46 protein-coding genes and 5 pseudogenes (1 of these 51 running past the window's edge) are annotated in these 57,671 nt (G+C 46.3%); 35 read left to right on the top strand and 16 right to left on the bottom strand.

The window, feature by feature from the left end:
* The 3 genes from DXA93_RS15940 to DXA93_RS15925 all read left to right on the top strand — a co-directional run.
* Positions 1-529, top strand: partial view of a 5'-methylthioadenosine/adenosylhomocysteine nucleosidase gene (locus DXA93_RS15940; protein ID WP_117762040.1) — the 3' portion only. It extends 170 nt beyond the left edge of the window; only the last 529 of its 699 coding nucleotides appear in the window; the start codon falls outside the window, past its left edge; it ends in the stop codon at positions 527-529.
* A 340-nt stretch (positions 530-869) separates the two neighbouring features.
* Complete coding sequence (locus tag DXA93_RS15930; RefSeq protein WP_119208739.1) at positions 870-1,655, top strand: hypothetical protein; 786 nt, start codon at positions 870-872, stop codon at positions 1,653-1,655.
* A gap of 175 nt (positions 1,656-1,830) precedes the next feature.
* A complete protein-coding gene (locus DXA93_RS15925) occupies positions 1,831-2,787 on the top strand; it encodes a D-2-hydroxyacid dehydrogenase (RefSeq protein ID WP_022461361.1) in 957 nt (318 codons plus the stop codon).
* A gap of 147 nt (positions 2,788-2,934) precedes the next feature.
* Here the strand turns inward: DXA93_RS15925 and DXA93_RS15920 are convergent, their stop codons facing one another.
* The gene (locus tag DXA93_RS15920) at positions 2,935-3,198 is read right to left on the bottom strand and encodes a hypothetical protein (protein ID WP_055219147.1); all 264 of its coding nucleotides are present in this window, start codon (positions 3,196-3,198) and stop codon (positions 2,935-2,937) included.
* 54 nt (positions 3,199-3,252) lie between these two features.
* Positions 3,253-4,128 (bottom strand): AraC family transcriptional regulator, encoded by an 876-nt coding sequence (locus DXA93_RS15915; protein ID WP_055265553.1) that lies wholly within the window; start codon positions 4,126-4,128, stop codon positions 3,253-3,255.
* A 204-nt stretch (positions 4,129-4,332) separates the two neighbouring features.
* On the opposite strand from DXA93_RS15915, the gene DXA93_RS15910 reads away from it, so the two are divergent.
* The 4 genes and pseudogenes from DXA93_RS15910 to DXA93_RS15895 all read left to right on the top strand — a co-directional run bounded on the left by DXA93_RS15910 (position 4,333) and on the right by DXA93_RS15895 (position 6,380).
* Positions 4,333-4,971, top strand: coding sequence for a bifunctional 4-hydroxy-2-oxoglutarate aldolase/2-dehydro-3-deoxy-phosphogluconate aldolase (locus tag DXA93_RS15910; RefSeq protein WP_117509954.1), 639 nt, complete (start codon positions 4,333-4,335; stop codon positions 4,969-4,971).
* A gap of 30 nt (positions 4,972-5,001) precedes the next feature.
* A pseudogene (locus tag DXA93_RS15905) lies at positions 5,002-5,409 on the top strand (glycoside hydrolase family 3 N-terminal domain-containing protein); the annotation flags it as partial.
* An 81-nt stretch (positions 5,410-5,490) separates the two neighbouring features.
* The gene (locus DXA93_RS15900; RefSeq protein ID WP_055265559.1) at positions 5,491-5,748 is read left to right on the top strand and encodes a hypothetical protein; all 258 of its coding nucleotides are present in this window, start codon (positions 5,491-5,493) and stop codon (positions 5,746-5,748) included.
* A 26-nt stretch (positions 5,749-5,774) separates the two neighbouring features.
* Positions 5,775-6,380 (top strand): NUDIX hydrolase, encoded by a 606-nt coding sequence (locus DXA93_RS15895; RefSeq protein ID WP_055219153.1) that lies wholly within the window; start codon positions 5,775-5,777, stop codon positions 6,378-6,380.
* Positions 6,381-6,489: 109 nt separating this feature from the next.
* On the opposite strand, the gene DXA93_RS15890 is transcribed toward DXA93_RS15895, so the two are convergent.
* From DXA93_RS15890 to DXA93_RS15855, 9 genes and pseudogenes are all read right to left on the bottom strand, one after another.
* On the bottom strand, positions 6,490-7,956 hold the full coding sequence (locus DXA93_RS15890) for an ABC transporter ATP-binding protein (protein WP_119208736.1): 1,467 nt from the start codon (positions 7,954-7,956) through the stop codon (positions 6,490-6,492).
* A complete protein-coding gene (locus tag DXA93_RS17670; RefSeq protein WP_119206918.1) occupies positions 7,875-8,309 on the bottom strand; it encodes a hypothetical protein in 435 nt (144 codons plus the stop codon). The genes DXA93_RS15890 and DXA93_RS17670 overlap by 82 nt, the downstream gene beginning before the upstream one ends.
* Entirely contained in the window at positions 8,309-10,111 is a 1,803-nt protein-coding gene (locus DXA93_RS15885) for an ABC transporter ATP-binding protein (protein WP_118750012.1), read from the bottom strand. Before DXA93_RS15885 ends, DXA93_RS17670 begins: the two co-directional genes overlap by 1 nt.
* A gap of 184 nt (positions 10,112-10,295) precedes the next feature.
* Positions 10,296-10,955, bottom strand: coding sequence for a sensor histidine kinase (locus tag DXA93_RS15880; RefSeq protein WP_055219159.1), 660 nt, complete (start codon positions 10,953-10,955; stop codon positions 10,296-10,298).
* Between the two features lie 51 nt (positions 10,956-11,006).
* A complete protein-coding gene (locus DXA93_RS15875) occupies positions 11,007-11,747 on the bottom strand; it encodes a LytR/AlgR family response regulator transcription factor (RefSeq protein ID WP_118601527.1) in 741 nt (246 codons plus the stop codon).
* Position 11,748: 1 nt separating this feature from the next.
* The gene (locus DXA93_RS15870) at positions 11,749-12,654 is read right to left on the bottom strand and encodes an alpha/beta hydrolase (protein ID WP_118601528.1); all 906 of its coding nucleotides are present in this window, start codon (positions 12,652-12,654) and stop codon (positions 11,749-11,751) included.
* A 60-nt stretch (positions 12,655-12,714) separates the two neighbouring features.
* Positions 12,715-14,102, bottom strand: a pseudogene (locus DXA93_RS20755) (alanine/glycine:cation symporter family protein).
* Positions 14,103-14,303: 201 nt separating this feature from the next.
* Complete coding sequence (gene mgtE / locus DXA93_RS15860) at positions 14,304-15,698, bottom strand: magnesium transporter (RefSeq protein ID WP_022461398.1); 1,395 nt, start codon at positions 15,696-15,698, stop codon at positions 14,304-14,306.
* 420 nt (positions 15,699-16,118) lie between these two features.
* The gene (locus DXA93_RS15855) at positions 16,119-16,520 is read right to left on the bottom strand and encodes a GGDEF domain-containing protein (protein ID WP_179973075.1); all 402 of its coding nucleotides are present in this window, start codon (positions 16,518-16,520) and stop codon (positions 16,119-16,121) included.
* A 248-nt stretch (positions 16,521-16,768) separates the two neighbouring features.
* Between DXA93_RS15855 and DXA93_RS15850 the strand changes: the two genes are divergently transcribed.
* Together DXA93_RS15850 and DXA93_RS15845 are read left to right on the top strand one after the other, a co-directional pair.
* Positions 16,769-17,464: a response regulator transcription factor gene (locus DXA93_RS15850; protein ID WP_022461396.1), complete on the top strand. Its 696-nt coding sequence runs from the start codon at positions 16,769-16,771 to the stop codon at positions 17,462-17,464.
* Positions 17,465-17,480: 16 nt separating this feature from the next.
* Positions 17,481-20,159: a sensor histidine kinase gene (locus DXA93_RS15845; RefSeq protein WP_117509947.1), complete on the top strand. Its 2,679-nt coding sequence runs from the start codon at positions 17,481-17,483 to the stop codon at positions 20,157-20,159.
* A 101-nt stretch (positions 20,160-20,260) separates the two neighbouring features.
* On the opposite strand, the gene DXA93_RS15840 is transcribed toward DXA93_RS15845, so the two are convergent.
* The gene (locus DXA93_RS15840; protein ID WP_070100805.1) at positions 20,261-21,076 is read right to left on the bottom strand and encodes a YesL family protein; all 816 of its coding nucleotides are present in this window, start codon (positions 21,074-21,076) and stop codon (positions 20,261-20,263) included.
* Between the two features lie 349 nt (positions 21,077-21,425).
* Between DXA93_RS15840 and DXA93_RS15835 the strand changes: the two genes are divergently transcribed.
* From DXA93_RS15835 to DXA93_RS15815, 5 genes are all read left to right on the top strand, one after another.
* Positions 21,426-22,538 carry an ABC transporter ATP-binding protein gene (locus tag DXA93_RS15835; protein ID WP_055219170.1) on the top strand — a complete coding sequence of 371 codons (1,113 nt, stop codon included), beginning with the start codon at positions 21,426-21,428 and terminating at the stop codon, positions 22,536-22,538.
* A gap of 196 nt (positions 22,539-22,734) precedes the next feature.
* Positions 22,735-23,826, top strand: coding sequence for a PucR family transcriptional regulator (locus DXA93_RS15830; RefSeq protein ID WP_055219318.1), 1,092 nt, complete (start codon positions 22,735-22,737; stop codon positions 23,824-23,826).
* Between the two features lie 119 nt (positions 23,827-23,945).
* The gene (locus tag DXA93_RS15825; protein ID WP_195997431.1) at positions 23,946-26,234 is read left to right on the top strand and encodes a hydratase; all 2,289 of its coding nucleotides are present in this window, start codon (positions 23,946-23,948) and stop codon (positions 26,232-26,234) included.
* A gap of 895 nt (positions 26,235-27,129) precedes the next feature.
* Positions 27,130-27,795: an RluA family pseudouridine synthase gene (locus DXA93_RS15820; RefSeq protein WP_055265689.1), complete on the top strand. Its 666-nt coding sequence runs from the start codon at positions 27,130-27,132 to the stop codon at positions 27,793-27,795.
* A 119-nt stretch (positions 27,796-27,914) separates the two neighbouring features.
* Positions 27,915-29,174, top strand: a complete 1,260-nt coding sequence (locus tag DXA93_RS15815; protein WP_119208734.1) for an ABC transporter substrate-binding protein — start codon at positions 27,915-27,917, stop codon at positions 29,172-29,174.
* Positions 29,175-29,251: 77 nt separating this feature from the next.
* Here DXA93_RS15815 and DXA93_RS15810 read toward each other — a convergent pair whose 3' ends face one another.
* Positions 29,252-30,343 (bottom strand): TM7S3/TM198-like domain-containing protein, encoded by a 1,092-nt coding sequence (locus DXA93_RS15810; protein ID WP_158565052.1) that lies wholly within the window; start codon positions 30,341-30,343, stop codon positions 29,252-29,254.
* A gap of 163 nt (positions 30,344-30,506) precedes the next feature.
* On the opposite strand from DXA93_RS15810, the gene DXA93_RS15805 reads away from it, so the two are divergent.
* The 11 genes and pseudogenes from DXA93_RS15805 (at position 30,507) to DXA93_RS15755 (ending at position 46,062) form a co-directional block, all read left to right on the top strand.
* On the top strand, positions 30,507-30,932 hold the full coding sequence (locus DXA93_RS15805; RefSeq protein WP_082424871.1) for a hypothetical protein: 426 nt from the start codon (positions 30,507-30,509) through the stop codon (positions 30,930-30,932).
* 147 nt (positions 30,933-31,079) lie between these two features.
* Complete coding sequence (locus DXA93_RS15800) at positions 31,080-32,237, top strand: class I SAM-dependent methyltransferase (protein WP_022461540.1); 1,158 nt, start codon at positions 31,080-31,082, stop codon at positions 32,235-32,237.
* On the top strand, positions 32,237-34,705 hold the full coding sequence (locus DXA93_RS15795; RefSeq protein ID WP_118719918.1) for a hypothetical protein: 2,469 nt from the start codon (positions 32,237-32,239) through the stop codon (positions 34,703-34,705). The genes DXA93_RS15800 and DXA93_RS15795 overlap by 1 nt, the downstream gene beginning before the upstream one ends.
* A 76-nt stretch (positions 34,706-34,781) precedes the next feature.
* A pseudogene (gene asnS / locus DXA93_RS15790) lies at positions 34,782-36,171 on the top strand (asparagine--tRNA ligase).
* Between the two features lie 129 nt (positions 36,172-36,300).
* Positions 36,301-37,488, top strand: coding sequence for a metallophosphoesterase family protein (locus tag DXA93_RS15785; protein WP_243109247.1), 1,188 nt, complete (start codon positions 36,301-36,303; stop codon positions 37,486-37,488).
* On the top strand, positions 37,391-38,923 hold the full coding sequence (locus DXA93_RS15780) for an ATP-binding protein (RefSeq protein ID WP_055226662.1): 1,533 nt from the start codon (positions 37,391-37,393) through the stop codon (positions 38,921-38,923). Before DXA93_RS15785 ends, DXA93_RS15780 begins: the two co-directional genes overlap by 98 nt.
* A 60-nt stretch (positions 38,924-38,983) precedes the next feature.
* Positions 38,984-39,814, top strand: a complete 831-nt coding sequence (locus tag DXA93_RS15775; protein ID WP_117813516.1) for a deoxyribonuclease IV — start codon at positions 38,984-38,986, stop codon at positions 39,812-39,814.
* Between the two features lie 19 nt (positions 39,815-39,833).
* Positions 39,834-41,246: a 23S rRNA (uracil(1939)-C(5))-methyltransferase RlmD gene (gene rlmD / locus DXA93_RS15770; protein WP_119208732.1), complete on the top strand. Its 1,413-nt coding sequence runs from the start codon at positions 39,834-39,836 to the stop codon at positions 41,244-41,246.
* 316 nt (positions 41,247-41,562) lie between these two features.
* Complete coding sequence (locus DXA93_RS18735) at positions 41,563-41,952, top strand: hypothetical protein (protein WP_243109246.1); 390 nt, start codon at positions 41,563-41,565, stop codon at positions 41,950-41,952.
* Positions 41,915-44,989: an AAA domain-containing protein gene (locus DXA93_RS15760; RefSeq protein ID WP_243109245.1), complete on the top strand. Its 3,075-nt coding sequence runs from the start codon at positions 41,915-41,917 to the stop codon at positions 44,987-44,989. Before DXA93_RS18735 ends, DXA93_RS15760 begins: the two co-directional genes overlap by 38 nt.
* Before the next feature lie 53 nt (positions 44,990-45,042).
* Positions 45,043-46,062 carry a virulence RhuM family protein gene (locus tag DXA93_RS15755; protein ID WP_055265578.1) on the top strand — a complete coding sequence of 340 codons (1,020 nt, stop codon included), beginning with the start codon at positions 45,043-45,045 and terminating at the stop codon, positions 46,060-46,062.
* A gap of 297 nt (positions 46,063-46,359) precedes the next feature.
* Here the strand turns inward: DXA93_RS15755 and DXA93_RS21050 are convergent, their stop codons facing one another.
* A complete protein-coding gene (locus DXA93_RS21050; protein WP_055265580.1) occupies positions 46,360-46,713 on the bottom strand; it encodes a DUF4143 domain-containing protein in 354 nt (117 codons plus the stop codon).
* Positions 46,710-46,916 carry a hypothetical protein gene (locus DXA93_RS21045; RefSeq protein WP_416388056.1) on the bottom strand — a complete coding sequence of 69 codons (207 nt, stop codon included), beginning with the start codon at positions 46,914-46,916 and terminating at the stop codon, positions 46,710-46,712. Before DXA93_RS21045 ends, DXA93_RS21050 begins: the two co-directional genes overlap by 4 nt.
* Positions 46,917-47,235: 319 nt before the next feature.
* On the opposite strand from DXA93_RS21045, the gene DXA93_RS15745 reads away from it, so the two are divergent.
* The 10 genes and pseudogenes from DXA93_RS15745 to DXA93_RS15705 all read left to right on the top strand — a co-directional run bounded on the left by DXA93_RS15745 (position 47,236) and on the right by DXA93_RS15705 (position 56,673).
* Complete coding sequence (locus DXA93_RS15745) at positions 47,236-47,997, top strand: helix-turn-helix domain-containing protein (protein WP_055265582.1); 762 nt, start codon at positions 47,236-47,238, stop codon at positions 47,995-47,997.
* Between the two features lie 239 nt (positions 47,998-48,236).
* Positions 48,237-48,920: a response regulator transcription factor gene (locus tag DXA93_RS15740; RefSeq protein WP_055265584.1), complete on the top strand. Its 684-nt coding sequence runs from the start codon at positions 48,237-48,239 to the stop codon at positions 48,918-48,920.
* On the top strand, positions 48,917-49,825 hold the full coding sequence (locus DXA93_RS15735) for a sensor histidine kinase (RefSeq protein ID WP_055265586.1): 909 nt from the start codon (positions 48,917-48,919) through the stop codon (positions 49,823-49,825). Before DXA93_RS15740 ends, DXA93_RS15735 begins: the two co-directional genes overlap by 4 nt.
* Positions 49,826-49,933: 108 nt before the next feature.
* Entirely contained in the window at positions 49,934-50,614 is a 681-nt protein-coding gene (locus DXA93_RS15730) for an ABC transporter ATP-binding protein (protein ID WP_055265588.1), read from the top strand.
* Positions 50,615-51,390: 776 nt separating this feature from the next.
* On the top strand, positions 51,391-53,178 hold the full coding sequence (locus DXA93_RS15725; RefSeq protein WP_243037563.1) for an ABC transporter permease: 1,788 nt from the start codon (positions 51,391-51,393) through the stop codon (positions 53,176-53,178).
* Between the two features lie 141 nt (positions 53,179-53,319).
* Positions 53,320-53,858, top strand: a pseudogene (locus DXA93_RS15720) (RNA polymerase sigma factor).
* Positions 53,845-54,255, top strand: a complete 411-nt coding sequence (locus tag DXA93_RS18720) for a hypothetical protein (protein ID WP_243103454.1) — start codon at positions 53,845-53,847, stop codon at positions 54,253-54,255. Before DXA93_RS15720 ends, DXA93_RS18720 begins: the two are co-directional and overlap by 14 nt.
* On the top strand, positions 54,255-54,623 hold the full coding sequence (locus DXA93_RS18715) for a hypothetical protein (protein ID WP_243109244.1): 369 nt from the start codon (positions 54,255-54,257) through the stop codon (positions 54,621-54,623). Before DXA93_RS18720 ends, DXA93_RS18715 begins: the two co-directional genes overlap by 1 nt.
* Positions 54,607-55,491, top strand: a complete 885-nt coding sequence (locus tag DXA93_RS15710) for an ABC transporter ATP-binding protein (protein WP_005338319.1) — start codon at positions 54,607-54,609, stop codon at positions 55,489-55,491. Before DXA93_RS18715 ends, DXA93_RS15710 begins: the two co-directional genes overlap by 17 nt.
* A gap of 108 nt (positions 55,492-55,599) precedes the next feature.
* Positions 55,600-56,673, top strand: a complete 1,074-nt coding sequence (locus DXA93_RS15705) for an ABC transporter permease (protein ID WP_243109243.1) — start codon at positions 55,600-55,602, stop codon at positions 56,671-56,673.
* 111 nt (positions 56,674-56,784) lie between these two features.
* Here the strand turns inward: DXA93_RS15705 and DXA93_RS20745 are convergent.
* Positions 56,785-57,561: pseudogene (locus tag DXA93_RS20745) on the bottom strand (tetratricopeptide repeat protein); the annotation flags it as partial.
* Between the last annotated feature and the right edge of the window lie 110 nt (positions 57,562-57,671).

The raw sequence follows: 57,671 nt of genomic DNA, 5'->3' as shown, positions 1-57,671 counted from the left end.
TATCTGCACCCAGATTCTTGTAGATGATTACGGCGTGGACTGTGTCATCAACACCGGAATTGCAGGCTCCCTGCGGAATGAAATTAACATCGGCGATATCGTGATCTCGACCGATGCTGTTCAGCACGACATGGATGTGCGCATCTTCGGATACCCGCTCGGCGAGATTCCGCAGATGGGTGTTTTGAGCTTCCCGGCAGACGAGCACCTCGCAGAGGTGGCAGAGGAAGTCTGCAAGGAAGTCAATCCGGAAATCCAGGTATTCCGCGGACGCGTGGTCAGCGGTGACCAGTTTATTTCCAGCAAAGAAGTGAAAAACCGTCTGATCGAGGAATTCAACGGTTCCTGCGCCGAGATGGAGGGCGCTGCGATTGCGCAGGGCGCTTATCTGAACAAGATTCCATACGTCGTACTCCGCGCCATCTCCGACAAAGCAGACGACAGCGCAACAATGGACTACCCGACCTTTGAGAGCGAGGCAGCCCGCCACTGTGTCAACCTGCTGCAGGAAATGGTAAAACGCCTGTAATCTAAAAAAAGCAAGAAGAAAAAATCGACAAACGGGCAGGCGAAAACCAGCGAAACCAGGCGAACCGGCACGAAAGCAGTCCCCTGAAGGAACGAAAAATAAAAATTCACGCGAAAAAGCACAGAATCACAAAGAATTTGACGAACGTTTTTTGTTTCCAAATTTTTCCGGCAGTGCTATACTGTGGCACATCGGAGGAGGAGACGTCCTTCTGTCCGATATGCCAGCGGAAGAATCCTGTGCGCGCAAATTCTGCCGCGGCATCCGCCGATGCACCGCAACGGAAGCACCGGCATATGATCATGACAGGCAAATTCAAAAATCATCAGGGGGAATAAGAATGCTGGGGTTTTGTGTGAAACAAAATGTGTTCTTATACGCAATGATAGCAGCAGGAATCGCCGGTGTGTGGTGCCTGTTCTGGAATAACCGTTTCTACACCCGGGCCATCCGCGATCTCGGAAGGCTGAAGGAACCAAAGTCGAAATGGACCAGGTCGGTGCTGGAAACGTGTCAGAGAAAAGCGCATCCCTTTTCGAATGCCGGGGCGTTTATGCGCAGCCAGATTGCACAGGGCAGGTCAGCGGGAATGGCAGTCCCGACGCTTCTGCGCGGAAGCCAGAATATGATCCTCACGGTTCTGGCGCTGTCGATTCTTTCGCTGTGGGCGATCTACCGATACCGTTATGGAGAGACGGAGCTGATGCGCTACCTCGGAACGGGCATCGCGCTCGCCGGAGGCCTTGTCTTTTTCCGGCTCTGTCTGGATTTCGGCGGAAAAGAGGAAATTCTGCTGAACGGCTGGACAGACTATCTGGAAAATGAGTTTGCAGCGACGAAACAGAGTGCGGTGCTGGAAACCGTACAGCAGACCGAACGGCAGCCGGTGCAGGCGGAAACCATGGCACAGGCAGGAACCGGAGCGGCGAAAGCAAAAGCGCAGACTGCGGGAAGCGAGTCCGCCAAAGAGAGGAATGAACTGTTCGCAGATCCGGAAAAAGAAGCGAGGATTTCGAAAGTCAGGGAGGGCATCCGCCAGACCGCCGCGGCCGAGAGCAGGTTTGCCGGAATGCTGACGCCAGAGGAAGAGAAGCTGATGAGGGAGATTATCAGCGAATACGTGTAAATACCAGGGGATCAGGCCGGGGAGCATGTCATATCGACATGACCATATTTCCGAATCGGCAGTCCGCAGGTATCTAAGATAAAAATATTTCAGGCAGTGCCGTCTTTCAAAACAGACAGGCGGCACTGCTTTCCCGGATAAAGCAGAATCATCATCTGCAAAAGGAGGAACCAACATGAGACTTGTAATTCTTGAGGCAGAGTCACTGGGAAAGGACATGGATCTGTCCGGCTTTTCCCGTTTTGGAGAAGTGACAGTATATGAAAAAACAACGGAGGAGGAATGCCCGGAGCGTGTGCGGGAGGCGGATATTGTCATCTGCAACAAGGTGCGCATGTGCAGCCGCACCCTGTCCGGCGCGGAGAACCTGAAACTGATCTGCGTCACCGCAACCGGCATCAACAACATCGATCTCGATTATGTGAAGCGCCACAACATCGCCGTGACGAACGTCGCCGGCTATTCCACCGTCAGCGTGGCCCAGCACACCTTTGCGATGTACTTCTATCTGGCAGAAAAACTCCGTTATTACGATGATTACGTAAAAAACGGCAGCTACGCCGCCAGCAGCCTTTTCACCTGCATGGACAGACCGTTCACCGAGCTGGAGGGCAAGACGTGGGGCATCATCGGCCTTGGCGCGATCGGCAGAAAAGTGGCTTCGATTGCACAGGCATTCGGCTGCCGTGTGATCTATTACTCCACCTCCGGTGCACACGACGATCCGGACTACGAGCGGGTCGATCTCTATCGTCTGCTGAAGGATTCTGATGTGGTTTCCATCCACGCCCCGTTAAATGAGGCGACCGAGAACCTGATGAATATCGAAACGTTTGCCAACATGAAGCGGAACGCAATTCTGATCAACGTCGGCCGCGGCTCGATCGTGAATGAGCGTGACCTCTGCTGTGCCCTGCGCGAAGGCCTGATCGCCGGAGCAGCGCTCGATGTACTTTCCAGCGAGCCGATCCGCAGTGACAGTCCGTTGCTGAAAATGGCGGACGACGACCGCCTGTACATCACGCCGCACATCGCCTGGGCATCGAAGGAAGCCCGCACGCGCCTGATCGGACTGGTGCAGAAAAATATTGCTTCGTACCTGGAAGGCGGCATGGAAAACCGCGTGGTATAAAAGGGATACAAAGCCAGGGACAAAATACATAAAAAGAGCCGGACATCCGACGGAACCGCAGAGGGGGCTGTAAGAACAGCCGCTCCCAAGTTCCGCCGGATGCCCGGCTTTTACATTTGCTTTATTCGCTGCAAAAACGAGAGAACATTATTCCTCTGTAATCTGAATTTCCAGATAATCAAACTCCAGCGATTCAATAAAATTATCCTGTGTGAACCGCGTTTTCGATCTCCGTTTAAACTCCGAAATATTCGTATCGAGCCAGATCGGCTTCGCCAGATTCCAGGCATCGCAGATTTCATCGAGCGCACGGAAGACCTTGTGCGTTCTGGTATCCTCATCGTCGATGCAGACGGTAAGATCCTGAAGAATATGATTGTTTTCCACTAATTTTCCCCACATCTGAAACATATTAAAAATCCTCCTGAAAAGTACAAAGTAAACAGTGCATTTGGAACGACCGTGTTAATCGCTGGTAACGGTATGCAGTTCTTTAAAATCCTTCGGCGAGATCCCGTACTCTTTTTTAAACGCGCGGTAAAAACTCGAATAGTCGTGAAATCCGAACAGCAGATACACCTTCGTGACCGGTACATCGCCGAGCAGCGCTTCACGGCACCTTGCCAGCCGCTTTTTGGAAATGTACTGGTGGATCGACATGCCGATTTCATCCTTGAAAACGTGTGCAATGTGATATTTGCTCACAAAAAGTTCCGCCGCCAGCCGTTCGAGCGACAGATCCTCGGACAGGTGCTCATCAATATAGAAACAGAGCTGTTCATACAGCGAGAGCTGTGCTTTCCGGGTGAGCGGGTGATGCTGCTCATACACCGTTCGGTTGATCTGCATCAGCAGGTCGCTGACGTAGAGAAAAATCTGCGTCTCTTTTCCAAAATGATCGGACCGCATTTCTTCGATCAGGCGGATGGTGCGGTACTGGATCGTGTTGAACTCGACGGAATCGAGCGGGAACAGATATTTCTGATTTTCGGCAGCGTATTCCATCAGGTAAACGTAGTCGGCGGAACGGGCGCGGAGCTGCTCTGCAAAAGCGGCGCTGACCCAGAACACAAAGCGGCGGTACGGCACAGACAGGTCGTGCATCACCAGATGATGCGGCACGCCGGGCGGAATCAGAAGAAGATCGCCGGGCGTCGGTGTGTAGAGCACTCCGTCGATTTCCAGTGAGATCGCCCCTTCGAGAAAGAGATAGAACTCATAATGCGTATGCGTATGTTCTTTTACGCCGGGCACATCGTCGGTGCTGTAATAGTATAACTCAAACGTATCCGAAATCATGTACTGCCGGGTGGCAAATTTCGTCTGCAGTTTTTCTTTCATAATAAAAGCATCCTTGCAAAAAAATGATATTTTTGAACCATAGCAACAATTCCCAGCATATCACAAAACAGCAAGTTTTACAATGTATTCGGCAATTCGCACAATAGAAAAAAACAACTTGTCCGGTTATGATACAAGGGAATAAAATAAAAACAGAATGCAGAATAAATTTCAGATAAAGATCAAAACGGAGGAACAGCTATCATGAATCAGATTCTCGAACAGCTTGGAACATACGGCATTGTGCCGGTTGTCGTTTTACAGGATGCAGCAAAAGCAGAGCCGCTTGCCGAAGCTCTCTGCAAGGGCGGACTTGCCTGCGCCGAGGTGACCTTCCGCACCGATGCGGCAGAAGAATCCATCCGCATTATGAGCGAAAAATTCCCGGAGATGCTGGTGGGAGCCGGAACTGTGCTCACAACCGAGCAGGCGGACCGCGCCGTGAAAGCCGGAGCAAAATTTATCGTCAGCCCGGGCCTCAACCCGGAGGTAGTAAAATGGTGCCAGGCACACGAAGTACCAGTAATCCCGGGCATCGTGACTCCGACGGAGATGGCGCAGGCAATCGGTCTTGGGCTCACCATGGTGAAATTCTTCCCGGCAGAACCGGCAGGCGGACTGAAATACATCCGTGCCATCGCAGCACCGTACACCATGATGAAATTCATGCCGACCGGCGGCATCAACCCGCAGAATGTAAGAGAATACCTGGCATACGACCGCATCGCAGCATGCGGCGGAAGCTGGATGGTAAAAAATACGATGATTGAAAACAACGAATTCGACCGCATCGAAGAGCTGGTGAAAGAGGCGGTTGAGATCGTAAAGGAAAGCCGGACGTGACGACATCCTTCCCGCAGCCGCTGGGCACCGACCGTTGACCTCGAGCGTGATCCGAGATGGGGAAGAAACGAGGAGGGCTACGGCGAGGACCCTGTGCTGACCGGAAAAATGGCCGGCGTTTACATCGAGGGAATGCAGGGCGACGATCCAAAATATCTGCGCTGTGCATCAACCCTGAAACACTTCTATGGAAACAACACCGAGGTCGGCCGCGGCTGGAAGAACTCTTCGATTGACCCGCGGAATAAATATGAGCTGTATCTCGAGCCGTTCCGCAGATGTATTGAGGAGAGCGGCGCAGAGGGCATCATGACGGCGTACAACAGAATCAACGGCACCGTCGGCGGAATGGTCCGGGAAAACATGGAAATCTCGGAATCCGTCATCATGAAACAGGCGGACCAGAAGATGTATGAAAATAAAAAAAGTTCACGGTGAATCGCCGCAATGGATTGTCCCCGCGGGTCTTTTCGTGGTACAATGAAACATAACCGATAAAAAGAAAAACGAGGGCAGAACATGAACGAATTATATGAAATGATTGAAAAGAAAATCAAAGAATCCGGCTATCCGCGGCCGATTTCGGGAAGCGATGTTTACGATGACATCTGCGACCAGATCGAGGGAAAAGAGAACGGTTCCTATGTGGTATTATCGAAATTTGATGATGATGTGATTTTCGAGTACCACATCACGGTGATGGATGATGAATTCAACCTCGGCGTGCTGACGATGCGCACCCCGGAGGGCGTGTTTGAGACTGATTTTGACCAGTAAAAGAGAAAAGAAAGAGGTTGTTACTTATGCCGAATGTTGAAAAAATCACAAAACAGACGGAAAATCCGTTCGTAAATCTTTACCTGGTGGAAGGGACAAACAAAGTAAACCATCACTTCCGCTATTACGTGGCTTCCCGCGCAAAATCCATCGAGCAGATGAAGATTAAAACAAGGAAAAATACGCCGGACGGTGTGCTGATGTACAGTCTGTACGGGGAAAAACGCGACAAAATTGTCCTGGTGCGCCAGTACCGCGTTTCCATTGATGACTACATCTACGAATTCCCGGCAGGCCTGGTGGAACCGGGCGAGGAGTTCCATGAGGCTGCCGTGCGCGAGATGCATGAGGAGACCGGTCTTACGTTTCACCCGTTGAAAGTAGATCCCTGCTACGAGAAACCGTTCTTCACCACAATCGGCCTGACCGATGAAGCATGCTCTGCCGTTTACGGCTGGTGCGAGGGCGAGATCAGCCGCAAATACCTCGAAGAGAGCGAAGTGATCGAAGTTGTCCTTGCTGACCGCGAGGAGGCAAAGAGAATCTTAAAGGAAGAAAATGTAGCAATTATGTGTTCTTATCATCTGATGCATTTTATTCATGATGAGGAGCCGTTTGCATTCCTGAAATAAGTGGAGGGGAGCCAGAAAAACACAACCCCTGGAAGTTCTTAGCACGAACTGCCAGGGGTTGTGTTTTTCTGACTCCCATTTACGTTGTGGGGGACGGGAGGGTGAGGACTCAGGTGTAGTATTGGGCCTGGGTTTCGTAAAGATTGGCGTAGATGCCGTGGTTTGCGAGGAGGGTGTCGTGGGTTCCGTCTTCGGCGATGCGGCCGTGGTCGAGGACGATGATGCGGTCGCAGAATTTGCAGCTGCTCATGCGGTGGGAGATGTAGACAGCCGTTTTACCGGCGGTCATCTGGCTGAACTGTTTGTAGATTTCGGCCTCAGCGATCGGGTCGAGGGCTGCGGTCGGCTCGTCGAGGATGACGAACGGGGCATCCTTGTAGAGGGCGCGGGCGATGGCGGTGCGCTGGGCCTCGCCGCCGGAAAGGTCGACACCGGAGCCGTTGTTGTTGTAAAGGCGGGTGCGGACGCCCTGCGGGAGTTGCTGTACACGGTCGGTGAGACCGACTTTTGCAAGAGAGGATTGCAAAGCAGCTTCATCAATCTCGGTTCCGGCGGCGATGTTTTCGTCGAGCGGGAGGGAAAACAGGTGGAAATCCTGGAAAACGACGGAGAATGCCTGCGTGTACTCTTTGTAGCTATATTTGCGGATGTCAATGCCATTCAGGGTGATGTAACCTGAAGTTGGCTCATACAGGCGGCAGAGCAGCTTGATGAGTGTTGTCTTTCCGGCTCCGTTACGGCCAACGAGGGCGGTTTTTTCGCCGACGGCAAAGGACAGTGTCACATGTTCGAGTACCGGAATATTCGTACCGGGATAAGAGAATGAGACATCGTGGAATGCAAATTCGTACTGGCCGTCGTCGCGTTTCTCAATCGGCAGTGTACCGTCGTAGGCCATAGACGGCTGCGCAATGAAATCCTCATAGGTCGAGAGATAGGAATTGATATAGTCGAACTCCGATCCGGTTGCGAGAAATGTCTGAAGATCACTCATGGCGCGTGTCACGGAACCGGCATACAGAAGAACATCCCCAATGGGGAGAACGCCGTACAGAGCCCTGGCGCCGATCACAAGGTACGCAGCGAAATTGGAAAGGAGCGAAAGCAGCGCGTTTTTTCCGTCTGTGATGGCGGAGAAGCGGGCGAAGTCGAGGTACATCGGCAGAAAGTGTTCCATGGCTTTTCCAAACTGTACGTCGAGAAAATGATCGAGATGACCGATGCGGATATCGTCCGCGCGCCGTTCTTCAAGCATCACATTAACGAGATAATTGGCAACCGAGTTGGAATGGTCGTTGCCCTGGTTCAGCTCTATCTTTTTCTGCGTACTCCTGCGGTTGATGCGGGAGGAAAGTGCAAGCTGCACACCACAGAGCAGGAGCAGTGCAAGCATCGAAAACGACGAGGTGAAAAAGTTATTCCTGCTGCTGTCGGACAGAAGAAACAGACGGAGCAGGAAAAACAGGGCATAGAGAACCGAGAGCAGGGAAGTGATCAGCGTATGAATGACAATGAGCTGGTCACCCACATTTCCCGATCCCATGGAGGAGACGTTGGTGCGCCGGATGGCATCCATCGTCTCTGTTTTTCGAATTTCTCAAACTCCAGCTCCAGCGCCTTTGCGGTGATTTTCTGTTCCGTGCGTGCAAGACAGAGTTCTTTTTGGCCGTCGAGATACTGACGGCAGATTTTTTCAAACAATCCCAGCCCATACTGCGTAAGCAGAAAGACGACAACAGTATACAGACAGGCGCGGTACGACTTTGCAAGCAGTAAATTCAAAATTCGCGCCGAGAAAAACAAGGAGAGATACGGCAGCGTTGCAGCTGCAAAAGCGCTTCCGAGAAGCCAGAACAGCACGCGGTGATTGCCCTGGCTCACCATAGTTAAAAAGCGGCAGATGGCATGAAACCGTTCTTTCATTTTCATCAGATATCTTCCTCCGTTTCCTGATAATACTGGCTCTGCACCTCAAACATATGCGCATACGATCCGCCGAGGGCAATCAGCTCATCGTGGGTTCCGCATTCTTTGATCTTTCCGTTTTCGAGAAACAGGATCGTATCGCAGAAGCGTGTCGATGCAAGACGATGCGAGATGAAAAGCGCAGTCTTATTTTTCAGCAGTGTGCTGTAGATTTCGTACATTTTATTTTCCGAGATTGCATCGAGCGCAGCCGTCGGCTCATCGAGCAGGAGCAGATGGCAATTTTTATAGAGTGCCCGCGCCATCATCAGTTTTTGCATTTCACCGCCGGAAAGCGTAATGCCGTCGTCCGCCATATCCTTGCCAAGATAGGTTTCTTCTTTCTGCGGCAGACTTGCAATTTTTTCCCAGAGTCCGGCGCGGATGAGTGCTTCTCGGCAACGGTTACGATCGGTCTCTTCCAGTGGGGAGCAGCTCACATTTTCTGCAATCGAAAACGAGAGTGCAAACGGGTCCTGAAAGACCGCCGCGATTGCTTTGTAATACTGTGCCGGATTCAGACTGCCAAGGGGAATGCCGTTGATGGTGATATTCCCTTCCGTTGGCTGATATAGCCCGCAGATCAGCTTGACAATGGTGGATTTTCCGGCGCCGTTGATGCCGACAAGTGCCGTATGCTCGCCCGCATGGAGTGTAAAACTGACATCATCGAGGATCCTTTTATCGCCGCCCGGATGGGAAAACGAGACGTGGGAAAAGCAGATTTCCAGCGGTTTTTCTTCCGCAAGTTCCGGCCGGAACGGCAGCGTGTGGCCTGCAGGGAACGGGAGATCGAAGAATTCCCGCAGCCAGCGGATCTGCTCGAGACAGAGCACGGATTTGGAGAGCGCGGCGGTGATCTCGTTAAAATATGAAGAAAAACCGGAGACGGCACCGAGCGCAAGCACAAAGCCGGATACGGTCATCGTGCCGTGGGATAGACGGTAAATCAGAAAGCCATAGCAGATTCCGTCGCGCAGAAGCTGTAGTGTAAGTGTCAGCAGATCATTTGCAAAGTAGGCGCTGCGGATGCGGAACAGAATTTTCTGATACCGCTTGTTGAGCTGGCGATAAACACCATCGAGCCATCCGTTCAGCTGATACAGACGGATATCCTTTCCGGCGGATGTGTTGTACGACTGTTTCTGGAAATAGCGCTGCGATACTTCAATTTCAGACAGATCGTCTCTGCGGCGGACTTCGTAAGAAGCCGCGCGGCGGTAGCTGAGAAACTGCAGAACCGAGAGCACAAGCAGCAGAAGAATGATAGCCGGATGGACGGTTCCGATCAGTCCTGCGTAGAGAATCAGCCCAAGAAACGAAGAATAAATTGTGACATCGTATCGGAACATGCCTTCCACGCCGACCCAGTTGCTGCAGGTGGCTCCGACGGCTTTTTCGGCGAGCTGCAGCGTTTTTGGTTCTGTCAGAACCGCATAATCTATCTGCATGAAATGACAGAGAAGGCGGCGCGTAAAAAAGCCGGTCCGGAATTCGGTATACTGCCAGGCGTTCCGCGATTGCAGAAAGGTGTGGCTGACAAAAACAACGGCATAGCAAAGAAAGAGAACGAGCGTTCCAAGTGCAAATCCGGAAAAGCCGCTGCTCTGTTCCAGAAACAGGAGAATCCCGGCAGGAAGCAGAATCCCGAAAAAGCCGGTGAGCACCTGTGAGACGATTTCGAGTGCCTGAAAGAGAAACGGCTTTTTGCTGTAATGCCACAGCTCCCGATGAATATAAATGTAGTTAGACCATAATGAATACATAAAGACCTCCTCTGTCACATGTCTTTCGTGAACTGTAGTTATCCTACCATATTCATGCAAAACACGGGGGAAAAGTACGTAAATGGAACAAAAAAGAACGCGAACAGCAAAAAAAGTGTTCACGTTCTGCAAAATTTTTCTGTAGAATCATCGGACAAAATCAAAAAATTCTGGAAAGAGCTTTTTACAGCGGCAGCATAATCTCCGTCACGAAAACGCCGGGCTCGTTCTGCCGGTTGATATATCCTTCGTACTTTTCCACAACAAGATTGATCCGTTTCAGCCCATGCCCGTGATTTCCGCGCTTCGTGGTGATATACTCGCTGTCCAGCTTCCGCACAGTATCCTTTGTTGCATTCGTAACGGAAATATACAGCTGGTTTTTCAGCACACCAATATAAAGCCGGATATAGGGATCCGCAAGGCCCTCGCATGCTTCCACCGCATTGTCAATCAGATTTCCGATCAGCGCGCAGAGATCAATATCACTCACCGTAAGATTGGCCGGGCAGGCTGCCTTGTAATCCACGCGGATGCCGTTCTTTTCGGCGAGTGAAATTTTGGAATTTAAAATCGCATCGAGATTCACATTCCCCGAGTCGCAGAGCTGGTTGACCTGATCGAGATCATTTTCGAGCAGCCCGAGATATTCCTGCAGCTTATCATACTGTCCCATCTCAACATATGCCTTCATTGACTGCAGATGATTGTGGTAATCATGACGCCAGCCGCGCATTGTCAGATAGATATTCTGCACTTCCTCGACCTGGCGGGCGAGAAGCTGGTTCTGGTATTCGATATTTTTGCGTTCCAGATAATGGGATAAAAATGGAATGTGCGCCATGAAACATCACCTCGGTTCGTTCGGAATTGGAAATTAAAAAATGCAAAACCTTTAAAACGCATTCGGCCGGTAAAACTGCAGGAACACCTGGTTGAGTGATGCATAGCATCCGCGGCTGACCGGAATTTTTGTTCCGTCCGACAAGAGACATTCCGTCCGCGTGATCCGCTCCACATGAGCGAGATTCACAAGATAACTCCGGTGTGCTGCCGCAAAACATTCTCCTGTCCCACCAGAAGCCTGCCATGCGGCGGAAAGCTCTTCGCGGAACTCCGACAGATTTTTCTTAAACGTTTCCGTGCCGGCGGCCGTATGCAGCGTCAGATAATGATTATCGGACTCCACAAAAAGCAGATCCGAGAGGAACAGCTTCTGCGTCTCCCCGCCAAGTGAAAGCAGCAGATGCGGCTTTTCCTGTCCGCGCATCGTCTGCAGTTCGTCGAGCAGCGGAAACAGTGTGTCTTCCGTCACCGGCTTTAAGAGATACCGGAACGCCTGCACCTCATACCCTTCGAAAACGTATTCTCTGTGGTTCGTCAGAAAGAGAATCGGCACCTCGCTGTCCGTCTCACGGATTTTCCGCGCCAGCGCCATGCCGTCCATTCCGCCGAGATCAATATCGAGAAAGATGAGATCGAACGGATACGAGTCAGGGTAGTGGAACAGAAAAGCAGCGGAGTCTGAAAAGGCTTCCACGGTAAGAGGAAGCCTTTTTCGCTCCGCAAAGGTGTGGAGCAGCAGTTCCATCCGGGAACGCTGCGCCGGTTCATCTTCGCAGTAAGCAATCCTCATGTTATTCACCCAAACATTTTTTGAAGAAGTTATCGTAAACGGTAATCATTTCCTCGGTCCAGAATGCTGCACCGCCGTGGTCTGCGCCGCGAAGAAGATACAGCTGTACATCTTTTCCGGCATCCTTTAATGCGTGGTAGAGATCGACACTCTGCTGGCAGAACACCATCGTGTCCTTGGTGCCGTGTGCGATCAGCATCGGCGGGAAATCCTCGTTCACGTATGTTTTGGAGCAGGCTGCCTTAGCCTCCTCAAGATGCTCGGTAATGTCATAGCCCATCAGCATGCCCTCCGGGCTGTCCGGTTTCTGATGGTTCAGCGTTATCGGATAGCCGTACGGCAGTGTCACATCAACAGCTCCGTACAGATCGATAATACCGCATACCTCGCAGCTTTCCTCATTGATCGGCTCGTCAAGTTTTCCGCTCTTTGCGGTCATGCCGGCAACGGAAGAAACCTGTCCGCCGGAAGAATCTCCCATTAGGAACATCTGCGATGGATTCAGCTTGTATTCCTCCGCATGCGCACGCAGAAAACGTACCGCATTTTTTGCGTCGATGATCTGCGCTGGGAAATGTGCGATTCCGCTGTGACGGTATTCGACGATTGCAACAACGTAGCCGCGCTGCGCCAGACGGGCGATCATGCCGACCTTCTGGTAGACATACTGTTTCATCCAGGCGGATCCCTGAATAAATGTGATGCACGGCCAGGTGCGCTCCGGGTGCGCCATCTGGAATGGTGTGAAAATTTCCAGATGAAGATTGTGCGCCTCGTCGTAGACAACTTCATGCGCATAGCGGATCTCCATTTCCTCTCCGGTCACCGGAATTTCCACGGCGCCGTCTACCGCGTCCGTGTAGTCCGGCATTGTCTCATACGTGTAGTTTGATGGTTCAATGATCATGTGTAAAAACCTCCTTTTTCTAAAACCCCTTTTTCGGTCCGAAACAGCAATCCACAGGATTTACAATTTCTTCGACTCCTCATATGATTTTAACTCGGAAAGCGCCTCACCTGCAAGTGGATACAGTGCAATAATGTTGAAAATTGTCATCAGCCCGATGCCGACATCACCAAGATCCCACACAAAAGTGTATGCGGCAATACCGCCGATAAACAGCATTACAAGTGCAAGAACCTTGTAAGCGGTCTGGAAACACCACTTGTCACCGAACAGGTAGGCAACGTTGCTTCTTGCATAGAACAAAATGCCGAGGAACGTGGAAAAGCTGAACAAAAACAGCGTAAGTGCGATAAAAATCACACCGAATTTTCCCAGATGATACTGCATGGCGGTCTGCAAGAGATCCATGCCGGAAAGGCCATTAATCAGATCCTTTGGTGCAAGCAGCATAATCATTGCGGTGCAGCTGCAGATGACGATTGTGTCAACAAAAACGCCGAGCGCCTGTACAAGGCCTGCTTTGGCCGGGCGGTCACATTCTGCGGCGGCAGCGGCGCATGGAGCGGAGCCGGAACCGGCTTCATTCGAAAACAGACCACGCTTTACACCGTTCATCAGAACAGCACCAAAACCGCCGGCTGCCATCTGACGAAGTCCGAAGGCTTCCTCAAAAATGCGTGCAAACACAGAAGAAATCTGACGGAGGTTGACTGCGATGATAAACAGTGTGATAAAGAAATAGCAGACTGCCATGACAGGAACTATAAAATCCAGCACCTTTACGGTTGCATTTTTCCGCAGTACGATGATTGCAGAAAGAATCACCAGCATGATACTGGTGTAAAGCGGCGGAATGGAAAATGCATTTTTAAAAGAAGAAGCCACGGAGTTGCTGATTACCTGACTGATACCGCACCAGCAGATCAGACCGGCAATGGCAAACAGAACAGCCGGCAGAACGTATCGTTTTTTCTTCTTGAGGTGGTCTTCAACCAGATCGTGAATGTAGTAGCAGGACCGCCGCGGTAGCCGCCGTACAGAGGATCTTCTTCTTTGTGAAGCTGTGCGAGCGTAGCTTCGATAAACGCGGTAGACGAGCCGATGATAGCCGTCACCCACATCCAGAACACAGCACCTGCGCCTCCGGCGGAGACTGCAGCGACAACGCCGACCAGATTTCCCATACCGACACGCGTTGCGGTGGAAACGATCAGTGTCTGAAAAGAAGAAAGGCTGCTTTTTTCATTTTTCTTTTCCGACAGGGCACGGATCATGTCCGGGAACAGACGGATAGGAAGAAAACGTGTCCGGATCGTAAAATAGATGCCGGTTGGGATCAGCAGAAGAATCAGAAGGGAGATTCCGAGACTGCCGCCGCCCGGGAGCGGAATCGTAAAAAGATCGCCCCAGAGAAAGTTGTAGACTGTGGTGATGAGATTGACAATCATGTTTTCAAAAACCCTCATTTCAAAATATTTGCGGCACTGTGAAACGTCAAAGCATAAAAGCACCGTTACCTGCTATTATATCGGTTTCTGTTTGGAATGTAAAGAAGGGAAGAGAAAAGATAAGAGGCAAATATCAGCTTTTTCCGAAACCAGAAAAAGTTGATATCTGCCTCTTAAAAATTTTTCAGTCGTATCAAAAGATCAGCCTGCGAGATGCAGCATCTCGATCAGGAACAGCCAGCTCAGGCCATAGAATGTAACGACAGCGACAAGGTCGTTGACCGTTGTGATCAGCGGGCCGGAAGCAACCGCCGGATCGATGTGGATCTTTTTAAAGAACAGCGGAATGCAGGTGCCGACGGCACTGGAAATCAGCATAGCCAGCAGCAGCGCGATACCGATGCAGGCGGAAACAGAAAATGCGAACATCATGGTCTTTCCTTTGAATAAGAAGATGAAAAGTCCGATGACAGCAAAGGACAGAACACCAAGCAGAAGACCATTGCAGAAACCGATGCGCATTTCCTTGAAAACAAGCTGTAATTTCTGTTTTCCGGTCAGGGACTCATCCATCAGGACACGGATGGTAACAGCCAGGGACTGGGTACCAACGTTTCCGGCCATGTCAAGGATCAGGGACTGGAAGGTCATGATGATCGGAAGGGTTGTGACAACCTGTTCGAAAATACCGACTACAGAAGAAACCAGCATGCCAAGACCGAGCAGGATGATCAGCCATGGAAGACGTTTTTTCATACTGTCTTTTAACGGCTCTTTTAAATCCTCCTCTGCGGTCAGACCTGCGAACATCGCGTAGTCCTCACCCATCTCATCATCAACCAGGTCGATGATGTTTGATGATGTGATGACACCGAGCAGGCGGTTGTCATTGTCGAGGACCGGAATAGAATCCTCGGAATAATCCTTCAGTTCTTCGATACACTCGTTGATCGGCTCCTCTGCATATACGTACGGGTAAGAAGTTACGGTCAGATCCTCGAGCGTCTCGTCGCGTCTTGCGATGATCAGGTTTTTCAGATCGATCGCTCCGTAAAATTTCTGCTGCGCATTGACAACAAAGATGGTAGAGATGTTGTCGTTCTTTGCGGCCTGATCGATCAGGCTGCTCATCGCCTGTTTGACATTCAGATCCTCGCGGATGATGATGCAGTTTGTCGTCATGCGGCTACCGATTTCATCTTCATCGAAGGAGGCGATCATCTCAATATCGTGGCGTACTTCCGGATCGAGCAGTTCGATCAGAAGTTTTTTCTTTGCTTTGTCGAGTTTCTGCAGAACCTCGGCCAGTGCATCGGTCTCCATTTTGGAGAGGATGGAAGCGGCTTTTTTGACATCCATCTCTTCGAGGTACTCGGCTACGTTGTCGGATTCAGCATACTCAAAAATATCGGACAGCATGTCCGTGTCCAGAATGCGGTACAGTTTGCATCGCTCCGGAACCGTTAAAAGCGGCAGAACATCTGCCAGGTCATTTTCGTGGTAATCTTCCAGGCGGCTGCCCATGACAGCCGGAGAAGAGTTACTGCGGATTGTATCCAGGATCTCCTGGGTATAATCCTGTACTCGTTTTTCCATTTTTTCGTTATCCTCCATTCTTTTTTTTGACAGCAGAAAAAAACATGCGTGCTGTCGGTGCGAAAAAGCATGTTGGAACCCTCACAGGGCAGTAAAAGCACACGAAAAAAGAACCAGAGAATTACGTTTCAAAACTGGTTTGGATCATGTGTCTTACTTCGGGTTTTCATAGGATAAGAAGGGAAAATATTTAAGATTAAAGCAGGACAGAAGGATGGCCGTCATCCTGCATATTTTCCGGTTCCCGTCCTATGCTGGTACTTCGCCCATGAGAATCACAACTATCCATTCTGTTCACCTGCCTTTTTTTAGAAATTTTTTGATCAAACAGCCGTTTTTGCCGGTCTGTTTCGCTTGAAATACGGGATTCAAAAATCATCCCTCAAGTATTCTAACTGCTTTCCAGAAAAAAATCAATTCCTATTTTGGTAAAATTTTCGCAACATTCTTATCTCGTTTCTGTTTCTCCTCGTAAAGCATTGCATCCGCATGCGCGAGCATCTCCGGAAGTGTGGAATCCATGTCTTTCGGAAGCAGATAAAAGCCGGTGGAAACGGTAATATTATATGCTTTTTCGTTCGTTCTATTAAAAATGTCGAATGCGGAGTGCAGCGTCCGGTACAGATCCCTGGACATTGTTTCGTCGGAACACGGAACAAGATATGCGAATTCATCGCCGCCGATGCGTCCGCAGACACCGCGTTTGCCGATGGAATCCTGCAGAAACTGTCCGACAAGGCGGATGGAGAAGTCCCTTTCTTCATGCCCGTATCGGTCGTTGATGATCTTTAAATTATTGAGATCCGCATAGACGGCAAGCAGGATGTGCTAAGAAAATAATTGCAATTGTCTAAAAAATGTTTGAGCTCTGAATTCACAGACAAAACTTTATAGAAACTTAAGATTTTCCTTTGCGGACCTAAAGATTCCTTTGGTACAGTAAGGATGAAAACAAAAGACATCTGGCAACTTGAGGGAATTTGCGGTACAATCATCTTTGAATCATGTGGGAGGTCCGGCGCGGAAAAAAAGTGCCGGAAAAGAAAAAATGAAAGGTGGAGAAAGAAGAAATGTACAACATTTTAGTATGTGATGATGATAGAGAGATTGTAGACGCCATTGAGATTTATCTGACCCAGGAGGGCTATCATGTGCTGAAAGCATATGACGGCATGCAGGCCATCCAGATGCTCGAGAGGGAGGAGATTCAGCTGCTGATTATCGACGTCATGATGCCGAAACTGGACGGCATCCGTGCGACGCTGAAAATCAGGGAAAAGAGCAGTATTCCGATCATTATTCTGTCCGCAAAATCAGAGGATGTGGACAAAATTCTGGGACTGAACATCGGCGCGGATGATTACGTGACGAAGCCGTTTAACCCGCTCGAGCTGGTGGCGAGGGTGAAATCTCAGCTGCGGCGCTACACGAAACTTGGAAATCTTCCGGCGGACGACGGAGAAAATGTGTATCAGGTCGGCGGGCTTCTCGTCAATGACGATTTAAAAGAAGTCAGCGTCGAGGGTGAACCAGTCAAACTGACCCCGATCGAATATAACATTCTCCTGCTGCTGGTAAAAAATCCAGGCAAGGTATTTTCGATTGAACAGATCTACGAGAGCATCTGGAACGAGGAGGCGATCGGTGCGGACAACACCGTTGCGGTCCACATTCGTCACATCCGTGAGAAAATCGAAATCAACCCGAAGGAGCCGCGCTATCTGAAAGTTGTATGGGGAATTGGGTATAAGATTGAGAAACAATAATAAGGAGTGAATAATTGTGAAAGAACGAAAACTCTACAGCCTGACGGGGAAGCTGATCGTTTTTCTTCTGCTGATCGTTTTTGCCGCCAGTGCGCTGTTCGGGGGCATTCAGACACTGATGCTTTCCAGCGTCGGCCTGACGCCGAATGCGGCAGCAAAAAAGTATGCGTTTGAAGAAACCACCGCATGCGGCACACTGGTGCAGCGGCAGCTTCATAACGTCATGAGCTACTATAATGATATGAGTAAATTCGGCACAAACGGTCGATACGACGGAACAAAAGAGATTGATTACCGTGCCTTTGCAACCGATGGAGAGGGAAGCGGCGGGATAAGTACAACGTACACCATTGACCAGCTTGTCAAGATGTACGATGACGGCAGCAGCGCAGACCTCAATGAGGTGGCAGCGTATACTGCGGACAATTATGCGACGAACGATGCCGGAATTGACAAAGAAGCCTATCTTGCATACGAAGATGGAACTGACGTGAGCCAGGAAACAGAAGAGACGGATGTAGCCGCACTCACCGAAGAAGTGAGCGCGGCAGATGCAGAGACGTTTGACAGCTTTTCCCCGGACGGCGAGGTCTACTTTCCTTCCGATAATGCAGTGAAAAGCCTGAAAGAGAAAAAAATTGATCCTGCTGATGTTTCCTCCCAGTTTTTGTATCTATACGATCAGGGAATGAGCCTGGAAACGCAGAAAACGAAAGCGGGAACGTACCTCTATGAGTACGCGGCGGCAAATCTGAAAAAGGTATCCATCCGCGATCTGTATATGACACTTTCCGGGGTCACGGAAGAAGTTGCTGCTTTTAAAAACCAGGAGAGCGGCATCAGCGTCGATGCGGACGATGCCAATCTCTGGTACTGTCTGGAGGATAAAGAAGGAAATATCTATACGAATGTGGATTCCTGGAAAAATGGTTACACAACAGCCATTGCGCAGAAATCGCCCTATCCGTTCGCCTTTGCTGTTGACCGGACCGGCGGTGCCGACAAAGTCCGTTCTTATGCAACAAGAAAAAACAGCCCGGCCGTGGAAGCAGCGAGAAGCTATCTACTGAACAATCAGATTGCAGATAATTATCAGAAGATCTTTGTTGCACTGGATCCGGATCTGGCAGCAAGCGACTATTTCTCCCAGTACAGTGAGATCTACAGCCAGTGGCTTCCGAAAATGCAGCTCCTTCTTCTGATGATTGCAGTTGGCGGAATCGGAACGCTGGTCTGCCTGGTCCTGTTCACACTGCAGGCAGGAAGAAATGGAAAAAACAAAGAAATCCGCCTTTACTTTTTCGATCAGTGGTACACGGAAATCGCAGCTGCAGCCGCCATCCTGATTGTGATGGGAGCAGTTGGAATCGTTGCTGTCTGCATCGAACTTTCCTACGGCGGCGTTCATTATATCCAGAATTTTGACGGAAACTACATCTACAGCGGATCCTATGGAAATGAAGCAGATACATGGCGAAGCCTGGTGGCCGCATCGGGCATCCTCGCCGGATTTCTGATCACACTGATTCCGTACTGCTCACTGGTGCGCCGGATCAAAGCACGCAACGTCTGGAAACAGTCGTTTTTGTACTGCGTCGGCCACCGGATCGTGTCTGCCGGAAGAACCTTCTATGAAGGCAGACAGGAGTCGGAGCGAACGATCCTTATGTTCTGCGTTTTCTGCGGCGTGCAGATCATTCTCTGCTGCGGCTTCGGAATGTTCGGCGTATTCCTTACCCTGGTGATGGATGCCGCAGTGCTGCTTCTTCTGCTGCGCGAGGCATCCGGAAGAAAACAGATTGAACATGGCTTAAAAGAGATTGCTGCGGGCGATCTGGATTACAAGATTGACCTGACGGAGCTGCAGGGGGAAGACAACCTTCAGCTTGCCGGAATTGTCAATTCGCTCGGAGAGGGAATGAAAGCGGCAGTGCAGGAGCAGATGAAGAGCGAGCGCTTAAAAGCGGATCTGATCACCAACGTATCCCACGATATCAAGACACCGCTTACTTCTATTATTAATTATGTCGATCTGCTGAAACGGGAAAATATTGAAAACGAGAAAGCGAAAGATTATATCCGCGTACTCGACGAAAAATCACAGCGCCTGAAACAGCTGACGGAGGACCTTGTCGAGGCATCGAAGATCAGCTCCGGAAATATTAAACTGGAATTCATGAACCTGAACCTGAATGAACTGGTACAGCAGGTGAACGGAGAATTTGCGGAGCGGTTCGAAGGCCGCAATCTCGACCTGATCTGTATTCTCCAGCCGGAACCGCTTCTGATCCGTGCGGACAGCCGCCGCATCTGGCGCGTGCTTGAGAACCTGTACGTAAATGTCTGCAAATATGCCATGCCGGGAACACGGGTTTATGTGGATGCCATCAAAAAAGACGGAAAGATTCAGCTCTCGATTAAGAACATTTCCGAGAACCCGCTGAACTTCCAGGCAGATGAACTGACGGAGCGTTTTATCCGCGGCGATGTCAGCCGGAGCACCGAGGGCAGCGGCCTGGGTCTTTCAATCGCAAAGAACCTAACGGTATTGCAGCATGGAAGCTTCAACATTTATCTGGACGGCGACCTGTTCAAGGTTACGATTACGTTTGATGAAGCTGTAAAGGAGAAAAAACCGATGCCTCCGATGATCGTACCGGAAGCGGTACAGGAGGAAGCACAGCAGGATGCCTGAGAAGTGTTGAAAAATAAAAGAGAATAGAAAACGACAACTCCCCGCCGGGAAACACGCAGCAGATGCGGTTCGCGGGGAGTTGTTTATGAAATGCAGTTTATTTATTCGTTTGTTTCGTCTGTTTCTGTCTGTTCAGCCGGGCTTGCAGATTCCTCTTCCGAAGCAGTTTCTGCAGCATCGGTAGTTTCAGCCGGAGCAGCGTCATCGGAACGTTCAGTCAGCGGGCTTGGTCTGTCCATTGCTTCGAGTGCCCGTAAGGATTCTTCTTCCGGTGTCAGAACCTCGTTTTCTTCCTCAGGCATATAGAATGGGAAGATTTTGTTTACGAAGAACCAGGAGCATCCAAGCGCTACCGTGGAAAAGCCCAGAAGGAACATCAGAAGAATCAGATAGCTGACAATCTTTGTCGTGGAGAATACATAGATCAGCAGCGGACAGAGATTGACGAGCAGGATCATGATGGTCCACGGCAGGTGGCGGATTGCCATCAGGATGGAGTTCTTGATCGTGTTTTTTACAGTATTGTCAAAGCGGCTCAGTACCGGAAATACATAGGAAAGTACCATGGCCTCGAAAAAGATCAGTACCAGGAAAACAAAACGCAGGTAGGTGATGGTACCCGGCATTCTCATGACCAGCAGAAGATCAAGAATCAGAACAATCAGAACCGCCAGCAGGATGAGCCAGATGGCAGTTGCCTGCTTGAAGTTTTCGCGGAAGGATTTCCAGTAGGTACGGAAGATATACGTCTCCTCATTTTTGATCATCTTCAGCGTGACGTAGTACATTGCTGTGAAATTGGCGCCGATTGTCACAATCGGGATACACATAATAAGGAAAATAATGTTCAGCATCATCAGGTCGAAGACACGGCCCATAATCTGCGAGAACTTACTGTCCAGGCTGAAAAAACTCATAATTTGTTCCTCTTTTCTGTTGAATTAAGTGTGCCGCCGATTAACGTTCCGGCTGGCAGACATCATAGAAAAGTATAGCGAATTTTTCAGAAAAATGCAATGAAGAGAATATAAACTTTTCGTTTCGTCATTTTGTATAAGAGTGAACATTTTGTTTGTGCAAAGTGGACAGAAGAGAACGGTTCGAGAAAATCCGAAAGCAGAATTGCCAATCTGCCGGAGGAAAGTTTGTGTAATTGTGGCATGGTCGAATGCGGGTAGAAAAGGTATACTAATCCCATAAGCAAGAGAGATGCAAATGCAAAACTCATAATAAAACGCATGATGTTCATTTAGGGAGGATTCAAAAATGGCAAGTTTATCTTTACAGCACATTACAAAAAGATATCCGAACGGTTTTGAAGCAGTAAAAGACTTCAACCTGGAAATCGCTGACAAAGAGTTTATCATCTTCGTAGGACCATCTGGATGTGGTAAATCTACAACACTTCGTATGATCGCAGGTCTTGAGGAGATCTCCGATGGTACTCTGAAAATTGACGATAAAGTAGTAAACGATGTAGAGCCGAAAGACCGTGATATCGCAATGGTATTCCAGAACTACGCTCTGTATCCACACATGACCGTATATGATAACATGGCATTCGGTCTGAAACTGAGAAAAGTTCCGAAAGATCAGATCGACAAACAGGTTAAAGAAGCAGCTAAAATCCTTGACCTGGAGAAACTGCTTGACCGTAAACCGAAAGCTCTTTCCGGTGGTCAGAGACAGCGTGTTGCTATGGGACGTGCAATCGTACGTGATCCTAAAGTATTCCTTATGGACGAGCCTCTGTCAAACCTGGATGCAAAACTTCGTGTACAGATGCGTACCGAGATTTCCAAACTGCATGAGAGACTGGGCGCTACCATCATCTACGTAACACATGACCAGACCGAGGCTATGACACTTGGTACCAGAATCGTTGTTATGAAAGACGGAGTTGTTCAGCAGGTAGATACCCCGCAGAACCTGTACAACGCACCGGGCAACCTGTTCGTTGCAGGATTCATCGGATCTCCGCAGATGAACTTCCTGGATGCAAAAGTAAAAGTTAACGGAAACGACGTTACTCTTACTGTTGGTAAATACAACATGAAACTGCCGGCTTCCAAAGCAAAAGCTGTTATCGACGGCGGATATGACGGAAAGACCGTTGTTATGGGTATCCGTCCTGAGAACGTACATGATTCTCAGATGTTCATCGAAACTTCCAAAGACAGCGTAGTTGAGTGCAAGATCAACGTATACGAGCTGTTAGGTGCAGAAGTTTACCTGTACTTCGATTGCGAAGGCTTCCCAATGACAGCCCGCGTAGATCCTCGTACAACTGCAAGAAGCGGTGATACCGTTAAATTTGCTCTGGATATGGAGAAAGTTCATCTGTTCGACAAAGAGACAGAGATCACCATTACCAACTAATCCATATGAACATCAGCGCGTATGCGCAAACATAGAGAAAAGGATCGGCATCCGTTCGGATGCCGGTCCTTTTTGCATATGCACCGCCCTCCTTTTGCGAAGCAAAAAATAGTTGCCAATGAGAAAAAAATAAGCTATAGTTATAGATAAGACGCACCCTGGAGTAAAATACGCCAGGAGAAAGGAAGTGGCAGATTTGGTATCAAGTCAGGTATTACAGAAAACCCTTGATGAATTAAGAAATATTACGAGAATTGATTTATGTGTGACGAATACGGATGGTGTTCTGCTGGTGACCACATTCCCGGAAACCGCGATTGATGCAGAAAGCATCCGTTCTTTTGTATTATCCGCTGCGGACAGCCAGATTGTACAGGAATATCATTATTTTAAAGTATATGACAACCAGAATGTGGAGTATATTCTGATTTCTAAAGGAAGTAGCGACGATGCATATATGATCGGAAAGGTTGCCGTATGTGAGATTCAGAATCTTATCATTGCATACAAAGAGCGTCTGGACAAAAACAACTTTATCCAGAACCTTCTTCTCGACAATCTTCTTCTGGTGGATGTCTACAACCGCGCGAAAAAGCTTCGCATCGACACAGATGTGCGCCGCGTTGTTTACATGGTAGAGACGAAGCTGGAAAAAGACATCAGCGCACAGGAGACAGTAAAGAGCCTCTTTGCTTCAAGACCGAGAGATTTCATCACCGCAGTCGATGAGAAGAGCATTATCATTGTAAAAGAACTGAAGGATACCGACACCTTCGAGGATATGAACCAGACCGCAAGAATGCTGGTTGATATGCTGAATGCAGAGGCAATGTCCCAGGTACGTGTTTCTTACGGAAATCCGGTCAGCGAGATTAAGAGTGTTTCGCGTTCCTACAAAGAAGCGAAGATGGCGCTTGAGGTAGGAAAAATTTTCTACGCAGACAAAAACGTGGTACCATACAACAACCTCGGCATCGGCCGTCTGATCTATCAGCTCCCGATTCCGCTGTGCGAAATGTTTATGACCGAAGTCTTCGGCGAAAATCTGCCGGATACGTTCGATGAGGAAACACTGACCACAATCAATAAATTTTTTGAAAATAACCTGAATGTGTCCGAGACATCCCGTCAGCTCTATGTACACAGAAATACTCTGGTGTACCGTCTGGAGAAGCTCGAGAAGAGCACAGGACTCGACATTCGTAAATTTGACGATGCGCTGACCTTTAAAATTGCCATGATGGTCGTAAGCTACATGACGTATATGAACAACAGCGAAAATCTGTAAAACCGTTCAGAGCCGTACAGGATTGCGGGAGTGCAAAGCACGGAGCAATCCGGGTATCGAAGGGGTCAAAAGACTTTTTGACCCTGACATTTTATCAACAACAAGAGGAGAGGAACGACATGATTGAATTACTGAACACAGGTGCATACCTTGTCAACGGAATCGACATCATCCCGGATACAGAAGAAGGCCGCGCGGAACTCAAAGCGCGTACCGGCGCTGTGCCGTGTCCAGCGGATGCTGCAAAAGAAACCATTGCCTATGGAATCTTAAAAGACCACAATGTTTCCGGCAACATGGAAAATCTGCAGATCAAATTTGACAAACTTACATCGCATGACATTACTTTTGTTGGAATCATTCAGACCGCGCGCGCGTCAGGACTGGAAAAATTCCCGGTACCGTACGTGCTGACCAACTGCCACAACTCCCTTTGCGCAGTCGGCGGAACCATCAACGAAGATGACCACATGTTTGGTCTTACCTGTGCGAAAAAGTACGGCGGCGTCTATGTACCGCCTCATCAGGCAGTAATTCATCAGTTTGCCCGCGAGATGCTTGCCGGCGGCGGAAAAATGATCCTCGGATCCGACTCCCACACCCGTTACGGTGCACTCGGAACCATGGCCATGGGCGAGGGCGGACCGGAACTGGTAAAACAGCTTCTCTCCAAAACATATGATATCGCTATGCCGGGAGTGATCGCAATTTACATGACAGGCGCACCGCAGCCGGGCGTAGGACCGCAGGATATTGCACTTGCCATCATCGGTGCAGTCTTTGCAAATGGTTACGTAAAGAACAAAGTTATGGAGTTCGTAGGACCTGGCGTATCTTCCTTAAGCGCAGATTACCGGATCGGTGTGGACGTTATGACAACCGAGACAACGTGTCTGTCCTCCATCTGGAGAACCGATGAGAAGATCAGCGAGTTCTATCAGATCCACGGCAGAAGCGCAGATTACAAAGAGCTGAATCCTGGCGCGGTTGCTTACTATGACGGCGTTGTAAAAGTAGAACTCGACAAGATCAAACCGATGATCGCGATGCCGTTCCATCCGAGCAATGTTTATACCATTGAAGAGCTGAAAGCAAACCTCGATGACATCCTGAACGATGTAGAGAAGAAAGCAGCCATCAGCCTCGACGGAAAAGTTCCGTTCACTCTGAAAAATAAAGTACACGACGGAAAACTCCTGGTAGACCAGGGAATCATCGCAGGATGCGCCGGCGGCGGATTTGAGAACATCTGCGACGCAGCCGATATCCTGAAAGGCCACAGCATTGGCGACGATGCGTTCACCTTAAGTGTTTACCCGGCAAGTACCCCGATCTATATGGAGCTGGCAAGAAACGGAAAACTGGCAGACCTTTTGGAAACCGGTGCGATCGTAAAAACCGCATTCTGCGGACCGTGCTTCGGCGCAGGCGATACTCCGGCAAACAATGCGTTCTCAATCCGTCACTCCACCAGAAACTTCCCGAACCGCGAGGGATCCAAGATCCAGAACGGTCAGATTTCTTCCGTTGCCCTGATGGATGCACGTTCCATTGCAGCAACCGCAGCAAACAAGGGATTCCTGACCGCAGCAGACGAGTTCACCGGAACATACACGAAACCGGCATACCATTTCGACAAGAAGATTTACGAGAACCGTGTCTTCGACAGCAAGGGTGTGGCAGATCCGTCTGTAGAAATCCAGTTCGGACCGAACATCAAAGACTGGCCGGCTATGCCGCAGCTTGCCGAGAACCTGATTCTGAAGGTTGTTTCCGAGATCCACGATCCGGTTACGACAACCGACGAGCTGATTCCATCCGGCGAGACTTCTTCCTTCCGTTCCAACCCGCTCGGACTGGCAGAGTTCACCCTGTCCAGAAAAGATCCGGCTTACGTGGGACGTGCAAAAGAAGTACAGGTCGCAGAGAAAGCCATCCAGGAAGGAAACTGCCCGGCAGAGGCACTTCCGGAACTGAAACCGGTCTTCGCAGCCATCCATACCCAGTACCCGGATATCGACAAGACAAACGTCGGTGTCGGATCCACCATCTTCGCTGTAAAACCGGGCGACGGCTCTGCGCGTGAGCAGGCAGCTTCCTGCCAGAAGGTATTAGGCGGCTGGGCAAACATCGCCAACGAGTATGCAACGAAGCGCTACCGCTCCAACCTGATCAACTGGGGCATGCTTCCATTCCTGATCCCGGAGAGAGATCTGCCGTTTACAAACGGAGATTACATCTTTGTACCGGAGATCCGCAAGGCAGTGGAAGAGAAAGCCGATGTGATCAAAGCGTACGTTGTAAAAGACGGAGCACTTGTTCCGTTCGAGATGACGTTAGGCGCGCTGACCGATGATGAGAGAGAAATCATCCGCAAGGGATGCCTGATCAACTATTATAGAGGATAAGTATTTGAGAAAGAGCTGTGTGGCAGGAGAAAAGTCTGTTTCATAGCTCTTTTTCTGCGCACTTATTTGAAATAAAATATCAGAAAACAATATAAAATTCAGAAAATAAACACAATAATTAAGAAAAGGAAAAGCGATATAAAAAAACAGTAAAAATATTTTAAAAATGTGTTGACAAATGCTGGCGAATCTGTTATATTAAAATCACAAAGAAACAAGAAAACAAAAACCTAACCAAGAGGTACAAAGAGAAAGACTTGGGACCCCCTTTTCAAGAGAACAAACCATTTTCATAGAAAGAGACGAGAAATCTTCTATAGAAGAATGGAAAAAAAGGGAAAAGGAAGATGTTCTTAAGATGAGAGACTTCCGAAAGGAAAGAAAACCTGAGATAAAGATCCATACAAAAGAAGTTCGAAAGAAAACCTTTTGATAAACATGAGATCAGAGCAGATCTTAGGAAATCCTAAGGAAAAGATTTTCGGAGTGGAAATCTTAACCGCAAAGGAAAAGCCTCTGAAAAAGAACATCTTCCCGAAAAAAAGAAAATCTACAACAGGGAAATGGAAGAGAAACGATCTTTGAAATATCAAACGAAAGCGAAAACAAAGATCACAGATCGGTAAAGAAAGAAAACCAGTGAAAATCCTTGAAAGTAGAGAAAAAACTGAATATGGAAAATAAAGAAAAAGCGGTCGCTGTATCAGAAAAAATGATTGGTATGGCGATCGCTTTCTGTGTTGTGTAATTCGTCCGCCGGGCATGTTTTTCTTGACAGATGCGGCGGAAATGGTGCATACTTCTTAAAGCATAACAGCGGAGAAATCCGTGTATCGAAAATAAGAAGTCAGGACAGGAGAAGAAAGTGGCTGGATTTTGCAGAGAAGATATTTTAATGGAAGATAACGATATTCTTGTTGTTCACAAGCACGCGGGTATGGCAGTGCAGAATGCGCGGATGGGACAGATGGATCTGGAGCATGCGCTGCTGAATTATTTGGCGAAGCAGGCAAGGGCGGAAACACCGGGTCAGGCGCGGACTCAGATTCCATATCTGGCGGTCGTTCACCGGCTCGATCAGCCGGTTGAGGGCGTGCTGGTGTTTGCGAAAAACAAAGACGCCGCAGGAAAACTGGGACGGCAGGTGAAGGACGGGACGATGAAGAAAGAGTATCTCGCCGTCTGTGAGGGAAAAATCGAAAAACAGGGCGTGCAGAAGTTTGAGGATTTCCTTGTAAAAGACGGGCGGAGCAACACATCCCGCGTCGTACAGCCAGGCACCGCCGGAGCGAAAAAAGCGGTGCTGGAATATGAAGTGATAAGGACACAGGAGAACCGAACCCTGGTGCAGATCCACCTCGGAACGGGCCGCCACCACCAGATCCGCGTCCAGTTTTCCCATGCGGGATATCCGCTGGCGGGTGATGCAAAATATGGGGCGAAGGAGAAAGGATCTCTGGCGCTGTGCGCGCATCATCTCGAGCTGAAGCATCCGCGGACAGGCAAACGGCTTTCGTTTACCGTAAAACCAGAAGGTGAAATCTTCCACAGCTTTGTGTAACTATTCAGAACTATGTGAAATTGCAAAAAAGTTCAGAAAATCATAAGAAAACAGGACTGGACTATTTTTACGGTTTGTGTATAATAGAGAAAGGTTATGTAACAAAACTGTAAAAAGTAATGGAAAATGATTCATCAGGCAAAGCAGAAAGGGAGAATTATGAAACGCAGAATGATTGCAGTACTGCTTTCCGGAATCCTGCTGTGCTCGGCAGCTGGATGCGGAAAAGAAGCAGTGACAGACAAGAGCACCGCAGCATCGTCGTCTCAGGAAGTGACAGAAACTCCGGCGGCAGAAGAAAGCCGGAGGCCTCATCGTCCAGCGCAGATTCTACAGCAGAGTCAGCCAGTGCATCCACATCTTCTGAAAGCTCTGGAGATGAAGGAAAAGAAGCAGACAAAAAACGAATAGAAATCACCGTTCCGCACAAAGACGGCATGGAAGCATTGTACGACACCGTGGATGGACTTACCGTTGAAAAAGGCTCTTACATCGCCGTGGTTGCAAAAGACTTAAGTGCCGGTTTTTGGAAAGCCGTAAAAGCCGGTGCGCAGCAGGCACTTGACGATCTGAACGCCTCGCTTGGCTACACCGGAAACGACAAAGTTTATATGACATTTGAAGGCCCGGAAAATGAAAGTGACACCAACTCTCAGATCAATATCATCGACTCTGTCATTTCGGAAAATCCGGACGCGCTGATCCTTGGTATCATTGACCAGCAGTCGGGACAGGCACAGATGGAAGAGGCTTCCGACAGCCAGATTCCAGTCATCATCGCGGATTCCGGTATCGAGAGTGATCTGATCACCTCGACATGTGCGACTGATCACGCAGCGGCAGCAAAGCTTGCGGCAGATCATCTCTGCGAGGCCATCGGCAACAGCGGAGAGGTTGCGATTGTTGCACATCAGTACAACACCGAGAGCAGCGTAGAGCGCGTGGAAGCATTTAAAAAAGAGATCGAAGAAAAATATACCGATGTGAAAGTGGTTCAGGTGAATTACGGAGATGGAGAAGAATCCATCGCGGACATGCTGAAAAATACACTTGAAACCTACCCGGCTCTGAAGGGCATCTTCTGTACGAACGAAGACATGGCAGACCAGACGCTGGATGCGCTGGCAGATATGGAAAATACTGAGCAGATTCAGATTGTCGGTTTTGATTCCGGTGAAAAACAGCAGAAAGCGATCCAGGAGGGACGCGAGTACGGTACCGTAACGCAGAATCCGTACGGTCTTGGCTATGCGGCAATCGTGGCGGCCGTCCGCGCGATTCAGGGACTTCCGGTAGATCAGAAGATCGATACGGGATATCAGTGGCTCGACAAAGACACGATCGATCTGGAGACAAATCAGAAGTATCTTTATAACTGAAAATCAGGATAAAAAATGAACCCGGCAGACAAGGGAATGTTCCTTTGCCTGCCGGGTTTTCTGCGCTGCAGTGCGGATTACGAGTTCTGATCGTCTTCGTAAATTCTCTGTACCTCTTCGGAAATCTGCTGCCGGATCGCGGAGAGATCGACATCCGGGATGCCGTCCTCGGTGATCTGCGGTTTGGAAGGAGAGGTATACGGCTTCGTGTCGCCCATGGAAGCTTTTGGGGATGTTTCTTCTTCGTCAAACTCCTCCGGAGCGGCCGGTTTTGCGGATGGCCGGCGGCGGATGATTTTCGGAAGATCTTTCTCATCGTCGTCATCGTCAGGTTCTTCCGGAACAAAACGGAAATCGTACATGGTGTTCTGCGAAACACGGGTACGGTTCGACGGTTTCTGATAGCTGCGGTACGGATCTCTTGCGTTGCCGGAAGAAGAGGAAGAGGAGCCGCGGCGTTTCTTTTTCTTCTTTCTGGATGGAAGAGGGTCGAAACCGGATCTGCGCTTCCGTCTGGCGCGCGCTTTTGCACGGTGTTCGCGTTCTTCTTCGTCGTCATCCTCCCAGTAGTCCGCCTCTTTCCACGGTTTAAACTGGAAGAGCATGCCTGCTGCGGCGAGAATGGCAGAGACAATCCAGAACATCATGTTCAGATCGAGGTCCTTGAAGAAATATGCCATGCGGATCGTCGTGAGGGCGCCGCAGATGGAGGTGACCAGGATTACGGAAATGCGTTCGAACGGAACGCAGATCAGGCTGATCACGAAAGCGACGAGGGCGACGAGTCCATAACCTGTGATATCGTTTGGATTAACGAGATGCCAGAGGCAAAAGCCGACGAGCCCGCAGATCAGAAGAAAAAGTCCGATCCGGTAGAGGACGAAGGCAATGATTGCGGTCAGAAGACCGGTGCCGACGGCAAGCGCCAGGGTGATCGTCGTGGTCTGATTCGTGTAGGTACCCGCTGCATAACCAGCGGCCGCGCCGAGAAAAAATCCGGGAATGACGCTCCAGAGTTTGCGGAGCGCATAGCCGAAGAAACAGTTCAGCAGGGCAAAAACAATCACAATCAGAAGAAGCTGCTGCTGGTAAACACCCATGACGTCCCGGACTTTATCGAGACCGCCAAGCAGCGTGTTGATGTTAAAAGCTTGCATATTCAGATTCATGATATTCACTCCTATATGATGTATCGGAAAAATAGATACAGGTTGTATTTTAGTACGGAACGGCGGTTTTGGCAAGTGAAATTGTGTTTGAGATCTGGAAAACGGCAGAATGGCGGCGGTGTGCATATGGTATAAGGAAGAGCAAAAAGGAAATAAAACAGGCATGAATCAGGATAGAGTGTATGAAAATAGAAGAAATTCCTATCAGGGAAATCCGATGGAGCGGCCGGAGCCGTTTTTTGCGGCACAGCCCTTATGGGGAAGAAGTATGGAGGAGCAGCAGGAAGCGCGGGAACGGCAGCGGATGCAGTCGTATTATTCCCGGACGGCATCTGATCTGCAGCGGCTGGTGGAGGCAGAGTGTGACCGCATGGATTACCGCGGCAGCATGATGTACGACGAATTCCCGGACCGGCTCATGATGGAGCACACCTGCCGGAATATCGCACGTCAGTACGGCAGGGAAAACGGCGGGAAGGATGAGAAAACGGCAGAAGAGGAACTGCTCGATTTGATCGGCGTTCTTTTTTATAATGAAATGTTCCGGAGGCGGAGCAGGAGGAAACATTATTACAATCTGTGGCTTTAAACCGCGCTATAAAGTAATAAGAGGGTAACACATTTTTAATAATTTTTCTGTTGTGGTTTTGCGGAAAACAGATTACAATATTAGCGGGGTTGTAAGGGGCTTTATTACACATGTTTACAAACGATTCAGAAAGTTTGGAGAGTATAAATGGAATTACAGAAATTATTACAGGATGAAATCCGGGAAGGGCTGTATCGTATCACGATCAGCGGCCCAAGAGGGGACAGTGAAGTGTCCAAAGTGAGAATACGCCCGGTTGAAATAAAAGGAAAACTGCTCTTTCAGTGCCAGGAGACCGTCGGCACGAAGGAGTTTCATAAAAATATGACAAAAGACGATGTGATCACCCGGATCAGCGACTGGATGAACGGAACCTTCAAGCAGATGCAGCTTGAATCCGACACCTGCACAGCATCCGTTCTGGTCAGCAAAAAGGGAACGATGACGATCAAAAAGAAACCGCATATGAAAGGAACCGGCAAACCCGTCAATCTGGCGCACAACCGGAAGAAACGGTATATTCTGGAAGAAGGAATCCCGGTTCCTTTTTTACAGGATCTCGGTGTTATGACAAAAGAAGGCAAAATCGTGCGGACCCGCTACGACAAGTTCCGCCAGATCAACCGCTTTCTGGAGTTCATCGAAGATATCCTGCCGCAGCTCCCATCGGACCGCGAGATCACGATTCTCGATTTCGGCTGCGGAAAATCGTATCTGACGTTTGCGATGTATTATTACTTCCGCGAACTGAAAAAACTGGATGTCAATATCATCGGACTTGACTTGAAAGAGGATGTCATCGCAATCTGCAACGGACTGGCGGAGAAATACGGCTATGAAAAGCTGCATTTCTATCAGGGTGACATCGCTTCTTATACCGGCCGCGACGAGGTCGATATGGTGGTGACGCTGCACGCGTGCGACACGGCGACTGACTATGCGCTGGAAAAGGCCGTCAAATGGAATGCAAAAGTTATTCTTTCCGTTCCGTGCTGCCAGCATGAGCTGAACCGCCAGATTGCAAACAAAGAACTGTATCCGATCATGGATTACGGCATCTTAAAAGAGCGCATGGCGGCGCTTCTGACCGACGGAATCCGGGCAAAGCTTCTGGAGAATGCAGGCTATGAGACACAGATTCTTGAGTTCATCGACATGGAGCACACGCCGAAGAACCTTCTGATCCGCGCGGTAAAACGCCAGGAAGGCTCGAAAAAACTGCCGGAAGAACTGAAAGTGTGCATGGAAGCGTACCATGTGAAGCCGACACTGGCAGACCTCCTCACAGAAAAGGAGGAGCCGTGATGAATAAAAGAGCAGCAAGGATTCTGATCCTTTTTCTTGTTTTTGCCGCATCAGTCGGTGTGTTCACACACCTGATGAGCCACGAGACGACGGAGAATGCGACCGATCTGGACGCAGCGAGTCTTCCGGTGCTGTACATGAAGACCGCGGACACGACAGTGAACCGCATGTACGGATACCGCCAGGAGATGAACGGCGTAACGACAAGAGAAAACCTGACACCGCTGCCGATGGACCGTTCGCTTACGCTTGAAATTGATGCGAAGGGACAGAAAATTATAAACGTGACCTATACGGTGGAAAGCACAGACGGCGGAGCGCTGATTGAAAACTCGGTGCTGAAATCGTTTGACGAGGACGGAAGCTATCTGAAAGCAGACTTCCAGTTAGAGACCGCGATTCTGATGAATCAGGAATATACGCTGAAGCTCGAGGTTGCCTACGGAAACGGCCAGTCTGCCTGGTATTACACCCGCATTGTACAGCGCAACGGCGTGGAGGTCGGCGATTATCTGGCCTACACGCAGATGTTTGCGCAGACATGCCTGGATAAAACGCAGGCGGAAGCGCTCGTTCCGCAGCTTGAGCCGGATGAGACGGGGGATAATTCTTCGTTCCTCAATGTCAACATTCATTCCAGCCTCGACCAGATTTCCTGGGGAAGCCTCGCACCGACGATCGTACAGCAGCCGGTGCAGCAGATCAAAGAAGCGAATGAGACGACGACCAGCATCAAACAGGAGTACATGATCAGTGCGCAGGATGAGAACGGACAGACGGAGTATTATACCGTAAGCGAGTTCTACCGGATGCGAGAGTCCGACGGAGAGATTATTCTGCTGGACTTCGAGCGGAGCGCACAGCAGATCTTTGATCCGGAGCTTGGTGTTCTGACGAAATCCGGCATTAACCTCGGTGTGACCGGCGAGGATACCAAGTATGTGACGAATACGGCAGGTGATATTGTCGCATTTGTAGTAAACGGTGATCTCTGGTGCTACAACCGCAGCGCCAACAAGACGATCCGCGTTTTCAGCTTCCGTGAGAACGGCAGCATGGATGACCGGGAACAGCACGGAGAGCATGATGTCAACATTGTACGTGTGGATGATGCGGGCGATGTGACGTTTGTTGTTTATGGCTATATGAACCGCGGAAACCACGAGGGTGAAGTGGGAGCAGCCGTTTACTATTATCGCGCCGAGCGGAATGTGGCAACCGAGGAGATTTTCGTTCCGGCGGATATTTCCTACGAGATGCTGAAAAAACAGCTCGACCGCCTCTCCTACGTCAACAAGCAGAGAGAGATGTATCTCTATCTGAATGAGAACCTGTGTAAGGTAGATATTGAAACCGGCACGACGACGGTGGTCCGGGAAAGTATCCCGGAGGACTGCTTTGTAGTATCGGAAAGCCAGGAGAGCATCGCGTGGATGGATGCGGACAATGCAAGCAGTGCGATGAACATCACCGTGATGAATCTGGAGAGCGGGGAAACGCAGCGCTTTGCGGCGGATGACGGACAGAAGATCCGGGCACTTGGCTTTATCAATGAAGACTTTGTCTATGGTATGGCAAACGACAGCGATATTTTAAAAGATATTTCCGGCAATGAAGTTTTCGCTATGCATACGGTGCGGATTGTCAGCATCGACGGAACCGTGAAAAAAGAGTATCACCAGGACGGCTATTATGTGACAGGCGTGTCGATTTCGGACGGCCTTCTGGAGCTGGACCGCGTGGTACGCCAGGAAAACGGCTATGCGGATGCGCCGGAGGATCACATCATGAACGGCGAGCAGCAGAGCCAGGAACTGGTGACGGGCCGCCTGGCAACGGTGGACGACAGAAGAGAGCAGCAGTTCCTTCTGGAATTCTCGACGAGCGGCAAAACACAGTCGCTTCTGACACTGACACCGAAATATATCTATTCAACCTTACGGACCGATCTTACGATGTCGTACGACACGGGCAGCGCAGATCTTTACTATGTATATGGAAAAGGAAAACTGATCGCCATTTTAAGCTCCCCGGCCGAGGCCGTACAGCTTGCCGATGAGAATGTCGGCGTTGTGCTGAACAGCAGCCAGTCCTATGTGTGGGAGCGCGGAAACCGCCAGCAGGGCATGCGCCTCGACGAGACAACGATGCCGTCGGGATTTCAGAGTGCATCTCTGGACGAAAACGTGCTGAAGGAGTCACTCGGTGATGATTACGAACTGCTGAACCTGACGGGCTGCACAAGAGAAGAAATTCTCTACATGATCAGCAGCGGCTACGGCGTTGTTGTAAAGACCGGCGCGAACGAGAGTCTGCTTCTGACTGGATACGATATTTTTGGAAATTCCTGGCTGTATAACCCGGCAACGGGCGAGACAACTGCACTTTCTGACGATGACAGCGATGCATTGTTCGCACAGAACGGCAATGTCTTCATCAGTTATATTAAAAAAGTAAAGATCGAGTGATTTGCGGGGTTTTCTAATGACGCAAAAAGTGCTAGAATAAAGAAAGCACTATGAATATTTAGGGAGAAAAAAGACAATGAAACTTACAACCATCCGAGAGATTTATAAAAACCGGGAAGCATACCTGGACAAAGAAGTAACCGTAGGCGGCTGGGTGCGCAGCGTACGTGATTCCAAAACCTTTGGTTTCATCGTTCTGCACGACGGAAGCTATTTCGAAACCCTGCAGATCGTATACCACGATGAGATGGAAACTTCGCTGAGATTTCCAAAATGAACGTCGGCGCAGCATCATCGTAAAAGGTACCCTCGTTGCTACCCCGCAGGCAAAACAGCCGTTTGAGATTCAGGCGGCAGAAGTTACCGTAGAGGGCGTTTCCGCACCGGATTACCCGCTGCAGAAAAAACGCCACTCCATGGAATACCTTCGTACCATTTCCCATCTGCGTCCGAGAACCAACACCTTCCAGGCAGTATTCCGTGTTCGTTCCCTCTGCGCCTATGCGATCCATCAGTTCTTCCAGGAGAGAGACTTCGTTTATGTCAACACCCCGCTGATCACCGGAAGCGACTGCGAGGGAGCCGGCGAGATGTTCCAGGTAACCACCATGGATCTTGACAATATTCCGAAAACCGAGGACGGCGCTGTTGATTTCACACAGGACTTCTTCGGAAAGAAGACAAGCCTTACCGTAAGCGGACAGTTAAACGGCGAGACCTTTGCACAGGCATTCCGCAATATCTACACCTTCGGACCGACCTTCCGTGCAGAGAATTCCAACACCACCCGCCATGCAGCAGAGTTCTGGATGATCGAGCCGGAAATCGCTTTCGCTGATCTGGAGGATGATATGGAGCTTGCTGAGGCAATGCTGAAATATGTCATCCGCTACGTTATGGAGCATGCACCGGAAGAAATGCAGTTCTTCAACAGTTTCGTGGACAAGGGACTGATCGAGCGTCTGAACCATGTCGTAAATTCTGAGTTCGGCCGTGTAACCTACACCGAGGCTATCGAGCTTCTGGAGAAAAACAACGACAAATTCGATTACAAAGTATACTGGGGATGCGATCTGCAGACCGAGCATGAGCGTTATCTGACCGAGCAGATCTTCAAGAGACCGGTTTTCGTTACCGATTATCCGAAGGAGATCAAAGCGTTCTACATGAAGCTGAACGATGACAACAAGACAGTTGCCGCTATGGACTGTCTGGTTCCTGGCATCGGAGAGATCATCGGCGGAAGCCAGCGTGAGGACGACTACGAGAAACTGCTTGGCCGTATGAAAGAGCTGGGACTTGCTGAGGAAGATTACGGATTCTATCTGGACCTCAGAAAATATGGTTCTACCCACCATGCAGGATTCGGACTGGGATTTGAAAGATGCGTCATGTATCTGACCGGAATGGGCAATATCCGCGACGTCATCCCGTTCCCGAGAACAGTAAACAACTGCGAGCTGTAATTACGAAAAGTGATATAGAAACTTAAAAAATACGGATGCCGGGTGCAGTGGAATCCAATGTGGATTTGGTGTGCCTGACGTCCGTATTGTAGTAATGGAGAAAATGAATCCAGAAAGGGGTATGCGCCTATGCGGTTTATTCATATTGCGGATGTGCATCTCGGCATGCAGCCGGATGCGGGATTTCCCTGGAGCGAGGAGCGAGGGGAGGCCATCTGGGAGAGCTTCCGGCGGATCATCCGCCTGGCCGGTCGGGAAAAGACGGACTTTCTGCTGATTGCGGGAGATCTGTTTCAGTGCCAGCCGCTTCTGCGGGAACTGAAAGAGGTTAATGATCTCTTTGCTTCCATCCCGGAGACGATCGTCGTGCTGATTGCCGGAAACCACGATTATGTGAAACGGGAGAGCTTTTACCGCGGTTTCGACTGGGCAGACAACGTGGTAATGCTCCTGTCGCCGGAGCCGGAGTGTGTTGAAGTCCCGGAGAAGAAGACGGCGGTGTACGGATGCAGTTACGACAAAAAAGAGATTCTGGAAAACCGGCTGGACGGCGTGCGGCCGGAGGGAAAAATGAAATATCATCTGCTGCTCGCGCACGGCGGCGATGCCCGCCACATGCCGTGGAATCCGGGCCGCATGGCGCAGGCTGGGTTTGATTATATTGCGTGCGGGCACATTCATAAGCCGGGGATTCTTATTCCCGACAAAATGGCATACGCAGGCGCACTCGAACCGACGGATGAGACGCAGTTGGGGCCGCACGGCTACATCCGCGGAACGGTGGACGAGCACGGCACGCGGATTCAGTTTGTGCCGTTTGCCAGATATGAGTACGAAGATCTGGTGTTGAACGTGACGGAGGATCTGACACAGTATGCGCTGGAGACGAAGCTGAAACAGGAGCTGGCGCTGCGGGAGGATGGGAAGATCCGAAAAATCATCCGCCTGAAACTTGTGGGACACCGTGCCGCCGAGCTGGAATTTTCTCCGAAACGGCTGCTGGACTGCGGCAGAGTCATCTCCGTGGAGGATGAAACACGTCCGGCGTACGATCTGGAACAGCTGAAGAAAACGTATGGCGCTAGTCTGATCAGCGCTATATTGAAGCATTTGAAACAAAGACGGATGCGCAGTCACAGAAGGCGCTCGACTATGGTCTCGAGGCGCTGCTGGCGGCACGCAGGAACGGCTGAAAAAAAGATTGCGGGAGGTATAGAAGATGAAAATAGAAAAACTGGAAATCCGCAATTTTGGAAAAATGCAGAACCGCACGCTGGAATTTTCCGATGGGATTCAGCTCATCAGCGGGGAAAATGAGAGCGGAAAATCGACCGTCCATACCTTCATCCGCAGCATGCTGTTCGGCATGACACGCGGCCGGGGGCGGGCGGCAAAAAATGATGTCTACAGTCGTTATGAGCCATGGGAAAATCCGGCATACTATGCGGGAGAGATGGTGCTTGAAAGCGGCGGCAAACGGTTCCGTCTGACCCGGAATTTCGGGCGGCAGAACGCCAATGCAAAGCTGGTGTGCCTGACGGACGGCGAGGTGCTCTCCGTGGAGGACGGCGATCTTTCCATGCTGCTCGGCGGTGTCAGTGAGATTGTGTATGATAATACGGCTTCGATCGGGCAGTTAAAAGGAAGAACCGAGGAAGGGCTTGCGGATGAGCTGCGGAACTATATGGCAAATTACCAGGGGAGCAGCGATGGAGAGCTCGATGTGGCGGCGGCGCTGGATCTGCTGAAGCAGAAGAGAAAGCGCCTAGAGCAGGAACAGAAAAAGACGCTGGCGGGACTGGAAAAACGGAAGGAAGAACTTGAGACGAAAATTTCCGTTTTTACGGAGGAGTGCCGTCAGAGCGAGGAGAATCTGCAGCAGGCGAAAGAGCAGATGAAGCGGGATATTTATCAGAAGGATGTGCCGATCGAACGGGTGCGGAAGATGAAAAAAGAATCTCGGAAGAGCCGCAAATGGGGTGCCGCGTGCGTGGCGCTGGCTGGATTTCTCTTGTTCTTATGCATTCTGCAGTTCTTCCATATTGATTCGCTGCTGACGAGAACGGGACTCGGGCTTGCGATTGCGGCGCTCTTGTATCTGGCGTACAGTCTGTTCCGTCACCGGAAAACGGAGGTCGAGCAGGTCGTGACGGAGCCGGAGGAGCAGGCGATCCGCCGCCAGCAGTGGAATGTGGACCGCCTGAAGCAGGAGCTGGGGCAGAAACAGACGGTGCTGTCGAACTTGCAGAGTGAATACGAAGAGCTCTGCATTTCCATGACGGAAAAAGATCATCTGCAGGAAGAACTCGATGCGCTTTCCCTGGCGGGGGAGACGATCCAGAGTCTCTCCGTACAGATGCAGAGCCGGATCGGCGACCGCTTAAAACAGCAGATGTCAAAAACGCTGTCATCGCTGACGAATGGCCGCTATCTGCAGGTGAATATGGATGAGAATCTGCGGATCGGCCTTCACACCGCAGACGAATATGTGCCGCTTGAACAGGTCAGCCGCGGCACGATCGAGCAGGCGTACTTTGCGCTCCGCATGGCGGCGATGGATGTGCTCTGCGGCGAGGAGGAGCTGCCGGTGATTCTCGATGAATCGTTTGCGTTTTACGATGAAAACCGGCTGAAAGAAACTTTGAAATGGCTGGCGGAAAACCGGACGCAGGTGCTGCTCTTTACGTGTCAGAAGCGGGAGGAGGAAGCACTCTCGGAGATGGGAATTCCGTACCGGAAAATTGTGCTTTAAGTAATGCGGCTCGCAGAGAATCGGTGAGTTGTGGTTTGGAAATAAAGGAGAATAGAAGTTATGCTGACAATAGGATGTCATTTATCATCGTCCAAAGGATATCTTGCCATGGGAAAAGAGGCGGTGTCCATCGGGGCGAATACCTTTCAGTTTTTTACAAGAAACCCGAGAGGAAGCAAGGCGAAAGCCATCGACGAGGCGGATGTCGCAGCGTTTCTTTCTTACAGTAAGGAGCATGGAATCGAGCGCATTTTGGCACATGCGCCGTACACGCTGAATCCGTGCTCGAAGGATGCGCACACGAGAGAGTTTGCATGGATGACGATGGCGGATGATCTGAAACGGATGGAGTATACGCCGGGAAACTGCTACAATTTCCACCCGGGCAGCCATACCGGACAGGGGGCGGAAGAGGGAATCCGTCTAATTTCGGAGATGCTGAATGAAATTTTAAAACCGGAGCAGACGACCACGGTGCTGCTCGAGACGATGGCAGGAAAAGGAACCGAAGTCGGCCGCTCGTTTGAGGAGCTGGCGGCGATTCTGGAGCGCGTGGAATTAAAAGACCACATGGGTGTCTGCCTGGATACGTGCCATGTGTACGATGCGGGATATGATATTGTGGATCACCTCGATGATGTGCTTGAGGGGTTCGACCGCGTGGTAGGACTTTCGAAGCTGAAAGCGGTTCATCTGAACGACAGCAAGAATCCGTTTGAGAGCCATAAGGACCGCCATGAGAAGATCGGTGAGGGATCGCTGGGGCTTGCGGCATTTGAGCGGATTGTGACACATCCGGCGCTGGCGGGACTGCCGTTCTATTTGGAAACACCGAATGAGCTGGACGGATATGCAAAAGAGATCGCGCTGCTGCGCGGGTTTGCGAAATAGAGGAAGAAGGTAAGAGAAAGTGGAAAACACGAGAGAGAAGAATAAAAGATCTGACGGAAGAAAAAAGACGTATTTCGACAGGGAAAATAAAAAGAAAGCTGTTCGTATCGAGAAAACAAAGAGCGTGGCACCGGAAAAAGGAAAGCAGAAAAAGAGTTCATCATCGTCGAAATGTCCTTATCAGAAAAAATGCGGCGGATGCACATATCTGAACCTCTCCTACGAAGAGCAGCTCGCGAAAAAAGAGCAGTTCCTGAAGAAGACTCTGAAGGGCATCGTCCCGGTCAAAGGCATGGTTGGCATGGAAAATCCTTATCATTACCGGAATAAAGTCAATTCCGCCTTTGCACGCAAAAAAGACGGAACGATCATATCCGGCATTTATGAAAAGGGCACACACAAAGTGGTTCCGGTCGATGAGTGCCTGCTCGAGGATCAGCGTGCCGATGCCATCATCCGCGATATCCGCAGTCTGCTGAAGAGCTTCAAAATCATGATCTACAACGAGGACAGCGGCTACGGCCTCCTGCGCCACGTCATGGTGCGCACCGGCTTTGCTTCCGGCGAGATCATGGTCGTCCTCGTCTGCGTATCACCAGTCTTCCCGTCAAAAAACAACTTCGTAAAGGCCCTGCGCAAACTCCACCCGGAGATCACCACGATCGTACTGAACGTCAACGACCGCACCGACAGCATGGTACTCGGAAAACGCGACATTGTCCTCTTCGGACGCGGCTACATCGAGGATGAACTCTGCGGCTGCACCTTCCGCATCTCCCCGCAGTCCTTCTACCAGGTCAACCCGGTTCAGACGAAAAAACTGTACGAAAAAGCCATCTCCCTGGCCGGCCTCACCGGAAACGAACGCGTCCTGGACGCCTACTGCGGAATCGGAACCATCGGCCTCATCGCATCCCGCGATGCCAGAGAAGTCATCAGCGTCGAACTGAACCCGGACGCCGTCCGCGATGCCGTAACAAACGCCAAACGAAACCAAATCAAAAACGTCTCCTTCTACCAGAACGACGCCGGCGCCTTCATGGTCTCCATGGCCGAAAAAGGCGAAAAAGCCGACATCGTCTTCATGGACCCGCCAAGAGCCGGCAGTGATGAAGCCTTTCTGTCCTCTGTCGTAACCCTTTCACCGAAAAAAGTGGTCTACGTCTCCTGCAATCCGGAGACATTGGCGAGAGACCTGCGGTATCTGACAAAACACGGATATAAGGCAGAAGAGGCATGGGGGTATGATATGTTCGCGTGGTCGGAGCATGTGGAAAGTATCGTGTTGCTTTCCAAACTTAAATCAAATAAGTTGAAGCATATCAATGTGGAATTAGAGATGGATGAGCTTGATTTGATGGCGGCGGAGAGTAAAGCGATCTATGCGGAAGTCAAGGATTATGTTTCTGAAGCAAAGCGGATTGAAAGTTAGCAACTTGTATATCGCACAGGTGAAGCAGAAATGCGGCATTATTGAGAGGGCAAATTATAACCTGTCAAAATTGGAAAACTCTAGACAGCCGAAGTGTCCGCCAGGGAAAGAAGCGGCTATAAGGGAGGCACTGGAACATTTTCGGATGATATGACGATATCGTAGAAATAGAAGAATCCTTTTTCTTTGACTTGGTTCTTTAAGTCCCTTTGTTAGTTTTGGTTAGTGGGACATAATTTTACATTTGAAGAAACGTGAATACGTATCGGAAGATAGATAGAGAGTTCAAACAGATACGAAGGAGTTTTGTTCATAAATGATAGAAAAAAATAAGATTTTAGAATCATGGATAATGGTGGAACATTTATCGGAGGGAGACATCGGTTTGAATGATAAGGCTATTCTCACTCTGAATGATTTGCAGGAACAGGATTTCTATTCTCTGTTTCTGCATAAAATTGAGAAAAAGAAATGGAATCGACGGCAAAAAGGAGGAGTCGTTGTCTATTTTGATATTTTTAAATTTCAGGAAGTTGTGGACATACTTCATGCAGAGTATGGCTTGGAATCGACGGATGAGGATATTCGTTTCGGAGACAAGTTCAGTTTCGCGCTGTATTTCGATAAGAATCTTAATTTTCTGGAGGATATGACATTCTTTACAGAAAGTGCTTACATACGGAAATTCAAAAAAAGTTCCCTATGAGAAAGAGTTTCGGGAATTTGAGAAAGATTTTAAAAATCAGCTTGCTCAGGATTTTGATGAGACAGCAGGGGATTCGGCGAAGTTTAATGCTGCGATGCAAAAGGAACTCCTGCAACATGAGGTTGATATAATAAATTGCCGGATGAAGATTCTGGGAAATATCGAGACTGAAGCGACGAATCTGCATTCTTTTTTCATCGATGATCTGGAAAAAGCAAAAAAAATCGAAACGGTTAATTTGAATGCTTATTTGTATGGAAATAAAAAGGAACGCATGAACCTTGACAGCAAAAAAGATTCAGTGAATTTTCATCCGCATCTGTTTGAACAAATTCTGCAGCCGAAGAATTATCCCCTGGGAAGGTTTCCAAGCAATACGACATATGCGCTTTCTCTGATGCAGCAAGTTGCGGTAAACTTATCCATCGGCTTTGACAACAATCAGATGAGAAGTGTCAACGGTCCGCCTGGAACCGGAAAAACGACGCTTTTGAAGGACATATTTGCGCAGTTAGTGGTACAGCAGGCGTATAGTATTGCGAAACTTTCGGACCATTTTATCAAAGGAACAGAGAAAACAATTTATTTTAATCATGCATCGATTGGAGAGATCCCGGAACATATTATCGAAAATAATATCGTGGTTGCAAGTTCGAATAATGGTGCGGTTCAAAACATTGTGAACGAACTTCCGTTGAGTAAGGAGATTGACAATTTTCTAATCGATGAACTGAAAGAAGCGGACTATTTTTGTGAGATATCGAATGCGAAGGTGTCGGTAGAGTGGTTGGAAGATGAGAACGGGAAGAAAAGAGAGGAACTGGTAAAAGAATCTGTTCCGGGAGAAGAAAAGTTTTGGGGAGTATTTTCACTTGAAGGTGGAAAAGCGAATAATATGAGCAATATCCTCACGAATATGAAGCATATCCACAAATATTTGGAAGAAGATTATCTGCCGAATCAAGGTATATATAAACAATTTCTGAGTCATTATGAGGAAGTAAAAGCGATTCGAACAAAAAGGCAGGAATTTGCAGATAGCGTTCGGATGTATCAGGAATATACTCAAAAGATGGAACAGGTTCGTGGCAGCTATCAAGAAAAATTAGAGAAGAAAGAGCATGAATTGTGCGTAGAACTTAAGAAGCTTGCAGAAAATAAACAGGAATGCGGGCAGCAGTTGGAACAGTTACATCTCAGTTTGAAAGAGGTACAAAACAGGGCAGAAGCTGTCCGAAAAAATATGGACAGTATGAACCAGTGCCTTCAAGTACACAAGGAGCAACGTCCTTGCTTCTTTGCGGGAAAGAAAAAGAAAGAGGAATATAGGAGCAGATTAAATGAGATTACGGATCAGTTAGTAAAATTAAATGATGAAGATATAGAATGCAGGGAACAGGAGAAAAAAATTAATGAAAATATTCATTTGCGGCAAACAAGGCTGAGTAAAAGTAATGAAAAACAGGAGAAGCTTAAGCAGGAGTTTAACAGTTGGAAGACGGTGGAAACAGGTAAAATTTCAAATTTGGAGAAAAGAGTCCGCGAATATGAAAATATAAAAAACGACAGTAAGACAGAACCGCTGAATATGAATCAGGAGTATGAAGATTTACAGATATCAAACCCGTGGTTTGACGAAGCGTATCGTGTCGCACAGTCAAAATTGTTTGTTATGGCATTACGTGTTCGAAAACAATTTCTTTATGAGAACAGAAAAAATGTAAAGGCGGCCATTATCGTCTGGGATCAGCAGGAGAAGTATTTGGATCGAAAGCATGTGATTGAGGCGGCATGGAACTGGATTAATATGACAATTCCGGTGATTAGTTCTACGTTTGCCAGTTTTTCGCGTATGTGCAAAAATCTTGGAGCTGAGACACTGGGGCATCTTTTTATCGATGAAGCAGGACAGGCGCTGCCACAGGCGGCTGTCGGTGCAATCTATCGCAGCAGGCATGTAATGGTGGTCGGTGATCCGTTGCAGATTAAACCGGTTCTTACGTTGGATTCTAATACCCTATATATGTTGGGGGAGCATTTTGGAGTGACAGAAAAATATTTATCTGCATCTGCATCCGCACAGATTTTAGCAGATGCGGCAAGTCAGTACGGGTTTTATCGAAAACAGGACAAGGCGGAGGATTCATGGGTTGGAATTCCGCTATGGGTGCATAGAAGATGTCGGTATCCGATGTTTACAATTTCGAACATGATTTCCTATGACGGATTTATGGTGCAGGGAATGGAAAAGTACGGAAAAGCAGACTGGTTTGATGTTGGTGGAATGGCGAACAATAAATATGTCGAGGAACAGGGAGAATTCCTTTTGCATAAGCTCAAGGAGATGATAGATAAAAATCCGAAAATCTTAGATAAAAAAGAAAAAGATGTGGTTTATGTAATTACACCGTTTTCCAATGTGGCATATCAGCTTTCTCAGAAATTACGGAAAATTCACTTTACCCGATATGATGAACAGGGAAAACCGACAAATGTCGGAACTGTCCATACGTTTCAGGGGAAAGAGGCTCCAATCGTATTTTTTGTACTCGGTGCCGACAGGCAGAGCAGCGGAGCGGCACGCTGGGCAGTAACCGAAGCGAACATAATGAATGTTGCGGCGACGAGGGCCAAAGAGGAGTTTTATATTATTAGTGATAGGAAATTGTATCTTGGGCTTGGGTGTGATGTTGCAACAGATACGGATCGGATTATCAGAGAATATAAAAATCAGTATCTTGTGGATGATCATGCACACAAGAATGAGTTGCGCATGCAGGTTGACGAGACACGGACACTCATTATTGATGCGGATTTTAGACGCATTACAGGAACGGTCAAATATGTTGGAAAGGGAACAGAAAGTTTTTATGCCTATGTAGTTGGTGCTGATGGAAAAGAATATTCCATTACCGAAAGTATTTATTCTAAGACAGAGAGTGCAATAGAAGTGATTCAAAAGGGTAAAAAAATATCTTTTATTCCAGGAGAAGGGAATAAGAAACTATTTGCTACAGAGGTGAAGATAGATGTTTAATTAAGAGAGAGGTTATCGGGAATTTAATGGAACGGTAAAGGGAGGGGTAAAAGATGGAGGATCAAAGAGACAATCCTAATATTATTGGGAGTGAAATCATCATATATCAAACGGAAGATGGATATACAAAAATTGACGTTAAATTTGAAGACGAGACCGTTTGGCTTACACAGGCACAATTATGTGAGTTGTATCAGACAAGTAAATCTAATATCAGCGAGCATATCAAGCATATTTTTGAAGAGGAAGAATTGGATGAAGAGTCAGTTGTTCGGAAATTCCGAACAACTGCAGCTGATGGAAAAAACTATAATACAATTCATTATAATCTTGATATGATTATTTCTCTTGGATATAGAGTGAAATCCAAGATTGCTACAAATTTCCGTCGGTGGGCTGCTGAACGATTAAAAGAGTACATGATAAAAGGCTTTACAATGGATGATGAACGGCTAAAAAATCTGGGTGGGGGTAATTATTGGAAAGAGTTATTAGACCGTATTCGGGATATTCGCTCATCTGAAAAAGTGATGTACCGACAGGTACTTGACCTTTATGCAACAAGTGTTGATTATGATCCCAAGAGTAGTGAATCCATTGCATTTTTTAAAATGGTACAAAATAAATTACACTATGCAGCACATGGACATACAGCAGCAGAAGTTATATACGAGCGTGCGGACGCCAGTCAGCCTTTTATGGGATTAAAAAGTTTTTCTGGTGATTTTCCTGTATTGAAAGATATCAGTATTGCCAAAAATTATCTCAATGATGAAGAGTTAAAGATCCTAAATAATATTGTATCGGGATATTTTGATTTTGCGGAGATTCAAGCTATGCGTCACAATCCCATGCATATGGAAGATTATGTGGAACACCTTGATAATGTTTTGAAAACTACAGGTGAAAAAGTGTTGCAAGGAGCCGGAACGATTAGTCATGCACAGGCAATTGAAAAAGCAACAGAAGAATATCGGAAATATCAGGTGCAGAACTTATCGCCGGTTGAAGAAGAATATTTGGAAAGCATTAAAAATATTCACAGTACAGTAAAGAAAAACAGTAAGAATTAATTTTCATAAAAGAGATTTTTAGAAGTTGGTAAAAATACGAGTTTGGACAATGATGAGTATGTCGAGACGGTCTGTTTGCTGTCAAGAAAATAAAATCAAGTACTGAAAAGTAGCGTATTTCCGAGCTTTTTGTAAGGTTGGTATCATCAGAGAAGCCTTGCGGAAAGCTCGGTTTTATTATATGGAAACATATCTACTTTTTGGTCTGATTGGAGAAAAAGTGGATGGCCGGAAAATTGCGGTAGGGTTTAGGCTGTGGATTAGATGTTAGCATTTCCGGATTTGGTTCATCGTGAATCAGTCGATACAGCGGATGTTTGATAGTTTTTTCCTTGCCACCGGTACCGGTGTATTGATATACATGGACTCTGTGACCTGAACATAAAGTTTGTCATCTACTTTTGTTGCGATAAAATCCACTTCGGAATTATCCACTTTACCAATAGAGACATCATAGTCTCTACGTAGCAGTTCAAAGTAAACAACATTTTCTATTGCATGTCCGCTATCACGATCCCTGAATCCAAGCAGATAGTTTCTAAGTCCGATATCAACGATGTAATACTTTCCAAGAGTACGTAAGAATTCCTTTCCTTTAATATCAAATCTCTTGATGTCATAGAAGAAGTATGCTTCCAGTAGCGCATTCACATAGGCCTGAACAGTGTGAGCGCTTGGAGTTCATAGTGTTCGCCGGTTTTATCAAATGCTTGCTTGCGTGTGCCACCTAACGCACTTTTGGTTTCTCTTATTTCAAAATCATGGAATGTTAAAAATTCAGAGAAGGACAATGGAAGCATCTTTATTTCTACGCATCTGCCTGATAAATAGGTAGCATATTCAGAGGAGAGCATATAAGCATTCGAACCAGTAACATAAATATCGCAATTGAAATCAACATGGAAAGAGTAAGCATAAACTCATGAAAAAAATTAAGTTTATGCACTGAAATGCAGAAACTATTAAAATTTGACAATTTTTGTATTTTACAAGAAGAGAATGCCTCTATCATTGTAGACAGAAGCACCGGTATTATTTCCACAGCGGATAGCACGGTCGAGCTCATGATGGGGAGATTATTTGATGAATTATGTGCTAATATTCTGCAATTCTACTGCTGGTCGATTGATTTATGTACACTCTCATTATAATATGTGTGCAGGAGGTGGATATATGTATCAGATTAGTAATGAAAAATTCGGTTTATTTGTAACCGAATTAAGAAAGGAAAAGAATTTAACTCAAAAGGATTTGGCTGAAAAATTATATGTATCAGATAAAACAGTTAGCAAATGGGAACGTGGTCTTAGTATGCCCAATGTCGTATTACTCATACCAATAGCTGATATATTAGATGTTACCGTTACAGAATTGTTACGTGGAGAAAAAATAGATACACAGAAAAATATTGATAAAAAAGAAATCGAGGAATTGGTAGTAGGCTCTCTCGATATGGCTGTTAGGGATTCTATTCACCAGCATAGAAAAAACTGGATATTAGCATATTTGTTATGTTTTTTTATATCTATTACAGAAATTATTATGTTAGTTGTATCTGGAAGTTCGTTAGCTGAGATGAAAAGGGATATATTGCTAGTTACCGGGGGAATGCTTTTATTTGGTGCATGGTTTTGTTTCTTTGCAAAAGACATATTACCAACATATTATGATGCCAACAAGATAAATTATGTTTCACAAGGAATTTTTAGAATACATCTAGTTGGTTTATCTTTTAACAATGGAAATTGGATATATATCTGCACAACTTTAAAAATATGGATACTTGCAACAGTTGTTTTATATCCTCTTGCAGGTATTATAATAATCAATTGTTTCAATATAGCTTTATGGGATATTTTGAATAAAATTTTCCTAATTATGATATTAGGCGGTATGGTAGTTTCGATTTACATTATCGGGAAAAAATACGAATAATTAAATTACCTGTTATCGTTGTGGATAGTACTAATTTACAACATTCTTCATGGGAAATATGGAATGATGCAGAAGAGGTTGTGTTAAGAGAATTAGTGTACATTTAAAACGTGGAAAGCCCCTTCGGGAGCTTTTTTCTGTTTATAAGATAATTTCTGCCGGAGATTTTGATTTAATAATTTGATTTATAAAACTGGCAATGATACAATTAGCGTAATTTGAAAGAAAGCAGAGAAAATATGAGTGAAAACTTACTGATTGTTGAAGATGACAAAAAATTAAATGATGGAATACGTCTCGCATTGAAGAATGATTCCTATTTCTTTTATCAGTGCCAGACTTTGCAGGAGGCTAGAGAAATCTTGAAAAAGGAAGATATCACATTGGTTTTATTAGATGTGAACTTGCCGGATGGGAATGGGATTGATTTTGTAAGAGAAATAAGGAAAAACAGTCAGGTGCCGATTATCCTGCTTACAGTAAATAACATGGAAGTAGATATCGTAACAGGATTGGACGCTGGGGCAAATGATTATATTACGAAACCGTTTAGTTTGATGGTTTTGCGTGCAAGAGTGTCTGTGCAGCTTAGAAATAAAGATGCAGTAGTTAAGAATTCTATGGAGTTTGATGGATTCGAGTTCTATTTCGATAAAATGGAATTTTTCAAAAATGGAGAACTTATTGAACTGAGTAAGACAGAACAAAAACTCTTGAAAGTGCTGTGCGAAAACAGAGGAAAAGTAGTGAAGCGAGAATACCTGATTGACGAGGTATGGCAAGGAGATACAGAGTTTGTGGATGCTCATGCTCTGACTGTTGCAGTTAAACGTCTCAGAGACAAATTAGAAGATGATACGCAGAAGCCTAAATATATCAAAACGGTTTATGGAATTGGTTATACCTGGGCGGTGAATGGATGATAGAAATAATTATATTGATTGTAGGAATATTTGTTTTAAGTGGAATCTTCTGGCATAGCATTTTTTATCAGAAAGAAAAAAAGCTTTTGAACCGGCTGCAGCAAATGCTGGATTGTGCTATAGATGGAGAACTGGAACGGACAGAAATATCAGAAGAAAAGTACTCTGCTCTTGAAAACAGCATGAAACAACATTTAGACAGTAGCTTTCTGGCAAGAAAGAACCAACAGGAACAAAAAGAAGTGATACAGAAACTTATTTCCGACATTGCGCATCAGACGTTGACTCCTATTTCAAATTTGAAAATTTATGGTGAAATACTCTCTGAAACAAATCATGAAAATCAGGAGGAGATAGATACCATTTTGGAGCAGACAGAGAAATTAGATTTCCTGATACAATCATTGGTCAAATTATCACGGATGGAGAGTGGAATTATCGCAGTACATTCGGAGGATACTACTATTACACAGATGCTTGAATCCATACAGCAGCAGGTTAGCGTGAAAGCAAGGGAGAAGAATATTACTCTGAGCCTATGTGACACGGATTTGCATGTTCTATGTGATCCAAAATGGACTGTGGAGGCACTCGGAAATATTGTAGATAATGCGATTAAATACACAGCATGTGGGGGAAATGTTCAGGTAAAAGCTGAGCAGAATTCTTTCTTTGTAAAGATTGATATTATTGATGATGGCATTGGAATAGAAAAAGAAGAAATACCAAAGATATTTGGAAGGTTTTATCGGAGTCTGTCAGTGGCAGACCAGCCAGGAGTAGGAATTGGCTTATTCCTTGCAAGAGAGATTATTCAGGCACAAAAAGGGTATATAAAAGTGACATCAGAGAGAGGAAAGGGCTCTATCTTTTCTGTGTTTCTCCCGATATCAAAAAAGGAATAGTATCAAAACTGTGATATTTCAGAAACCGGATAGAGACATTGTTGTGATAAAGTCTGTATTGTAAAGAGCAATACAGGCTTTTTTAAAATATAAGACAGGGAGGAAGACATGAATATATTAAAAACGGTAGATTTACAAAAAATATATGGACAAGGAGAAACAGAAGTCAAAGCCCTTGATGGTGTAAATTTAGAAGTGGAAAAGGGGGAGTTTGTAGCGATTGTTGGAACTTCCGGGAGCGGAAAGTCTACGATGCTTCATATCATTGGAGGATTAGATAATCCAACATCTGGGCAGGTAATTGTGGATGGACAGAACTTAAGCCATATGACAGATGAAGAGCTTACCATTTTCCGACGCAGGAATATTGGTTTCGTATTTCAACAGTATAATCTGGTTCCGATGTTGAATGTATGGGAGAATATTATTCTTCCCGTGAAGCTGGATGGAAAAAAGATTGAAAAGAAATATGTAGATGAAATCATTGATACACTTGGTATTCGAACAAAATTGGAAAATCTGCCAAGTGCTCTATCCGGCGGACAGCAGCAGAGAGTGGCAATTGCGAGGGCTTTAGCTGCAAAACCTGCCATTTTGCTCGCTGACGAACCGACTGGAAATTTGGATTCGAAGACAAGTCAGGATGTATTAGGGCTTCTGAAAGTAACCAGTAAGCGTTTTCACCAAACCATCGTTATGATTACCCATAATGAAGAGATTGCCCAGATGGCAGACCGGATTTTACAGATAGAAGACGGAAAAATTGTTTCAGACAGTGGTGTGGTATAGCAGGGGGCGATTTTATGGTAAAAGTAGAGAATAAAGAGACGTTATGATTATTAACGAGTCGTTTTATGAAAATGAATCGCGCCAGGAATGTTATTGCCGTTATTGCAATCATTCTGACTTCCCTTTTATTCACAAGTCTCTTTGTGGGAAGTGTATCTATGATTCTTTCCAAAAGAGCAACGGAAATTAAGCAGTTTATGGATTCTGCCCATGCCAGTGCACAGAATCTGTCAGAAGAAGATGCAAAGCGATTGCAGCAAACAATCGAACAGAGTGAAGATGTTAAGCGATATGGTTCCGGTATTTTTCTGGGAGCTGGAATGGACGAAAGGTTTGGTTTTTCCGTAGAGGTCCGATATGCAGATGAAAATACGGCAGAAAGTTTTAATTGTCTGCCAACCACAGGAAGACTGCCGGAGAAAGAAAATGAAGTAGCACTTAGCAGCATGGTATTGGAATCTCTGGGAGTTACACCAAAGATCGGGGAAGAAGTAACGCTGACCTGGGAAGTAAATCCCATGCTGAAACAATATAAGACAGATACGTTTAAGATATGTGGATTCTGGCAAGGAGACAAAGCTGTTTTAGGTCAGATGGTCTGGGTATCCGAAGCCTATGCAAAGGAGAATCGTTATCCCGTTACGCAGGAAGAATTAGAAAATGGTATCTACAATGGAGGAAAAGAGTATTTTCTCTGGTACAAGAACCTTTGGAATCTGGAAAAGAAAACGGAAAAGATATCTAAAGCAGCGGGATTTACGAGAGCTGGGACAGGAATGGAAGTCAATCCGGCATATAATCTCTTTGAAGAGGATTCATTTTCATTTTCTTCCTTAATTATAATGATTCTATTTGTTATATTAGCTGGATACCTGATTATTTATAATATCTTTAACATTTCTGTGAAAACTGATATCCGGGCTTACGGATTGTTAAAGAACGTGGGAACAACGGGAAAGCAGTTGAAAAAAATTGTACGTATGCAGGCGTGGAGATTATCAGCTATTGGTATTCCAATCGGATTGCTTTGTGGTTATCTTGCAGGTCTTTGTATGGCTCCGTCCTTGACAGCAGATGCTGAAATTAGTGCACAGGCAGGACAGACTGCTCAGACAGTAGTATCAGCAAATCCTTTGATTTTTCTTGCAGCAGCGCTTTTGACACTTTTAACGGTGTATCTCTCTAGTCTGCAGGCTTGTAAAATGGTGGAAAGGGTATCTCCTGTGGAAGCTCTGCGTTTGGCAGAGGGAGAGCAGTCACATAGGAAAATAAAAAAGAATACTTCTGTAACCTGGTGGGGAATGGCAGTTCAAAATGTGTTACGAAATTGGAAAAAGGGATTGATTGTTATGCTTTCTATCGCTCTTTCTATGGTGGTTGTCAACTGTATCGTGATGCTGGTGCAGGGATATGATTTTGATTCTTACCGAAAAGTGCTTTTAGCTTCCGATTTTCAACTGGATCAGATGACGGGAAGTTTGTTAAATACGAATTTCAACGGTATTACACCTGAAATCAAAGAGATTCTGGACGAATGTCCTGATAGTGCTAAGACAGGATATGTGTATTATTCTGAGGAAACCCACAAGATGGAGCCGGAACTTCTGAAAACATGGGAAGCATTCGCAGATAAATATGAAAAAAACTGGAACGATTATGAAAAACAGGTTTGGGAAGAGGCAAAGGCTTCCAATACAGTAAGTGTTCATTTTCTCGGAATCAGCGAGTCGGTGTTTGACAAATTAGAATGGAGAGGGGAAAAATGCTCTTGGGATACATTTAAAAGCGGAAATTATGTGCTTGTAGATTATGGTAATAAATATGCAGAGCGTCCGGTTTCTTATTATCAGACTGGGGGTATTTTTCAGATGGATTACAAAAATGGAAACCAAAAAGATTACGAAGTCATCGGAGAAGCACTGATGCCATATGCATTGGATTATCCGTATGCGGACTGTATCTATATCACGGTATTGGTTCCCGAAGAGGAGTATATCACCCAGACAGGAAATGAATCAGCCATGTATGCTGCCATTGATGCAAAGAAGGGCGAGGACAAGCAGATAAAAGAATACATTGATAAAAATATTTTGAAAGAAAATGATATGATCAACGTGTTTTCTGTATTGGACATGAAAGAGAGCTTTCAGCGGTATGTCAGTAAATATTATATGATCGGTAGTTTTCTTGTTGTTATTTTAGCTTTTATTGGCATTATGAATTTCTTTAATACAACAGCAACCTCTGTAATCAGCAGAAAAAAAGAACTGGCACTTTTGGAAGTTGTGGGAATGACGAAAAAACAGGTATCGAAAATGCTAGTGACTGAGGGATTCCTATATTTGGGAGGCGCATTTGTGATTGCAGTATTGCTAATTGTATTTGGAGCAAAGCAGATTTTAGTAAATACGCTCGGTACGGCATTTTTCTTCCGGCTGCATCTTACAATCGTGCCATGTGTGCTTATGATTCCAATTTTGGTTGGGATTGCGTATGTGATACCAAAGTATCAGTTTGAAAAGATGAGTCGGGAAAGCATTGTTGAAAGGATTCGGAAAGAATAATAACAATATGTAAATTAGGCGTATGGATTTGATGAATCCATGCGCCTTTTTAGAAAAATATAAATAAAAACAAAAGAATCCTAACTTTTTTTATAGTAGGATTGTTATATTATTTAGAAAACAGAGGGAGCAAATTTGCGAATGGAATACAAAACTGATTCTTTGTTAGTACATCTAGCAAGAGCAGGAGATGAAGATGCGTGTGAAAAACTGGTCAAAAAATATTACTCAAGTATATATCAATATTGTTTGCTACATATCAATGATCCATATGAGGCAGAGGATTTGACACAAGAAGTGTTTACACGTTTCTTTTCCAATTTATATAGATATAAAGAATATGGAAAAGTTAAGAATTATCTTTATACAATTGCCGGAAATACCGTTAAAAATTATTACAAAAAGAAAAAAGATATTCCATCAGAGGAACTGCTAAAATCAGAGGACTGTAGTAAAAATCATGTAGAAGAGCTAGGAGTCCGATTAACTATTGAACAGGCAGTGAGAAAGTTACCGGAAGAAATTAGAGAAACGGCAGTTTATATTTTTTTCAGGAATTGAAGCAAAGAGAAATTGCAGAATTACTTCATATCAAACTTTCTCTTGTAAAATATCGAATCGGAAGAGCAAAAGAACTTTTAATGAAAGAGTTGGAGGTGAAAAAAGATGAAGAATTATAAGCAACAAATAAAGGAATATAAAGAGGAGATTGAAGAAAAGTATGTAAGGGCTGAAGCAGAGAACAAAACAGTAAAAGCATGTCAGAATATTTTGTCAGAGTCGGTTTTATCGAAACAATCGCATAGAACATCTTATTTTGAATTTTTGTATGAGCAGACAAAATTCATAAAAAAAAGATGGTGGATTTTACAAGGTTGTGTTCTTATGTGTCTATGGATATGGTTGAGTAATTATACGTCAGACATAAAAGATATGATGAGGATTATGGGAATATCTGCCACAATATTTGTGGTTCTGATTATCCCGGAAATTTGGAAAAACAGAAGAAATGGTGCGATTGAGATTGAGCAGGCGTCTTATTACACACTGCGTCAGATTTGTACAGCAGAATGTTAATGTTTGGAGTAGTGGATCTGGTGATCGTTATGGTGTTTTTGGCAATTACATATCAAACAACAATACTCTCGTTAAGTGATTTGGTGGTTAATTTTTTGCTTCCGGTAAATGTTTCATGTTGTATATGTTTTCGTGTATTGTACAGCAGATGGGAAAAATCAGAATATATAGCAGTGCTTTCTTGTCTGGTATGGGTTGGTTTATGGATGATGATTGTTGCAAATGATGTTATTTATCAGAAAATTGTAACTCCGGTATGGGTGGCTATGCTGATATTGACTTTTGTATATTTTGTTTTTTGTGTTCAGAAGTCATTAGTATTTGATGAAAAAATTTTGGAGGATTACACGTATGAAATTAGAATTTAAAAATGTAACAAAACAATACGGAGAAGTAAATGCTGTTAATAAAGTGAATTGTGTTATGGAAAAAGGAATTTATGGACTGCTTGGAGTAAATGGAGCAGGAAAGACCACATTAATGCGTATGCTTTGTACGATTGTTCAACCATCAGAAGGACAAATATTATGGAATGGTAAAGATATATGGAAACTAGGAGGTGAATACCGAGAAGTTCTGGGATATTTACCACAGGATTTTGGATATTATCCAGATTTGACCGTATATGATTATATGATGTACATTTCTTCTATAAAAGGGTTAAAAATGCCGTTTGCCAGAAAAAAAGTGAAGCAATTATTAAATCAAGTAGGAATGGAAAAATTCAGTAAAAGAAAAATGAAGAATTTGTCTGGAGGAATGGTTAGACGTGTAGGAATAGCACAGGCGATGTTAAACGATCCGCAAATTCTTGTCCTGGACGAACCTACCGCTGGATTAGACCCGAATGAAAGAATACGTTTTCGTAATTTAATTAGTGAATTGTCGGAAGAACGTTTGGTGCTCTTGTCTACACATATTGTATCGGATATTGAGTACATTGCGAATAACATTATGTTAATGAAAGATGGAGAACTTTTTTATGCAGGTACTGCGGAAGATTTAGTATCTTCTATGAAAGAAAAGGTATGGCAATGTAATGTTTCGAGAAGTATGATAGACAAATATATGAATGAATATTTGGTTGGAAATATAAAAACAACAAAAACCGGAGCAGAGCTTAGAATTATTTCAATAGAAAAGCCAACAGAAGATGCTGTGGCTGTAGAAAAAAATCTGGAAGATGCATTTCTATTTTATTTTGGAGAAAAATCGGAGGAAAAACAAGATGCTTAAATTAGAATAAAACGAATTTTTTCAAAGAAAATTAATGTATTTGCAATCGGATTGGCATTGATACTTGCTGTCATTTTTAGCGGATTTGCAGTTACAAGTAATCGCTATGTGGATGAGAATGGAAATGCTAGTACTGGAATTATGGCAACAAGAAAACTTACAGATAACAGACGAGCATGGAAAGGTACATTGACAGAAGATGAACTTGGAAAAGTTATAGAACAAAATAAAAATGCGGTGACACAATCCTCAGAAGAAAATGCGATTTACGGAACGACATTACAACCGATAGATGATATTAGGGGTTTTATAATATCGGTATTAACACCGGATGCAGAATATGATGAAAGTGTTCTGAATCAAATTACAGAAGAAAATATACAAGAGTTCTATAACACTTATCATAAAAATATGAAAAAGATGGCAGAAGAATATGGAAAGACTGCTGTTCAGAAAAAATACTTGGAAAAGAAATATAATGAAATAAAATTACCAGTAGAATACGAATCTTATAGTTCATGGGATACTATGATTATGTATGTAGAAACGTATTCTATTATTCTGGCAATCATAGTTGGTTTTATTTGTGCTGGAATATTTGCAGATGATTTTCAGACAAAAGCAGATGCAGTATTTTTCTCTACAAAGTATGGACGTACAAAAGCTGTTAAAACAAAAATACTGGCAGGAATAGTTACAACAGTTATGATTTATTGTATGGGAATTATATTACTTAGTGTGATTTGCTTTGGAATTATGGGAACCAGTGGTATGAATACACCCTATCAAATGTATCAGGCATATAGTATTTACATTATGTCATATGGACAATACTATTTGTTGACAGTTGTATGTGGATTTATAGCCAGTATGCTGGCGGCTTCAGTGTCTATGTTAGTAGCGGCTAAAATGCATACAATTAGTGTCGCTGTTTGCATTCCGTTCTTTTTATATTGCTTATTGCCATTTATAGGACGGGCACTTTCTGGGTATACAACGCTTTTCAATTTGATACCAACAATTTTGACAAATGTACAGGCAAGTGTAAAAGTCCCACTTATTTATCAGATTGGGAATTGTGTATTTCGACAAATTCCGCTTGTAATGGTAATGTATACCGTGATGGCAATAGCCTTACTGCCTTTTATTTATAAGAGTTTTCGCAGATACGGAAATAAGTAAAAATTGTATTCATACTCATGAAAAACAAAGTAAGTAAAATATTTTCTGGAAAAATCAAAGCATAATTTAAAGATTTAAGGCGGGCAAGTTGCCCGCCTTAAATTGCACGTATTATGTTAAAAGACCAGATAGAGTTTTTCCAATGGAAAATCCAATCTGTGGATATAACTCCTGAATCTCCCGATATTTTGCTTCAATCATTTCAGGCTCATCAGCCAGATCTTTTCATATATTTTGAAAGCTTTTTTAAAATGTGTTTTGGCTTGTGAAAGATTGGCGGTCATCAGATAAATGGTTGCAAGGTTTTCCTGTACTTTGGCATAATCCAGACATTCATCGGAATGGTATTCCTTGATGATACCGGATAATTTTTGCAATTCGGAGATTCCTCTTTCGGGTTCCTGCTGTTCTGTCAGGAACATTGCATAATTGGCAATCTGAGGTATGCTGTCATTTATATGAAGCAGGTTAAATTGGTCAAGCAGTGAGATGCTTTTTTCCATGTGTTCTCTTGCAAGATCGGGATAACCGTTCATGCGGTAAAGTCCTCCGAGATTGGCATGAAGGTTAGAAACGAGGCGAGCATTGTCAGCAGTGATATTTTCTATCTGGGCAAGTGCATTTTTTTTCCAGTTTTATTGCTTTTTCAGGTTGGGTTTCAAGGGCTGCCTGAAAATCCAGTAATAACGCCCGGTCAGAGTCGGTGCCAATGCTTTTTGTCTTTAACAGTACCTTCAGTTCCTGAATGATTTCCTTCATACCTTTGTGATAGTTATAGTTATCCATGTATGGAAATGCATTTTCCAAAAAAAGCAGATACTTTGGCATATCATCTTTTTCAATCAGATCTAAGATATTTCCTATTGTTTGAAATAGCTTTTTATAATAACTATAAATGAGCAAATATCGAATTTTGCACAAACTTATCCCACAAACTTAAAAGCTTCTTCGAATGAGGCGCTGCTTTTTATGAGGCGGTACAGGTTTGCAAACTGTTC

The organism is Blautia sp. OF09-25XD (assembly GCF_003482095.1).
In the GTDB taxonomy this organism is placed as follows: domain Bacteria; phylum Bacillota; class Clostridia; order Lachnospirales; family Lachnospiraceae; genus Fusicatenibacter; species Fusicatenibacter saccharivorans.
The sequence above is the reverse complement of the archived record's forward strand: the minus strand, read 5'-3'. Positions and strand labels throughout refer to the sequence as shown.

Excerpts from the sequence above, each read along its gene's own strand:
- DXA93_RS15930 (WP_119208739.1), top strand. The coding sequence starts at position 870 with ATGCTGGGGTTTTGTGTGAAACAAAATGTGTTCTTATACGCAATGATA.
- DXA93_RS15925 (WP_022461361.1), top strand. The coding sequence starts at position 1,831 with ATGAGACTTGTAATTCTTGAGGCAGAGTCACTGGGAAAGGACATGGAT.
- DXA93_RS15920 (WP_055219147.1), bottom strand. The coding sequence starts at position 3,198 with ATGTTTCAGATGTGGGGAAAATTAGTGGAAAACAATCATATTCTTCAG.
- DXA93_RS15915 (WP_055265553.1), bottom strand. The coding sequence starts at position 4,128 with ATGAAAGAAAAACTGCAGACGAAATTTGCCACCCGGCAGTACATGATT.
- DXA93_RS15910 (WP_117509954.1), top strand. The coding sequence starts at position 4,333 with ATGAATCAGATTCTCGAACAGCTTGGAACATACGGCATTGTGCCGGTT.
- DXA93_RS15900 (WP_055265559.1), top strand. The coding sequence starts at position 5,491 with ATGAACGAATTATATGAAATGATTGAAAAGAAAATCAAAGAATCCGGC.
- DXA93_RS15895 (WP_055219153.1), top strand. The coding sequence starts at position 5,775 with ATGCCGAATGTTGAAAAAATCACAAAACAGACGGAAAATCCGTTCGTA.
- DXA93_RS15890 (WP_119208736.1), bottom strand. The coding sequence starts at position 7,956 with ATGGATGCCATCCGGCGCACCAACGTCTCCTCCATGGGATCGGGAAAT.
- DXA93_RS17670 (WP_119206918.1), bottom strand. The coding sequence starts at position 8,309 with ATGAAAATGAAAGAACGGTTTCATGCCATCTGCCGCTTTTTAACTATG.
- DXA93_RS15885 (WP_118750012.1), bottom strand. The coding sequence starts at position 10,111 with ATGTATTCATTATGGTCTAACTACATTTATATTCATCGGGAGCTGTGG.
- DXA93_RS15880 (WP_055219159.1), bottom strand. The coding sequence starts at position 10,955 with ATGGCGCACATTCCATTTTTATCCCATTATCTGGAACGCAAAAATATC.
- DXA93_RS15875 (WP_118601527.1), bottom strand. The coding sequence starts at position 11,747 with ATGAGGATTGCTTACTGCGAAGATGAACCGGCGCAGCGTTCCCGGATG.
- DXA93_RS15870 (WP_118601528.1), bottom strand. The coding sequence starts at position 12,654 with ATGATCATTGAACCATCAAACTACACGTATGAGACAATGCCGGACTAC.
- mgtE (WP_022461398.1), bottom strand. The coding sequence starts at position 15,698 with ATGGAAAAACGAGTACAGGATTATACCCAGGAGATCCTGGATACAATC.
- DXA93_RS15850 (WP_022461396.1), top strand. The coding sequence starts at position 16,769 with ATGTACAACATTTTAGTATGTGATGATGATAGAGAGATTGTAGACGCC.
- DXA93_RS15840 (WP_070100805.1), bottom strand. The coding sequence starts at position 21,076 with ATGAGTTTTTTCAGCCTGGACAGTAAGTTCTCGCAGATTATGGGCCGT.
- DXA93_RS15835 (WP_055219170.1), top strand. The coding sequence starts at position 21,426 with ATGGCAAGTTTATCTTTACAGCACATTACAAAAAGATATCCGAACGGT.
- DXA93_RS15825 (WP_195997431.1), top strand. The coding sequence starts at position 23,946 with ATGATTGAATTACTGAACACAGGTGCATACCTTGTCAACGGAATCGAC.
- DXA93_RS15820 (WP_055265689.1), top strand. The coding sequence starts at position 27,130 with ATGGAAGATAACGATATTCTTGTTGTTCACAAGCACGCGGGTATGGCA.
- DXA93_RS15815 (WP_119208734.1), top strand. The coding sequence starts at position 27,915 with ATGGAAAATGATTCATCAGGCAAAGCAGAAAGGGAGAATTATGAAACG.
- DXA93_RS15810 (WP_158565052.1), bottom strand. The coding sequence starts at position 30,343 with ATGAATCTGAATATGCAAGCTTTTAACATCAACACGCTGCTTGGCGGT.
- DXA93_RS15805 (WP_082424871.1), top strand. The coding sequence starts at position 30,507 with ATGAATCAGGATAGAGTGTATGAAAATAGAAGAAATTCCTATCAGGGA.
- DXA93_RS15800 (WP_022461540.1), top strand. The coding sequence starts at position 31,080 with ATGGAATTACAGAAATTATTACAGGATGAAATCCGGGAAGGGCTGTAT.
- DXA93_RS15795 (WP_118719918.1), top strand. The coding sequence starts at position 32,237 with ATGAATAAAAGAGCAGCAAGGATTCTGATCCTTTTTCTTGTTTTTGCC.
- DXA93_RS15785 (WP_243109247.1), top strand. The coding sequence starts at position 36,301 with ATGCGGTTTATTCATATTGCGGATGTGCATCTCGGCATGCAGCCGGAT.
- DXA93_RS15780 (WP_055226662.1), top strand. The coding sequence starts at position 37,391 with ATGAAAATAGAAAAACTGGAAATCCGCAATTTTGGAAAAATGCAGAAC.
- DXA93_RS15775 (WP_117813516.1), top strand. The coding sequence starts at position 38,984 with ATGCTGACAATAGGATGTCATTTATCATCGTCCAAAGGATATCTTGCC.
- DXA93_RS18735 (WP_243109246.1), top strand. The coding sequence starts at position 41,563 with ATGATAGAAAAAAATAAGATTTTAGAATCATGGATAATGGTGGAACAT.
- DXA93_RS15755 (WP_055265578.1), top strand. The coding sequence starts at position 45,043 with ATGGAGGATCAAAGAGACAATCCTAATATTATTGGGAGTGAAATCATC.
- DXA93_RS21045 (WP_416388056.1), bottom strand. The coding sequence starts at position 46,916 with ATGCTCTCCTCTGAATATGCTACCTATTTATCAGGCAGATGCGTAGAA.
- DXA93_RS15745 (WP_055265582.1), top strand. The coding sequence starts at position 47,236 with ATGTATCAGATTAGTAATGAAAAATTCGGTTTATTTGTAACCGAATTA.
- DXA93_RS15740 (WP_055265584.1), top strand. The coding sequence starts at position 48,237 with ATGAGTGAAAACTTACTGATTGTTGAAGATGACAAAAAATTAAATGAT.
- DXA93_RS15735 (WP_055265586.1), top strand. The coding sequence starts at position 48,917 with ATGATAGAAATAATTATATTGATTGTAGGAATATTTGTTTTAAGTGGA.
- DXA93_RS15730 (WP_055265588.1), top strand. The coding sequence starts at position 49,934 with ATGAATATATTAAAAACGGTAGATTTACAAAAAATATATGGACAAGGA.
- DXA93_RS15725 (WP_243037563.1), top strand. The coding sequence starts at position 51,391 with ATGGAAGTCAATCCGGCATATAATCTCTTTGAAGAGGATTCATTTTCA.
- DXA93_RS18720 (WP_243103454.1), top strand. The coding sequence starts at position 53,845 with ATGAAGAATTATAAGCAACAAATAAAGGAATATAAAGAGGAGATTGAA.
- DXA93_RS18715 (WP_243109244.1), top strand. The coding sequence starts at position 54,255 with ATGTTTGGAGTAGTGGATCTGGTGATCGTTATGGTGTTTTTGGCAATT.
- DXA93_RS15710 (WP_005338319.1), top strand. The coding sequence starts at position 54,607 with ATGAAATTAGAATTTAAAAATGTAACAAAACAATACGGAGAAGTAAAT.